General features: G+C 71.8%; 52 protein-coding genes and 1 pseudogene (2 of these 53 only partly in view). 15 read left to right on the forward strand and 38 right to left on the reverse strand.

The annotated features are described in order from the left end of the window. Positions 1-84: the 5' portion of a hypothetical protein gene (locus AB0878_RS05325; protein ID WP_285966560.1), read on the reverse strand. Its footprint begins 153 nt before the window's first position; only the first 84 of its 237 coding nucleotides appear in the window; it begins with the start codon at positions 82-84; its stop codon lies beyond the left edge, outside the window. Between the two features lie 188 nt (positions 85-272). On the opposite strand from AB0878_RS05325, the gene AB0878_RS05330 reads away from it, so the two are divergent. The 4 genes from AB0878_RS05330 (at position 273) to AB0878_RS05345 (ending at position 4,278) form a co-directional block, all read left to right on the forward strand. Further along, positions 273-1,139 carry a xanthine dehydrogenase family protein subunit M gene (locus AB0878_RS05330; protein WP_366576730.1) on the forward strand — a complete coding sequence of 289 codons (867 nt, stop codon included), beginning with the start codon at positions 273-275 and terminating at the stop codon, positions 1,137-1,139. A 5-nt stretch (positions 1,140-1,144) separates the two neighbouring features. After that, a complete protein-coding gene (locus AB0878_RS05335; protein ID WP_366576732.1) occupies positions 1,145-1,618 on the forward strand; it encodes a (2Fe-2S)-binding protein in 474 nt (157 codons plus the stop codon). Then, a complete protein-coding gene (locus AB0878_RS05340; protein WP_366576734.1) occupies positions 1,615-3,960 on the forward strand; it encodes an aerobic carbon-monoxide dehydrogenase large subunit in 2,346 nt (781 codons plus the stop codon). The genes AB0878_RS05335 and AB0878_RS05340 overlap by 4 nt, the downstream gene beginning before the upstream one ends. A 63-nt stretch (positions 3,961-4,023) precedes the next feature. Next, complete coding sequence (locus tag AB0878_RS05345; protein ID WP_366576735.1) at positions 4,024-4,278, forward strand: hypothetical protein; 255 nt, start codon at positions 4,024-4,026, stop codon at positions 4,276-4,278. A 12-nt stretch (positions 4,279-4,290) separates the two neighbouring features. Here the strand turns inward: AB0878_RS05345 and AB0878_RS05350 are convergent, their stop codons facing one another. The 6 genes from AB0878_RS05350 to AB0878_RS05375 all read right to left on the reverse strand — a co-directional run bounded on the left by AB0878_RS05350 (position 4,291) and on the right by AB0878_RS05375 (position 12,620). Further along, the gene (locus tag AB0878_RS05350; protein WP_366576737.1) at positions 4,291-5,601 is read right to left on the reverse strand and encodes an MFS transporter; all 1,311 of its coding nucleotides are present in this window, start codon (positions 5,599-5,601) and stop codon (positions 4,291-4,293) included. Between the two features lie 70 nt (positions 5,602-5,671). Next, positions 5,672-7,789, reverse strand: coding sequence for a DUF2156 domain-containing protein (locus tag AB0878_RS05355; RefSeq protein ID WP_366576739.1), 2,118 nt, complete (start codon positions 7,787-7,789; stop codon positions 5,672-5,674). Positions 7,790-7,812: 23 nt separating this feature from the next. Continuing rightward, complete coding sequence (locus AB0878_RS05360) at positions 7,813-8,511, reverse strand: hypothetical protein (RefSeq protein ID WP_366576741.1); 699 nt, start codon at positions 8,509-8,511, stop codon at positions 7,813-7,815. A gap of 714 nt (positions 8,512-9,225) precedes the next feature. Continuing rightward, the gene (locus tag AB0878_RS05365) at positions 9,226-9,834 is read right to left on the reverse strand and encodes a short chain dehydrogenase (RefSeq protein ID WP_366576743.1); all 609 of its coding nucleotides are present in this window, start codon (positions 9,832-9,834) and stop codon (positions 9,226-9,228) included. Between the two features lie 277 nt (positions 9,835-10,111). Further along, a complete protein-coding gene (gene ligD / locus AB0878_RS05370) occupies positions 10,112-11,113 on the reverse strand; it encodes a non-homologous end-joining DNA ligase (RefSeq protein WP_366576745.1) in 1,002 nt (333 codons plus the stop codon). Between the two features lie 70 nt (positions 11,114-11,183). Then, positions 11,184-12,620 (reverse strand): amidohydrolase family protein, encoded by a 1,437-nt coding sequence (locus AB0878_RS05375; protein WP_366576747.1) that lies wholly within the window; start codon positions 12,618-12,620, stop codon positions 11,184-11,186. 226 nt (positions 12,621-12,846) lie between these two features. Here AB0878_RS05375 and AB0878_RS05380 point away from each other — a divergent pair, with 226 nt between their 5' ends. From AB0878_RS05380 to AB0878_RS05395, 4 genes are all read left to right on the forward strand, one after another. Beyond that, on the forward strand, positions 12,847-13,665 hold the full coding sequence (locus tag AB0878_RS05380) for an IclR family transcriptional regulator C-terminal domain-containing protein (RefSeq protein ID WP_366576748.1): 819 nt from the start codon (positions 12,847-12,849) through the stop codon (positions 13,663-13,665). A gap of 96 nt (positions 13,666-13,761) precedes the next feature. Beyond that, on the forward strand, positions 13,762-14,970 hold the full coding sequence (locus AB0878_RS05385) for a CoA transferase (RefSeq protein ID WP_366576750.1): 1,209 nt from the start codon (positions 13,762-13,764) through the stop codon (positions 14,968-14,970). Continuing rightward, on the forward strand, positions 14,967-15,764 hold the full coding sequence (locus AB0878_RS05390) for a citryl-CoA lyase (RefSeq protein WP_366576752.1): 798 nt from the start codon (positions 14,967-14,969) through the stop codon (positions 15,762-15,764). The genes AB0878_RS05385 and AB0878_RS05390 overlap by 4 nt, the downstream gene beginning before the upstream one ends. Before the next feature lie 34 nt (positions 15,765-15,798). Then, complete coding sequence (locus AB0878_RS05395; protein WP_366576753.1) at positions 15,799-16,662, forward strand: dioxygenase; 864 nt, start codon at positions 15,799-15,801, stop codon at positions 16,660-16,662. A gap of 84 nt (positions 16,663-16,746) precedes the next feature. Here AB0878_RS05395 and AB0878_RS05400 read toward each other — a convergent pair whose 3' ends face one another. After that, positions 16,747-16,929, reverse strand: a complete 183-nt coding sequence (locus tag AB0878_RS05400; RefSeq protein WP_366576755.1) for a DUF397 domain-containing protein — start codon at positions 16,927-16,929, stop codon at positions 16,747-16,749. Then, on the reverse strand, positions 16,926-17,774 hold the full coding sequence (locus AB0878_RS05405) for a helix-turn-helix transcriptional regulator (RefSeq protein ID WP_366576757.1): 849 nt from the start codon (positions 17,772-17,774) through the stop codon (positions 16,926-16,928). The genes AB0878_RS05400 and AB0878_RS05405 overlap by 4 nt, the downstream gene beginning before the upstream one ends. Positions 17,775-17,958: 184 nt before the next feature. Between AB0878_RS05405 and AB0878_RS05410 the strand changes: the two genes are divergently transcribed. Together AB0878_RS05410 and AB0878_RS05415 are read left to right on the forward strand one after the other, a co-directional pair. After that, positions 17,959-18,585: a helix-turn-helix transcriptional regulator gene (locus AB0878_RS05410; RefSeq protein ID WP_366576759.1), complete on the forward strand. Its 627-nt coding sequence runs from the start codon at positions 17,959-17,961 to the stop codon at positions 18,583-18,585. Positions 18,586-18,873: 288 nt separating this feature from the next. Next, positions 18,874-20,250, forward strand: coding sequence for an NADP-dependent succinic semialdehyde dehydrogenase (locus AB0878_RS05415; protein WP_366576761.1), 1,377 nt, complete (start codon positions 18,874-18,876; stop codon positions 20,248-20,250). Between the two features lie 18 nt (positions 20,251-20,268). Here the strand turns inward: AB0878_RS05415 and AB0878_RS05420 are convergent, their stop codons facing one another. From AB0878_RS05420 to AB0878_RS05460, 9 genes are read right to left on the reverse strand one after another with little or no spacing between them, the layout of a single operon-like run. Next, a complete protein-coding gene (locus AB0878_RS05420; protein WP_366576763.1) occupies positions 20,269-21,048 on the reverse strand; it encodes an SDR family NAD(P)-dependent oxidoreductase in 780 nt (259 codons plus the stop codon). Positions 21,049-21,094: 46 nt separating this feature from the next. Continuing rightward, entirely contained in the window at positions 21,095-22,834 is a 1,740-nt protein-coding gene (locus AB0878_RS05425; protein ID WP_366576765.1) for a biotin carboxylase N-terminal domain-containing protein, read from the reverse strand. After that, the gene (locus AB0878_RS05430) at positions 22,827-23,750 is read right to left on the reverse strand and encodes an LLM class flavin-dependent oxidoreductase (protein ID WP_366576767.1); all 924 of its coding nucleotides are present in this window, start codon (positions 23,748-23,750) and stop codon (positions 22,827-22,829) included. The genes AB0878_RS05425 and AB0878_RS05430 overlap by 8 nt, the downstream gene beginning before the upstream one ends. Further along, a complete protein-coding gene (locus AB0878_RS05435; RefSeq protein WP_366576768.1) occupies positions 23,750-24,574 on the reverse strand; it encodes a CoA ester lyase in 825 nt (274 codons plus the stop codon). The genes AB0878_RS05430 and AB0878_RS05435 overlap by 1 nt, the downstream gene beginning before the upstream one ends. 10 nt (positions 24,575-24,584) lie before the next feature. Beyond that, entirely contained in the window at positions 24,585-26,102 is a 1,518-nt protein-coding gene (locus AB0878_RS05440; RefSeq protein WP_366576770.1) for an acyl-CoA carboxylase subunit beta, read from the reverse strand. Then, positions 26,099-26,545 carry a MaoC/PaaZ C-terminal domain-containing protein gene (locus AB0878_RS05445; RefSeq protein ID WP_366576772.1) on the reverse strand — a complete coding sequence of 149 codons (447 nt, stop codon included), beginning with the start codon at positions 26,543-26,545 and terminating at the stop codon, positions 26,099-26,101. Before AB0878_RS05445 ends, AB0878_RS05440 begins: the two co-directional genes overlap by 4 nt. Beyond that, positions 26,542-27,030 (reverse strand): MaoC family dehydratase, encoded by a 489-nt coding sequence (locus AB0878_RS05450; protein WP_366576774.1) that lies wholly within the window; start codon positions 27,028-27,030, stop codon positions 26,542-26,544. Before AB0878_RS05450 ends, AB0878_RS05445 begins: the two co-directional genes overlap by 4 nt. Positions 27,031-27,050: 20 nt before the next feature. Beyond that, a complete protein-coding gene (locus AB0878_RS05455) occupies positions 27,051-27,800 on the reverse strand; it encodes an enoyl-CoA hydratase-related protein (protein ID WP_366576776.1) in 750 nt (249 codons plus the stop codon). Between the two features lie 16 nt (positions 27,801-27,816). Next, positions 27,817-29,433, reverse strand: coding sequence for an ATP-dependent acyl-CoA ligase (locus tag AB0878_RS05460; protein ID WP_366576778.1), 1,617 nt, complete (start codon positions 29,431-29,433; stop codon positions 27,817-27,819). A gap of 122 nt (positions 29,434-29,555) precedes the next feature. Between AB0878_RS05460 and AB0878_RS05465 the strand changes: the two genes are divergently transcribed. Both AB0878_RS05465 and AB0878_RS05470 read left to right on the forward strand, forming a co-directional pair. After that, positions 29,556-30,137, forward strand: coding sequence for a TetR/AcrR family transcriptional regulator (locus tag AB0878_RS05465; protein WP_366576780.1), 582 nt, complete (start codon positions 29,556-29,558; stop codon positions 30,135-30,137). 65 nt (positions 30,138-30,202) lie between these two features. Continuing rightward, a complete protein-coding gene (locus tag AB0878_RS05470) occupies positions 30,203-30,835 on the forward strand; it encodes a nitroreductase family protein (RefSeq protein ID WP_366576782.1) in 633 nt (210 codons plus the stop codon). A 46-nt stretch (positions 30,836-30,881) separates the two neighbouring features. Here the strand turns inward: AB0878_RS05470 and AB0878_RS05475 are convergent, their stop codons facing one another. From AB0878_RS05475 to AB0878_RS05530, 12 genes and pseudogenes are all read right to left on the reverse strand, one after another. Beyond that, the gene (locus AB0878_RS05475; RefSeq protein ID WP_366576784.1) at positions 30,882-31,292 is read right to left on the reverse strand and encodes a hypothetical protein; all 411 of its coding nucleotides are present in this window, start codon (positions 31,290-31,292) and stop codon (positions 30,882-30,884) included. Positions 31,293-31,959: 667 nt separating this feature from the next. Next, positions 31,960-37,536, reverse strand: coding sequence for an RHS repeat-associated core domain-containing protein (locus AB0878_RS05480; RefSeq protein WP_366576786.1), 5,577 nt, complete (start codon positions 37,534-37,536; stop codon positions 31,960-31,962). 235 nt (positions 37,537-37,771) lie between these two features. After that, the gene (locus AB0878_RS05485) at positions 37,772-38,341 is read right to left on the reverse strand and encodes a YbaB/EbfC family nucleoid-associated protein (RefSeq protein ID WP_366576788.1); all 570 of its coding nucleotides are present in this window, start codon (positions 38,339-38,341) and stop codon (positions 37,772-37,774) included. Between the two features lie 429 nt (positions 38,342-38,770). After that, a pseudogene (locus AB0878_RS05490) lies at positions 38,771-39,061 on the reverse strand (type VII secretion target); the annotation flags it as partial. 7 nt (positions 39,062-39,068) lie between these two features. Next, the gene (locus AB0878_RS05495) at positions 39,069-41,030 is read right to left on the reverse strand and encodes a hypothetical protein (protein ID WP_366576790.1); all 1,962 of its coding nucleotides are present in this window, start codon (positions 41,028-41,030) and stop codon (positions 39,069-39,071) included. A gap of 10 nt (positions 41,031-41,040) precedes the next feature. Further along, complete coding sequence (locus AB0878_RS05500; RefSeq protein ID WP_366577000.1) at positions 41,041-41,430, reverse strand: hypothetical protein; 390 nt, start codon at positions 41,428-41,430, stop codon at positions 41,041-41,043. A 56-nt stretch (positions 41,431-41,486) separates the two neighbouring features. Further along, the gene (locus tag AB0878_RS05505; protein WP_366576792.1) at positions 41,487-42,335 is read right to left on the reverse strand and encodes an ESX secretion-associated protein EspG; all 849 of its coding nucleotides are present in this window, start codon (positions 42,333-42,335) and stop codon (positions 41,487-41,489) included. A 302-nt stretch (positions 42,336-42,637) separates the two neighbouring features. Further along, entirely contained in the window at positions 42,638-43,567 is a 930-nt protein-coding gene (locus AB0878_RS05510; RefSeq protein WP_366576794.1) for a 2-dehydropantoate 2-reductase, read from the reverse strand. Positions 43,568-43,650: 83 nt separating this feature from the next. Then, on the reverse strand, positions 43,651-44,157 hold the full coding sequence (locus tag AB0878_RS05515; protein WP_366576796.1) for a DinB family protein: 507 nt from the start codon (positions 44,155-44,157) through the stop codon (positions 43,651-43,653). Positions 44,158-44,189: 32 nt separating this feature from the next. Continuing rightward, positions 44,190-44,693, reverse strand: coding sequence for a DUF302 domain-containing protein (locus AB0878_RS05520; protein ID WP_366576797.1), 504 nt, complete (start codon positions 44,691-44,693; stop codon positions 44,190-44,192). Between the two features lie 68 nt (positions 44,694-44,761). Continuing rightward, complete coding sequence (locus AB0878_RS05525) at positions 44,762-45,979, reverse strand: MFS transporter (RefSeq protein WP_366576799.1); 1,218 nt, start codon at positions 45,977-45,979, stop codon at positions 44,762-44,764. Positions 45,980-46,082: 103 nt separating this feature from the next. Further along, the gene (locus AB0878_RS05530) at positions 46,083-46,574 is read right to left on the reverse strand and encodes a helix-turn-helix domain-containing protein (RefSeq protein ID WP_366576801.1); all 492 of its coding nucleotides are present in this window, start codon (positions 46,572-46,574) and stop codon (positions 46,083-46,085) included. Positions 46,575-46,757: 183 nt separating this feature from the next. Here AB0878_RS05530 and AB0878_RS05535 point away from each other — a divergent pair, with 183 nt between their 5' ends. Beyond that, positions 46,758-47,708: a hypothetical protein gene (locus tag AB0878_RS05535; protein ID WP_366576802.1), complete on the forward strand. Its 951-nt coding sequence runs from the start codon at positions 46,758-46,760 to the stop codon at positions 47,706-47,708. Between the two features lie 21 nt (positions 47,709-47,729). Here AB0878_RS05535 and AB0878_RS05540 read toward each other — a convergent pair whose 3' ends face one another. From AB0878_RS05540 to AB0878_RS05560, 5 genes are all read right to left on the reverse strand, one after another. After that, positions 47,730-48,428 (reverse strand): flavin reductase family protein, encoded by a 699-nt coding sequence (locus tag AB0878_RS05540; protein ID WP_366576803.1) that lies wholly within the window; start codon positions 48,426-48,428, stop codon positions 47,730-47,732. 85 nt (positions 48,429-48,513) lie between these two features. After that, positions 48,514-49,329 (reverse strand): xanthine dehydrogenase family protein subunit M, encoded by an 816-nt coding sequence (locus AB0878_RS05545; RefSeq protein ID WP_366576805.1) that lies wholly within the window; start codon positions 49,327-49,329, stop codon positions 48,514-48,516. Continuing rightward, a complete protein-coding gene (locus tag AB0878_RS05550; protein ID WP_366576807.1) occupies positions 49,326-49,796 on the reverse strand; it encodes a (2Fe-2S)-binding protein in 471 nt (156 codons plus the stop codon). The genes AB0878_RS05545 and AB0878_RS05550 overlap by 4 nt, the downstream gene beginning before the upstream one ends. Before the next feature lies 1 nt (position 49,797). Further along, positions 49,798-52,062: a xanthine dehydrogenase family protein molybdopterin-binding subunit gene (locus AB0878_RS05555; protein WP_366576809.1), complete on the reverse strand. Its 2,265-nt coding sequence runs from the start codon at positions 52,060-52,062 to the stop codon at positions 49,798-49,800. Between the two features lie 84 nt (positions 52,063-52,146). After that, positions 52,147-52,911: a sulfite exporter TauE/SafE family protein gene (locus AB0878_RS05560; RefSeq protein ID WP_366576810.1), complete on the reverse strand. Its 765-nt coding sequence runs from the start codon at positions 52,909-52,911 to the stop codon at positions 52,147-52,149. A 164-nt stretch (positions 52,912-53,075) separates the two neighbouring features. Between AB0878_RS05560 and AB0878_RS05565 the strand changes: the two genes are divergently transcribed. Continuing rightward, positions 53,076-54,059, forward strand: coding sequence for a LacI family DNA-binding transcriptional regulator (locus tag AB0878_RS05565; protein ID WP_366576812.1), 984 nt, complete (start codon positions 53,076-53,078; stop codon positions 54,057-54,059). Positions 54,060-54,086: 27 nt separating this feature from the next. On the opposite strand, the gene ribA is transcribed toward AB0878_RS05565, so the two are convergent. Continuing rightward, complete coding sequence (gene ribA / locus AB0878_RS05570; RefSeq protein ID WP_366576814.1) at positions 54,087-54,722, reverse strand: GTP cyclohydrolase II; 636 nt, start codon at positions 54,720-54,722, stop codon at positions 54,087-54,089. Positions 54,723-54,820: 98 nt separating this feature from the next. Between ribA and AB0878_RS05575 the strand changes: the two genes are divergently transcribed. Continuing rightward, on the forward strand, positions 54,821-55,300 hold the full coding sequence (locus AB0878_RS05575) for a MarR family winged helix-turn-helix transcriptional regulator (RefSeq protein ID WP_366576816.1): 480 nt from the start codon (positions 54,821-54,823) through the stop codon (positions 55,298-55,300). Between the two features lie 16 nt (positions 55,301-55,316). Here the strand turns inward: AB0878_RS05575 and AB0878_RS05580 are convergent, their stop codons facing one another. Continuing rightward, the gene (locus AB0878_RS05580) at positions 55,317-56,057 is read right to left on the reverse strand and encodes an FHA domain-containing protein (protein WP_366576817.1); all 741 of its coding nucleotides are present in this window, start codon (positions 56,055-56,057) and stop codon (positions 55,317-55,319) included. A 68-nt stretch (positions 56,058-56,125) separates the two neighbouring features. After that, a protein-coding gene (locus tag AB0878_RS05585; protein ID WP_366576819.1) for an FHA domain-containing protein crosses the window boundary here: on the reverse strand, positions 56,126-56,562 show its 3' portion. It continues 397 nt past the right edge of the window; 437 of the gene's 834 nt are visible here — the last part of the coding sequence; its start codon lies beyond the right edge, outside the window — the gene reads right to left on this strand; it ends in the stop codon at positions 56,126-56,128.

Genomic DNA, 56,562 nt, shown 5'->3' on the forward strand with positions numbered 1-56,562 from the left:
ACTCGGGCCCTGTTTCGGTGCGTCCTCGACGAGCTCGAACAGCCGGGGGTTGCCGCGGCTGTGCCCGTCGGACTCGATCCGCATGACGCGCACCTGCTTCCGCCGTTGGTCAGCTGCCGTCATGCTCCCCCCGGGCCACGGGCGCGACAATGCGCGATTAACCCTTTGCTTAACCCCACCGCCGAGCTGGACGGAACCGGTCTCCACACGGATTAGGCCAACGGTTAATCCGCTGTTGCGGCGGACGCGCGGGGCGGGGACCATCGACCGTCATGCAGGTGCCGGCGCAGTTCGAGTACGAGCGGGCCACGAGCGTCGAGCACGCGCTGGCGCTGCTGGCCAAGTACGGCCCGGAAAGCCGCGTGATCGCGGGCGGGCACAGCCTGATCCCGATGATGAAGCTGCGCCTGGCCCGGCCCGAAGCGCTGGTGGACGTCAACGAGCTCACCGAGCTGTCCGGGATCGAGGTTGCCGACGGCGAGCTGCGCATCGGCGCGCTGGTGCGCCACGCCCAGCTGCTCGCCTCGGCCGAGGCCGGCGCGCTGTTCCCGGTCCTGGCCGACGCCGAGCGCGTGATCGCCGACCCGATCGTGCGCAACCGCGGCACGATCGGGGGTTCGCTGTGCCAGGCCGACCCGTCGGAGGACCTGTCGGCCGCGTTCACCGCGGTGCGGGCCGAAGCCGTGATCCGCGGTGAGGAGGGCACGCGGACCGTGCCGGTGCGGGAGTTTTTCACCGGGCCCTACAGCACGGTCGTCGGCCCGGCCGAGCTGCTCGTGGAGCTGCGGCTGCCGATTCGCGAGGGCAGCGGAAGCGCGTACGCGAAGGTGGGCCGCCGCGCCGGTGACTGGGCGGTCGCGGCCGCCGGGGCGGAGCTCGTGCTCGAAGGCGACGACGTCGCCGAGGCCGGCATCGGGCTCACCGCGGTCGGCGCGCCGCGGTTCGTGGCGGCCGAGGCCGAAGACTTCCTGCGCGGTGGCGCCGCTTCGGCGGAACGCTTCGAGAAAGCCGGGCTCATCGCGGCCGAGCACTGCTCCCCCGCCGCCGACCAGCGCGGGCCGGTGGACTACAAGCGCCACCTCGTCGCCACGCTCACCACGCGGGCGCTGTACCGGGCGGCGCGACGGGCCGGAGGCTGACGGGCGTGGAGATCACGGTGACGGTCAACGGCGAACCCCACCGCCGCACGGTCGAGCCGCGCCTGCTGCTCGTGCACCTCCTGCGCGACGACCTCGGGCTCACCGGCACCCACTGGGGCTGCGACACCTCCAACTGCGGCACCTGCGTCGTGTGGCTCGACGAGCTGCCGGTGAAGTCGTGCACGGTGCTGGCCGCGATGGCCGACGGCAAGCAGGTGCGCACCGTCGAGGACCTCGGCCACGGGGCCGAGCTCGACCCCGTGCAGCAGGGTTTCGTGGCGTGCCACGGGATCCAGTGCGGGTTCTGCACACCCGGAATGCTGATGACGGCGCGCTGGCTGCTCGACCACGACCCGGACCCGAGCGAGGACGTGATCCGCGAAGCGATCTCCGGGCAGCTGTGCCGCTGCACCGGTTACGAGAACATCGTCCGCTCGATCCGCTGGGCGGCCGAGCACCCGGACGGGGAGCCCGCATGACCTACGGTTCGTTGCCCCGCAAGGAAGACGCGCGCTTCGTGCGCGGGCGCGGCACGTTCGTCGACGACCTCGTGCTGCCCGGGATGCTGCACGGCGCGATCCTGCGCAGCCCGCACGCCCACGCGCGCCTGGTGTCGGTGGACACCAGCGCGGCCGAGGCCCATCCCAAGGTCCGCGCCGTGCTCACCGGGAAAGACCTGGCCGAGCGCGGCATGGCGTGGATGCCGACGCTCTCGCACGACGTGCAGGCCGTGCTCGCCACCGACAAGGTCCGCTTCCAGGGCCAGGAGATCGCGTTCGTCGTCGCCGAAGACCGTTACGCGGCAAGGGATGCGCTGGAGCTGATCGACGTCGAGTACGAGCCGCTGCCGGTGGTCGTCGACGCGCCGGCCGCGCTCGCTCCCGGCGCCGCCGTGATCCGCGACGACCTCGGCAAGGCCGACAACCACGTGTTCGACTGGTCGTCCGGCGACGAGGCGGCCACGGAAGCCGCGTTCACGAAGGCGGACGTGGTGGCCCGACAGGACATGCTCTACCCGCGCGTGCACCCGGCGCCGCTGGAGACCTGCGGTGCGGTGGCTGACATCGACGCGATCACCGGTAAGCTCACCGTGTGGGCGACTGCGCAGGCGCCGCACGCGCACCGGGTCCTGTACTCGCGGATCACGGGCCTGCCCGAGCACCGGATCCGCATCGTCGCGCCCGACATCGGCGGCGGCTTCGGCAACAAGGTCGGGATGTACCCCGGATATCTGTGCGCGGTGGTGGGGTCGATGCTCACCGGGCGGCCGGTGAAGTGGACCGAGGACCGCTCGGAAAACCTGATGAGCACGTCGTTCGCCCGCGACTACCACATGAGCGGCGAGATCGCGGCCACGCGCGACGGCCGGCTGCTCGGGCTGCGGGTGCGCGTGCTCGCCGACCACGGCGCGTTCAACGGCACCGCGCAGCCGGCGAAGTTCCCCGCCGGGTTCTTCCACGTGTTCACCGGTTCCTACGACCTGCCGGCCGCGTTCTGCTCGGTCACCGGCGTGTACACGAACAAGGCGCCCGGCGGCGTCGCGTACGCGTGTTCGTTCCGCATCACCGAGGCCGTGTACGTGGTCGAGCGGATGATGGACGTGCTCGCCCGCGAGCTGGGCCTGGACCCGGCCGAGCTGCGCATGCGCAACCTCCTGCGGCCCGAGCAGTTCCCGTACACCTGCGCCACCGGCTGGCAGTACGACTCGGGTGACTACCCGCGCGCGCTGACGCTGCTGAAGGAGATTGCCGGCTACGACGAGCTGCGCCGCGAACAAGCCGAGAGACGCGCGCGCGGCGAGCTGATGGGCCTCGGCCTGAGCTTCTTCACCGAGGCCGTGGGCGCCGGGCCGCGCGAGCACATGGACATCCTCGGCTTCGGTATGGCCGACGGCGCCGAGCTGCGCGTGCACCCGTCCGGCTCGGCCGTGCTGCGGCTCTCGTGCATGTCGCAGGGCCAGGGCCACGAGACGACGTTCGCGCAGCTCGTGTCGGCCGAGCTCGGCATCCCGCCCGACGAGGTCGAGGTCGTGCAGGGCGACACCGACCACACGCCGTTCGGCCTCGGCACCTACGGCTCCCGTTCGACGCCGGTGTCGGGCGCGGCCGCCGTGACGGTGGCGCGGAAGGTGCGCGAGCGCGCGCGGCAGGTCGCGTCGGCGATGCTCGAGGTGAGCCCCGACGACCTCGAATGGGAACGCGGACGCTGGTTCGTGCGCGGTGTGCCCGGCCGCGGGCACACGATCCGCGAGATCGCGCTGGCCGCCCACTCCGACCTGGCGCTGCCCGAGGGCGTGGAAGGACAGCTCGACGCGAGCACCGTGTACAGCCCGCCGAACCTGACGTATCCCTTCGGCGCGTACCTGTGCGTGGTCGACGTCGACGCGGACACCGGCCAGGTGCGCGTGCGCCGCTTCATCGCCGTGGACGACTGCGGCGTGCGGATCAACCCGATGATCGTCGCGGGCCAGGTGCACCGCGGTCTCGCCGATGGCATCGGCATGGCGCTGATGGAGCTCATGGCCTTCGACACCGAGGGCAACCACCTCGGCGGTTCGTTCATGGACTACCTGCTGCCCACGGCGTTGGAGTGCCCGTCCTGGGAGCTCGGCGAAACCGTGACGCCCTCGCCGCACCACCCCATCGGAGCCAAGGGCATCGGCGAGTCCGCCACCGTCGGCTCCCCGGCGGCCGTGGTCAACGCGGTGGTCGACGCCCTGGCGCCGTTCGGCGTGCGCCACGCCGACATGCCGCTGACGCCGGCCGCGGTCTGGCGCGCGATGCGCGGCGCGCCGCTGCGGGCCGACCTGGCGATCTCCTGAGCGGGGTGAACCGGCGGGGCCGCGGATCCGTGTTCGCAGTGAGGGACGCGGAAAGGAACCGCCATGACGACGACCCCGCTCAACGGCCGGGCACTCGCGCTGTTGCGCGCCGTCGCGGCCGGCCGCGCCGAGCTCGGCGCCGGCAGCGAACCCGACCTGCGCATCGACGGCCTGCTCTGCTCCGACCAGCCCACCGCGCACGCGCTCACGCACGCCGGGCTCGTCCGGCCGGTGCGGGAGGTCGCGCCCGGGCAGTGGGTGCCGGCCGAACTCACGCCGGCCGGGAGGCAGGCGCTGGACCTGAACTCCGCGGCCTGAGGAACACCGGCCTCAGCCGGTGGCGACCGGCGAGCGCGGAAACGCGATCACCGCACCGAGACTGATCAGCGCGACCGCCACCATGTACAGCGACACCGACAGCGACGTGCCGGTCGACGTCTGCAGCGCCGTCGCGATCAGGGGTGCGAAACCACCGCCCAGCACCGCACCCACGGCGTAGGCGAAGGAAGCGCCGCTGTAGCGGTAGCGCGGTTCGAACAGCTCCGCGAACAAGGCCGACTGCGGGCCGTAGGTCGCGCCCAGGCCGAGGTTGAGCACGACCACCGCAACGCCCAGCAGCCACGGCTGGCGCGTGTCGACGAGCAGGAAGAACGGGATCGACCACACCACGAGCAGCACCGAACCCACGAGGTACACCCGTTTCCGCCCGACGCGGTCCGACCAGATCGCCCCCGCGATGATGCTCACGAGCCACACGACACTGCCGACGATGATCTCCACCAGCATCGTGGTGCTGCTCAGCTTGAGCACGGAAGTGCCGTAGGACAACAGGTACGCGAAGAAGACGTAGCCCAGCGCGGTGTTGGCGATGAAGCTCAGCGCCGCCACGGTGACCTCGCGCGGGCGCCGGCGCAGCACGTCGGCGATCGGCACGCGGCTGCGTTCGCCGCTGTCCCGCAGCTGCGCGAACACCGGGCTTTCGGCCACACGCAGGCGGATCACCAGTCCCACGACCACCAGCACGAGGCTGACCAGGAACGGCACGCGCCAGCCCCACGACCGGAAGTCCTCCGGCGACAGCGAGCTCGTCACCGCAAAGAACACCAGCTGCGCGATGATCAGCCCGGCGGGCACGCCGATCTGGGAGAACGAGCCGTAGCGCCCGCGCCGGCCCGCGGGCGCGTGCTCGACGGCCATCAGCGCCGCGCCACCCCATTCGCCGCCCGCCGAGATGCCCTGCAGCACGCGCAGCACCACCAGCAGCACGGGCGCGAGCACGCCGGCCTGCGCGAACGTCGGCAGCACCCCGACCGCGGCCGTCGCGAGCCCCATCAGGACGAGCGACGCGACCAGCATCGCCTTCCGCCCGACGCGGTCGCCGAAGTGGCCCCACACGATCCCGCCCAGCGGGCGCGCGACGAAGCCCACGCCGAGCGTCGCGAACGCCGCGAGCGTGCCCGACGCCGGGGAGAGCGACGGGAAGAACAGCTTGTTGAACACCAGCGCGGTGGCGGTGCTGTAGATGAAGTAGTCGTACCACTCGATCGTCGTGCCGATCGCGCTCGCCACCGCGACGCGGCGCACCTGCTCGCCGCGCACCAGGACCTGCTCAGCCATCCCGTCCTCTCCCCCGTCGATCATCGCGGCGAGCATAGTCCGCGCAGGTCGAGGGGGAAACGGCCAATCCTCGCCCGAGTGTCCGACCGTCCCGTCAGTTCTTCCCTATCCGCACCAGCGAACCCAGCGAGGCGTCGGGCAGGTAGGCGCGCGCGAGCGCGACGCCGATGCGCGGCAGGTCGCCTTCCTCGCGGTAGGACAGGTACATCGGCACGTAGCGGGGCTTGAACTTCGTCTTGAACGCGTGCAGCGAGCGGAACCCGTAGTACGGCTCCATCGCCCCGCCGAACGAATCGAGGAGGCGTTCGAGCGGCGCGGCCGGCGGGGCCTCCGACGCACGGGCCAGCGGGGCACCGGAGAGCGACACGAATTTCGCGCCCTCGGCGCGGAACGCCTGGCAGGACGAGGCGATGAGGAACTCCACCACGGGCCGGAACCCGTCGCCGCGGCGGCGCATCACGTCGAGCGTCCAGCCTTCGACCTGCCCGTCGCCGCCGTACACGGGCAGCCACGACGTGACGCCCTGCACCACGCCGGCGGCGTCCACGGCCAGGCCGACGCGCACGCGCGGGTCCAGCGCCTCGTCCACGCCGCCGAGGGTGAAGCCCATCTCGGGCATCCCCTTGTCCCCCACCCATTCCTCGGAGATCGCGCGGACCTGCGCGACGAGCGACCACGGTTCGTCGGCCAGCGTCACCAGGCGGAAGGCCACGCCTTCCTTCACCGCGCGGTTGAGCGCCGAGCGCACGTTCTGCCACGCCTTCCCGCGGAACTCCAGGTCCGCCAGGTCGACGAGGGTGTCCTCGGCGACCTGCACTCGGGCCCAGCCGAGCGAGTCCGTGACGGCGGTGGTCTCCTCGGTGACGGAGAACAGGCACGGCACCAGCCCGGAGTTGTCGCACAGCTCCGCGAACGCCCGGATCGTGCCGGCGGTGTCGGGGCCGATCGGGTCGCCGAGGGCGATGGCCACGCCCGCGTGGCGGCGGTAGGCGAGGTAGGACTCGCCGTCGGGGCCGAAGAAGTGGGAGTTCTCCGGCCAGAGGGTCATCCAGGACAGCGTGCCGCCCCCGTGGCGCTGCAGCAGTTCGGTGGCGCCGTCGACGTCGCGGGAGCCGAGCGCCCGGCGCCGTTTCCGCCGCGAGGGCACGCGGAACGCCCCGCGCGCGGCAATGAGCAGCGTCAGCATGGCGCCCCAGAGCACGGCGTCGGCGATGAGGAACGACGCGTTCTCGATCGTGTAGGCCAGGCCGAAGATCTCCGCGACGACCACGACCACGGCGATCACGACGCCCAGCGCCACGATCAGCGAGGCGAGCCCGACCGCCCACCGCCACGCCGCGCGTTTGCCGCGCCGCAGGCCGTTGATCATCAACGCGATCACCACGAGCACGATGGCCAGCTCCGGCACCGAATCGGCCTGGCCCGCCGTGGAGCCGAGCGGGCTGACGCCGGGCGCGATGCGCACCACGATCTGCACCGCGCCCGCGATGACGAGGCCGGTGACCGCGAGCAGGCGCCACTCCCGCCGCGTGGGGCGGCCTGTGGACCGCAGGCGTTTCGGGCCGGCGAGGCGGCGCGCGAGCGGCAGTGTGAGGCCGACGGCGAGCAGGTGTTCCAGGTCGGCGAGCGTGCCGATGTAGAGGATGGACACCCCGACGTATACGCACAGGAGCGCGCGCAACCGCAGCCGCCACGGCGAGCGGATGGTCGCGCTCACCACGGCGACCACGGCGAGCGCACCCGCGGAGAACCCGACGTCGGTGCGCGCCGCGAGCTGCGTCGCCCACTCCCAGCCGGTGCCCCGCAGCGCGAGCAGGATCAGCGCGGCGCCGAGGGTCGCGGCCAGCTGCGCGCCGACGGCGATCGCGGCGGTCCGGCGCGTGCCCAGCCGCGCCTCGGACGGGCCGACGAGCAGGGCGAACCCGCCGGCCACCGGGAGGTAGAACAGCGGGTTCAGCGCGAAGAACGGTCCGATGAGGAACGTCCACCAGCGGCCGTCGAGGAGCGAGGGCAGGCCGTAGGACACCTGCGGGAACCACGCGCGCGTCTCGACGGCGCTCCACAGCGTGCCCGTCGCCAGGCCGAGCGCGACCATCGCCACGACGACGGCCGTGGTGAACGGGGCGCGCCGCCACAGCACCAGCGCGATCGACCGTGCGCGCGTGAGGAACTCGGGGGTCGCGTGCTCGACGGCCGCGGTGTGTTCTGCCATGGTGGCCGGCCCCGTCCGCGGTCTCAGTACAGCGGCGGGGTCGGTGTGGTCGGCTCCGGGGCCCGGCTGCGCGGCCGGCCCAGCGCGAGCGCGACGATCGCGGCCGCGACCAGGACGAGCCCGCCGATGAGGAACCCGAGCGCGTAGCCGAACAGGCCCGGCAGGTTCAGGTCGACGGCGAGGCGGGAGTCGACGCCGGGGGTGCCGTCGGCGTTCATCACGACCGCGCGGTAGTCACCGTCGGTGATCTGCCACGTCACGTCGGTCGCGCCGGAGGCGACCCAGAACGGCTGGGTGGCCGGCGGGGCCGCCAGCGCCGTGCCGTCGCGGCGGACGGCGTCGAGCGCGAACGGATCGAGGTCGAAGTTGCGCGCCTGCTCGATCGCGACACCGGTCAGGTACCGGTCGACGTCCGCCGCGGGCCCGATGGCGATGAACAGCCCGGAGGCGTTGCCGCCCGTCGCGTGGACGGTGATCGACGGCGAGCCGAGCGCACGCGTGAGCCGGCCGGTGTCGGTGATCTGCGCCGTGTCGGTGACGATGGCTGCGGTCGGGGTCGTCACGTCGTGCTGCCCCGACTTCAGCGACCCGCCGGAGCCGAACACCAGCAGCAGCACGCCGCCCCCGATGGCCAGGCACACGCCGATCACGAGCACGACCACCGAGATCACGATCACGGCGATCCGCGCGGGACTGCGGCGCGGCGGATAGGTGGCGGTCATCGGCGCCTCCCCGGCTCGAAGACGGGTCCCCCGGCCCTCGGGTGTCCATTGTGGTCGGTGGGCGACCAAACCCGGCCGCCCGGCGGAAACTCACCCTTCGGCCCCGCTGCGCGCCACTTCCCCGCACGACCCGGCCCCGGGCTTCGCGAGACACGCCACGGCCCGGCGACCGAGGAACGTCGTCGCAGCATGAACCGGATGGTAACCCCGCTTTCGGGCACCTCCGGCCGGCTCGGGACGGGGTGGCGGCCGGCTGCCCTGCCCTGCTCGGCGCGGCGGGCCTCCTCGGCGCCGGCGGTGCACGGCGTTGCGCACCGCGCCGTTCTGACCGTCTTCGCGGGGATCGGTGCTGCCGCGGGCGGGCGCCGATGCGTCGGCTTTTCGGCCCGATTCGCGTAGGTGCGGTTAGGGAATTCTCGTGCGGTCCAACGGTTCGGCGGTACGCATGACCTCCGGTCGTCCGGCTCCGCCTGGCGGCGCTATGCCGACCCCTGCCGTGCGCCGACCGGGCTCACTGACGCCGTGGTGCCTGTACGAGATTTCGAACCGGGTCTCGATCACGTCCGGCCGCGGTGTTGCTCGTGACCTCTTCCGGTGATCGGCTACCGACGGTGAAAAGTGCATCCGCAACCGGCGGCGTCACCGTCAGTCGCTGCTCGTGCGACAGCCCTGCACCACGGCCCGCTTCCGCGGCCGGATCGCCGCGGCTCGGCGTCAGCTGTCCGTCTTGTGCAGCTTCAACACCCGCCCGGTGCCGGGATTCGCCATCGCCCGCAGATACGCCTGCGCCACCTCGGCCGCCGGCACCGGCGTGAACCCGGGAAAATACGGGTGGTAGGCCGTGGACTCCGCGAGAACCGTCGGGCTGACGCAGTTGATCCGGATCCCCCGCGGCAGCTCCGTCGCCGCCGCCTTGACGAACCCCTCGACCAGGTGGTTCACCGTGGCGCCGATCGTCGCCGCCGGCGTCACCTCATCGGTCAGCACCCCGGACACCAACGTGAACGACCCCCCGTCCGCGAGGTACGGCAGCGCCGCCCGCACCACATTGACCTGCCCCATCCCCTTCGAGGCGAGCGAACCCGCCCACTGCTCGTCCGTCGCCTCCTCGAACGGCGCCGGAAACACGTCACCGGCCGCACTCGCCACCGCGTCGAACCCACCCAGCCCCGCGAACAACGCCCGCAGGCTCCCGACGTCGGTGATGTCCGCCCGGTACTCCCCGGACTTCCTGCCAACCGTCACGACCTCGTGGCCCTGCTCCCCCAACACCTCGCTCACGGCCGCGCCGATGGTCCCGGTGCCGATCACCACTGCTTTCACTGTGCTCCACCTGTCATGAGATGACTCTTATGTCAGTCACTGACAGTTTCAGCATGACACGCCACCCAGGCAGTCGTCCACCCGAGGGCCGCGCCTGTCACTCCACAGCGAGCACACCACTGGACGAAGACTCCCGCAGCGGCCCCGAAGCAGCGCATCTCGTCGGAGTCGACGAAACGGTCAGCCCGACCCACGACGGTTGTCGGCCTGGTAGCGAGGTCCGCGACGATCCGGCCACCGCCGACCGTGTCGATGCCGGCAGAACCGCGCTTCCGCCCTACACCGTCGGAACTTCCACCTCACCCGGTACCCGATCCGGCCTCAACCCCCGCCAGGCCGTGTGCCGGAGGCGTTGGTCGCCTGGTGTCAGGCGGCGGTACACGACCTCGCCGACGAGCGAAGGTGCCAACCAATGCGCCCCCCGCGCGCGGTCGCGGGGCACCACATTCGCGAACGGGCTCACCGACCGCTCCAACGGCGCCAAAGTCTCCCGCAGGTCCACCAGCATCTGCTCCGTGAACCCAGTCCCCACATCACCCAGGTACAGCAGATCACCCGAAACCGGGTCGTGCGCACCAAGAAGCAGCGCGCCAAGGGTGGAAGCGCGACGCCCCTGACCCGGCCGCCAGCCCCCGAGCACGACCTCGGTGGTCCGGATCAGTGGGTGCTTCAACCACTCCGGGCTCCGCCGCCCGGGGTGGTACTTAGAACCGCGCGCCTTGACCACCAGGCCTTCGAGCATGGTCTTCTGCGCCACGTCCAGCAGGTCCTGCGGCGACATCCCCTGGGCCGACAGGTCGGTGTGGGAGTACGACGGGGTGATGGCCATGAGGCGACGGTCCGGCGGCTCGAGAGTCTCGAGCACGCCACGCCGTTCGTCGTACGTGGCGTCCAGCAGTGACTCGCCGCCGAGCGAAAGGACGTCGAACGCGAAAAAGGACACCGCGCGCGCCGAGGTGTCGTGGTTCTGCAGCAGGCCGAAGTCGGGATGTCCCTGCTCGTCGAGGGCCACGATCTCGCCGTCGAGCACCGCGGGCCGGCCGCCCAGCGCGTCGCCGAAGGCGCCCAGCAGTTCGGGGAACCGGCCGGTGAAGTCGTTGTTGTTGCGGCTCGTCAGCACGGTGGTGCCGTCGGGGGCGACGCGCATGATCGCCCGGTAGCCGTCCCACTTGAACTCGTAGGCGTAGTCCGGGCCGTCGCGCAGGAGACCGCCGTCGGGGGTCGCGAGCATGGGCTCGATCGGGGCCGGCACGCGCGACCGCTCAGCACCGCCTGCCATGCCGGCCTCCCGCCTCGGACGTCCCGCTCGCCCCACCGTAGGGCGAAGCGAGCGGAAACGTCCACAGTGGTCACCCGCCGTGGGTGCTGCCGCTCTGGTAGTCGGTGTAGGTGTAGGGGTTGTCGAGGATCTTCGCCTCGGGCACGTCAGGGTTCATCCCCTGCTCCCACGCCTCGTCGCCCAGCTGCGCGCGCAGGTGCTCCACCGTCGCGTCCACCGTGCGGCGCACCGCCGCCAGGTCGACGTCCACGAGGCGGCCGTCGCGCTTCACGACGCGGCCGTTCACCAGCACGGTGTGCACGTCGCCGCGCTGGGCCTGGAACGCGATGTGACCGTGCGGGTTGAGCAGGGGGAACGACACGGGCGAGTGATCGTTTTTCACCAGCACCAGGTCGGCCTTCTTGCCGACCTCGACGCTGCCGAGCTCCGCCTCGCGACCGAGCGCCCGGGCGCCGCCGCGCGTGGCCCACTCCACCACCTGGTCGGCGCGCAGCGCGGCGTGCGTGACGGTGTCGCCCTTCACGTGCGCCTCCAGGTGCTCGCGCGACCGGTCGGCGCCCAGCGTGGTGCGCATGGCCGAAAAGAGGTCCCCGCTCCACCACACGGACGTGTCCATCGACAGCGACACCGGGATGCCGTACGAACGCAGCGCCCAGCTGGGCGGGTAGCCCTGGCCCGCGCTCTGCTCGCTCTCCGTCGACACCGACACCGAACCGCCCGTCGCGGCGATCCGGTGGTAGGAGTCGGCCGAGAGCGACGCGCCGTGCACGTAGATCGTCTCGGGCGTCATGAAACCGTGGTCGTGCATCAGGCGGATGCCGTCGTCGCCGGTCGCGCCCCACACGCCCGCGTGCGTGGTCACGGGCACGCCGAGCTCGCGCGCGACCTCGAACGCCGGCTTCTCCGGGAACTCCGGGTCGCCGGTCACGTCGAACGCGAGCTGGAAGCCGAGCATCGGGTCGCCCGTCATGCGGCGCGCGACGAAATCGCGGAACTCCGGCGTGGCGGTCCAGTGCGCCGGCGCGTCCTGGATGTTGCCGTACGCCAGCACGAACCGGCCCGGCACGGCCTGCAGCGCGTCGGCGGCCGCGTCGGCGTGCTCGGTCGTCTGCAGCCCGTGCGACCAGTCCACTGTGGTCGTCACGCCGGCGTCGAGCGCCTCCCAGGCGGACAGCAGGTTGCCCGCGTAGACGTCGGCCGGGCGGAACGTCTTGCCGTGTTCGAGGTAGTACCAGACGAAGTACTGCGTCAGCGTCCAGTCGGCGCCGTACCCGCGCATCGCCGTCTGCCACATGTGCCGGTGCGTGTCGATCATGCCCGGCATCACGATGCCGCCGGTCGCGTCGATCTCCACGGTGCCTTCGGGCACGGCCAGCTCCGGGCCGACGGCGGTGATCGTGTCGCCGGTGACCAGCACGTCGTGCCCGGGCAGCACGCGGCGGTTGGCGTCGACGGTCAGCACGGTCCCGCCGCGCAGGACGACCGGCCGGCCGGTGGGCTCGCTCATGGCTGCCTCTCTTCCACGCTGGAGCCCACGGGCCCTGACGCGTACAATCGTCCGCTTGACGGACAACCAGTGGGGTGCAGACACTTTTGCGCACCGCCGAGCCCCTGTCAATGCCCGGCCGGGCCCGGGCGCGGCGCGAGGCCGGGCCGCGCTGTCCGGCTCGCGGACAGCGGGCGGATACGCTTCGCGGGACGCAGTGCCCGCCAGGCCGTGAGGAGGTCGTGCGATGCCACGAGAGGGAACCGGTCCGGACTTCATCGAGGCGCTCGCCCGCGGGCTCGAAGTGATCGCCGCCTTCCGGCCCCACCAGCCGGTGATGACGCTCGCCGAGGTCGCGACCGCCACGAAGCTGGCCCGCCCCACCGCGCGGCGGATCCTTCTGACGCTGGAAGAGCTCGGCTACGTGCGCACGGCCGAGCGTGGTTACGCCCTCACGCCCCGCGTGCTCGAACTCGGCGTCGCCTACGTGCGGTCGATGGGCCTGTGGGACATCGCCCGCCCGCACCTGGAGAAGCTCAGCGCGCAGACGAACGAGTCGTGCTCGATCGCGCAGCTCGACGGCTCCGACATCGTCTACGTGGCCCGGGTTTCGGTGCCGAAGATCGTGTCGCTGGCCGTGCAGATCGGCACGCGGTTCCCGGCGTTGCCGACGTCGCTGGGCAAAGTCCTGCTGGCCGCCCTGTCCCCCGAGGAGCTCGAGACCACACTCGCCGAGCCGACCCGCTCGGGCCTCGTGCCGCGCTGGCAGCCGGACCACGCCGAACGCGACGCCGAGCTGCGCGAGGTGCGCGCCCGCGGCTGGGCGCTGACCGACGAGCAGCTCACCCTCGGGATCCGCTCGGTCGCCGCGCCGCTGCGCGACGGGGCCGGCCGCGTGATCGCGAGCGTGAACGTCAACTGCCACGCCGCCGAGACCCCGGTCGACCGGCTGGTGGGCCACCACCTGCCCCTGCTGCTGCAGGCCGCGGGCGACATCAGCGCGGACTTCGCGCGCCTGCAGGACGTGCCGCACAGCGCCGCCGCGGCCGCGCCCGCCGTGTCCTGACCCACGCTTGACCGGCGCGCCGCACAAGCGCAGACTCTCGGTTGGACGACTCACGCGGACAGTGGTCCGCCTGACGGACACGAAGAGAGGCGAAGCATGGAAGACTCCCCGGCGGGAGCGGGCACCGGACCGCTGTCGGGGCTGCTGGTGGCGGACTTCTCCCGGGTGCTGGCCGGCCCGTACGCCACGATGCTGCTCGCCGACCTCGGCGCCGAAGTCGTGAAGGTCGAGGGCCCCCAGGGCGACGAGACCCGCACCTGGATGCCGCCGGTGCGCGGCGAGACGTCCACCTACTACCTCGGCGTGAACCGCGGCAAGCGCTCCATCGCGCTCGACCTGCGCGACGAGGCCGACGCGGCGCTCGGGCGCGAGCTCGCCGCCCGCGCCGACGTGCTCATCGAGAACTTCAAGCCCGGCGGCCTGGCCAAGTACGGCCTCGACTACGAGACCGTCCGCGCCCTCAACCCCGGCCTCGTCTACGCGTCGATCACCGGCTTCGGCTCCGGCGCGGGCAGCCACGTGCCCGGCTACGACCTCATGGTGCAGGCGATCTCCGGCCTGATGAGCCTCACCGGCGACCCCGCCGGGCCGCCGTACCGCGCCGGCATCTCCGTGTTCGACGTGATGGCCGGCAACCACGCCGTGATCGGCATCCTCGCCGCGCTGCGCCACCGCGACGCGACCGGCGCCGGCCAGCTCGTGGAGGTCAACCTGCTGTCCTCGGCGCTCACCGGGCTGGTGAACCACAGCTCCGCCTACGTCGCCGGCGGCGTGGTCCCCTACCGGATGGGCAACGCGCACCCCAGCGTCTTCCCGTACGAGCCGCTGCCGACCGCCGACGACGACCTCATCGTCGCCGCCGCCAACGACGGCCAGTTCCGCAAACTGTGCGACGTGCTCGCCATCCCCGAGATCGCCGAAGACCCGCGCTTCGCGCACAACGCCGACCGCACGAAGAATCGCGAGGAACTGCGCCCGATCCTCGTCGAGCGCCTGGCCGCCCGCGGCGCCGTCGACTGGTTCGAGGCGCTCACGGCGGTGGGCGTGCCGTGCGGTCCGATCTCCACGATCGACGGCGGCTTCGCGATGGCCGAACGGTTCGGGCTCGACCCCGTGGTCGAGGTCGGCGAAGGCGACCGCGCGGTGCCGACCACGCGCCACCCGTTGCGGCTCTCGGCGACCCCGGCGTCCTACCGGCTGCCGCCGCCCGAGCTCGACGAGCACGGCGCCGAGCTGCGTGCCTGGCTGGGCACCCCGCGCAGTGATCTCCCCAGCAGCGATCTCCCGGGAAAGGCCGACGCGTGAACGAGCCGGTGTACGAGACGGCGCTCGGTGCGTCGTCGCTCGACAAGATCACCCTGCTCGGCCAGGACCTGGCACAGGACGTGATGGGCAAGGTCGGGTTCGGCGAGCTGTCCTTCTGGCTCGCGACGCAGCGCCGGCCGACGCCGGGCGAGACCCGCGTGTTCGAGGCCGTGCTCGCGGCCTTGGCCGACCACGGGTTCACCCCGACCGCGATCGTCACCCGGCTGACCTACCTGTCCGCGCCCGACTCGATCCAGGGCGCGCTCGCCGCCGGCCTGCTCGGCGGCGGCTCGCGTTTCCTTGGCGTCACCGAGGACTGCGGCCGCTTCCTCCACGAGGTCCTGGCCTCCGCCGGCGACCGCCCGGCCGACGACGCCGGCTGGGACGCGCTCGCCCTCGAAACCGTTCGCGCCAAACGAGAAGCGCGCGAGTTCATCCCCGGGCTCGGCCACCACGTGCACAAGCAGGGCGACCCGCGCACGCCGCGGCTGCTGGAGATCGCCGCCGAGGAAGGGCTCGTCGGCCCGCACCTGGCGCTGTTCACCGCCATCGGCCGCGTGCACCCGCAGGTGCTCGGCAAGACCCTGCCGCTCAACGGCGCGGGCGTCTGCGGCGCCGCGCTGGCCGACCTCGGGCTGCCGCTGGAGCTGCTGCGCGGATTTGCCCTGCTGGCCCGCACGGCCGGGCTGATCGGGCAGCTCGCCGAGGAACTGCGTCACCCTGTGGGCAACGACATCTTCCTCGCGGTAGACCTGAACAACCGGCCCGTCGAGCCGGACCCGTACACGCCCTGACCCCCTCGAAATCCGGCCGAGAAGAAGGACGCTCATGGAGCTCGTCACCGAGGACAACATCACCGAGCTGGCCGCGCGGCGGTGGGGCACCGCGCACGACCCGCGCACGAAGGAGCTGATGACCGCGCTCGTGCGGCACCTGCACGACTTCGCGCGCGAAGTGCGCCTCACCGAGCCCGAGTGGATGGCCGCGATCCAGTGGCTCACCCGGACGGGCCAGATCAGCGACGAGAAGCGCGAGGAGTTCATCCTCGCCTCCGACGTGCTGGGCCTGAGCATGCTCGTCGTGCAGATGAACCACGCCTTCGACAAGGAAGCGACGCCGGCCACGGTGCTCGGCCCGTTCCACATCGACGGCTCCCCCGAACTGGACTTCGGCGGCGACATGTCCGACGGCGTCGAAGGCACCCCGCTCTACGTCAGCGGCGCCGTCCGCTCCCTCGACGGCTCCCCGGTCGCCGGCGCCCTGCTCGACGTGTGGCAGGCGGACGCCGACGGCTCGTACGAGTCCCAGCTGCCGGAGATCGACGAGGCCCGGCTGCGCGCGAAGTACACCACCCGCGCCGACGGCACCTACTGCGTGCGCACGATCGCCCCGAAGGGGTACTCCATCCCGATGGACGGCCCCGTCGGCGACCTGATCTCGCGCACCGACATCAGCCACTTCCGCCCGGCCCACGTGCACTTCCTCGTCAACGCCGCCGGCCACGAGCCACTGATCACGCACCTGTTCCAAGAGGGCGCGGAGTACCTCGACAGCGACGTCGTGTTCGGCACCAAGCAGGAACTCGTGGTCACCTTCGAACCCCGCGAGCCCGGCCCGACCCCCGACGGCGGCGAGTCGGCCGTGCCCTGGGTCGAGGCACGCTACGACTTCGTCCTGCAGCCCGCCGGCTGAGTCCGGGAATCCGGAGAATCCCGGCGGCAGAGACAGCAGAAGGCCCCCAGCGCTCACGAATCGCTGGGGGCCTTCTCGCGCGTGCTACTTGGCGATCGCCTCAGTGAAGGCGACCCACGCGGCAGGCGTGACCGTCAGGTGACCGGTTTCCCGGGCCTTCGTGTCGCGAATGCCCACCGCCACCGGCAGGACAGCTGCTTCAACACAGTTGCCCGAGCCGTTCGAGTAGCTGGCCTTGATCCAGTGACCAGCGAACTTCTCGTTCATGGTGTGCTCCGGTGGTCGTCCCTTGCTCGCTTGACCAGGGTATCGCTGGCGTCGAAGTCGGCTGCTGCCGCCTGCAAGCCCGACCGGGCCTTGCGATAGATCTCCACCTGAGCGGAGTCCTCGATCAGCAAGCCGCCGGTCAGCGTGTCGATGTGCGCGAAGGTCGCGCCATCGGTCAGTTCGAACAGGGTGAACGACGTGCCGATCGCGGCGTGGCCGCGCGAACGCTTCGGCAGGACCTGCACCTGAATTCCCGGCCGCTTCGCCGCTTCCGAGAGGCGATCCAGCTGCTCGGCCATCACATCCGGCCCACCGACCGGCATTTCCAAGGCGGCCTCGAAGATCACCGCCCAAAGGGGCGCGGAACTTTGATTTTGCCGATCGAGGCGCAGTTTCACCCGCCGGTCGACCTCGTCTTCAGTCGCGTTCGGCAGGTCGGCGCGGATCACCGCCGCGGCGTACCCCGCCGTCTGTAGCCGCCCCGGAATGAGTGTCTCCTGGAATTCGAAGATCTCGCGAGCTTCGCTTTCCAATTCGAGGAAGTCGGCGAAGGTCCCCAGCCCGCTGTCTTCACTCGCGGCGTCGTGCCACCATCCGCGTTGCTTGGCCGATCGCGCGAGTTTCACCAAAACATTCGCGGTGTCCTCACTCGCGCCCAATGCCTTGGCCAGTGCATAAGTGTCATCGCCACTGACCTGAAATCGGAACGTCTCGATTCGGGAGACCTTGGCTTCGCTGAATCCAGCCGCTTCGCCGGCCTCGGCAAGCGTCAATCCGGCATCCAGCCGCAGCCGCTTCAGCGCGCCCACCAACCGGCGCCGGCGAAGAGACGGTGCGTTGGCCATGGACTACTCCTATCGAGTGGACTGAAGGCTAAGCATGAATGCAAGACTTGCACTCGGACCGAGTTGTACACCAGTGTAGCGATCAACACACGGGCACCGGGAAGGGGCTGGTCATGGAGGCGAAGAGCATCGGCGGGGTCGCCGAGGCCCTGTTCGCAGTGCATTTCCGGGCGGGGGTCACCCGATGACCGCGGTGGTCCAGCGGTCGGCGCTCGAGCAGCTCGACGTCGTCGCCGCGCGGCTGGAGGAGGTCCGCGTCGCCGAGGGTCTCTCGCTGCGGGAGGCGGGGCGGATCCTCGGGGTGCTCGCGGGGAACATCCACTCGTTCCGGACGCGGGCCCGCACCAGCCAGACCCTGCCGGTCCTCGACGCCTACGCCCGCCACCTCGGGTACCGCCTGCACGTGGTCCTCGTCGAAGACGACCCCGGGCAGCGCCGCCCGCCCTGGCGCGAGCGCATGCCCCACGGCGACAACCCCGGAGACGCCCAGGCGATGTCCGAGCTGTGGCAGCTCCTCCAGCACCTGCACACGCTGCGTCGGAAGGCCGGGCTGACCCGCGACGAGGTCGCCGAAACCCTCGGCATCACCCCACTCACCTTGTGGCGCCTGGAAAACCACCCCGGAGCAGCCGACGCGGCCTTCACCAACGTCCTGTTGTACGCCCGCTTCTACGGCTACACCGTGCAATTCCACCTCGCCGAGCCGCTGGAGGTGACGGCGATGGGCAACTGGATGCGGGACGACGGCTCGGTGATCTACGACGGCAACCCCGAAACCGGCGACGACGAAGACCACCTTCCCGGCGAATGATCTCCCGGCCGCCGCGTTGCGACCCCGACCGGGCGCGGCGGCCGGGTTCCCACTCCCGCCTCGGGCGGGCTGGGCCGAAGCCCCCAGGGACTCACGAACCTGGGGGCTTCGCGCTGCTGCCTTGTCTGCCGCGGATCTGTCTGCCGCGGATCTGTCTGCCGCGGGGTTTGCCTGGTGCGGGTTCGGCCGCCACCGGTTTGCCTGCCGCGCGGTCCGGGAAGACCTAGGCTCGTGCTGGGGGCGGCCCGCGCGGCCGCACCGCGACGAGGAGAAGGGACGGCTCCGCCCATGGCGATCGCCACCACCAACCCCGCGACCGGGGAGACGGTCAAGACGTTCACCGAGCTGACCGAGGCCGAGGTCCGGGACAGGATCGGGATCGCGCACGATCGGTGGCAGACCTACCGGCGCACGACGTTCGCCGAGCGCGCCGCGCTGCTGCACGCCACCGCCGACCTCCTGGAGAAGGAGGCGGACGACGTCGCGCGGATGATGACGACCGAGATGGGCAAGACGCTCGCCTCGGCCCGCGCGGAGGCGCTGAAGTCGGCCAAGGGCATGCGCTACTACGCCGACCACGCCGAAGAGTTCCTCGCCGACGAGCCGCTGCCCGACCCGTCGGTGGTCGGCGCGTCGCGGGCGCTGGGCCGCTACCGGCCGCTCGGGGTGGTGCTGGCCGTGATGCCGTGGAACTTCCCGCTGTGGCAGGTGATGCGCTTCGCCGCGCCCGCGCTGATGGCGGGCAATGTCGGGCTCCTCAAGCACGCGTCGAACGTGCCGCAGTGCGCGTTGTACCTGGAGGACGTGTTCCGCCGCGGTGGCTTCCCGGAGGGCTGCTTCCAGACGCTGCTGGTCTCCTCGCGCCAGGTGGAGCCGATCCTGCGGGACGCCCGCGTCGCCGCCGCCACGCTCACCGGCAGCGAGCCGGCCGGGCGCTCGGTGGCCGCGATCTGCGGCGACGAGGTGAAGCACACCGTGCTGGAGCTGGGCGGCAGCGACCCGTTCGTGGTCATGCCCTCGGCCGACCTCGACCGCGCGGCCGAGACCGCGGTGACGGCGCGGACGCAGAACAACGGCCAATCGTGCATCGCGGCCAAGCGGTTCATCGTGCACACCGACGTCTACGACGAGTTCGCCCGGAAGTTCGTGGAGCGGATGCGCGCGCTGCGGGTCGGCGACCCGTTCGACGACAACACCGACGTCGGGCCGCTGGCCACTGAGCAGGGCCGTACCGACGTCGAGGAACTGGTGGACGAGGCCGTCGCCGCGGGCGCCACCGTGCTGTGCGGCGGGCAGCGACCCGACGGCCCGGGCTGGTTCTACCCGCCGACGGTGATCACCGACCTCACGCGCGAGATGCGCATCTTCACCGAAGAGGTGTTCGGCCCGGTCGCCTCGCTCTACCGCGTGGCCGACCTCGACGAGGCGCTGGAGATCGCCAACGCGACGTCGTTCGGCCTCGGCTCCAACGCCTGGACCGAGGACACCGAAGAGATCGAGCGGTTCATCGACGACCTCGACGCCGGGCAGGTGTTCATCAACGGCATGACGGTGTCGTACCCGGAGCTGCCGTTCGGCGGCGTCAAGCGCTCGGGCTACGGCCGCGAGCTGTCGTCGCACGGGATCCGGGAGTTCTGCAACCTCAAGACGGTCTGGGTCGGCTGACGCGCGGGGCCCCGGGCGTCAGAGCACGCCCGGGTACGCCCCGCCGTCGATGAGCAGGCTCTGGCCGGTGACGAACCCGGCCTGCGCCGAGCACAGGTAGGCGCACGCCGCGCCGAACTCCGCGGGCTCCCCGAAGCGGCGGGCGGGGATCGACGCGCGCTGCCCGTCCGCGACGACTTCCGGCGACACACCCGCGTTCGCCGCCGCGGCTTCCTGGCCGGAACGCAGGCGGCGCGTGTCGAACGAGCCGGGCAGCAGGAAGTTGATCGTCACGTTGGCGTGCGCGACGGAGCGGGCGACGCCGGCGAGGAACCCGGTGAGGCCCGCCCGCGCGCCGCTGGAGAGGTCGAGGCCGGCGAGCGGCATCTTGACCGAGCCGGACGTGATGTTCACGATCCGGCCGAACCGGCGCTCCACCATGCCGTCGACGACCAGCTGCACCAGCCGGATCGGCGTCGCCATGTTGGCGCGCACGCCGGCGAACAGCGCGTCTTGGTCGACCTCGCGGAAGTCGCGGAACGGCGGCCCGCCGTTGTTGTTGACCAGGATGTCGACTTCTCCCGCGGCCGAGAGCAGCGCGTCCTGCACGGCGTGGTCGCCGAGGTCGCCCGCCACCGGCACCACGGTGGCTCCGGTGTCCGCCGCGATGTCCGCGGCCGCGGCGCGCGTCGAGTCCTCCGAGCGCCCGTTGACCCCCACGGTGCAGCCCGCCCGGGCGAGCTCCACCGCGCAGGCCCGTCCGAGCCCCTGGGTCGACGCGCACACCACGGCTGTGCGGCCGGCGATTCCGAGATCCACGAGCCTGCTCCCCTGTCCTGCCCCACGGAAGTGTCCCCGGTGGACCTTACCCGGCGATCTCGCAGAGCACCTCGCCCTGGGCGCGGCTGTCGCCGACCGCCACCGCGAGCCCCGTGACGACACCGGATTTGTGCGCCTTCACCGGGTTCTCCATCTTCATCGCCTCCACCACGGCGATGAGGTCCCCGGTCTCGACGGTGTCGCCCTCGGCCACGGCGAGCTTGACGATCGTGCCCTGCATCGGCGTCGTCACCGCATCTCCCGACACGGCCGTCGCGCGCGGGCCGAGTGCCACGGCCGCGGACGCCGCGCGGATCTCGTCGGCCCGGCTGCCCACTTCGGACAGACCGGGCAGCGACACCCGCAGGGCCCGGCCGCCGACGGAGATCGACACCTTGCCGTCGTCGGCGGGTTCGGCGGAGTACTCGGGCAGGACGGTGGCGAAGTCCTCCTCGATCCAGCGCGTGTGGACGGTGAACCCGTCCTCGGCCGTGAACGCCGGGTCGCGCACCACCGCGCGGTGGAACGGAACGACGGTCGCCAGGCCCTCCACTGCCAGTTCGGCCAGTGCCCGGCGGCTGCGCGCCAGGGCCGTCGCCCGGTCGGGCCCGGACACGATCAGCTTGGCCAGCATGGAGTCGAACTGTCCGCCGACGACACTGCCCGCCTCGACGCCGGAGTCCAGGCGGATGCCGGGCCCCTCGGGCACGTCGAAGCGGCGGACGGTGCCGGGCGTCGGGAGGAAGCCGCGGCCCGGGTCCTCGCCGTTGATGCGGAACTCGAACGCGTGCCCGCGCGGCTCGGGATCCGACATGGCCAGGCGCTCGCCGCGGGCGATGCGGAACTGCTCCAGCACGAGGTCGAGCCCGGTCGTCTCCTCGGTCACGGGGTGCTCGACCTGCAGGCGGGTGTTGACCTCCAGGAACGAGATCGTGCCGTCGGTGCCCACGAGGTATTCGACGGTGCCCGCGCCGAGGTATCCCGCCGCCGCGCAGATCTGCTTGGCGGAGGAGTGGATCAGCTCGCGCTGCTCGTCGCTCAGGAACGGAGCCGGGGCTTCCTCCACGAGCTTCTGGTGGCGGCGCTGCAGCGAGCAGTCGCGGGTGCCGGCCACGACGACCGTGCCGTGCGCGTCGGCGAGCACCTGAGCTTCCACGTGCCGAGGGTGGTCGAGATAGCGCTCGACGAAACACTCACCCCGCCCGAACGCCGCGACAGCTTCGCGCGTGGCGGACTCGAACAGCTCGGGGATCTCCTCCCGCGTACGGGCGACCTTGAGCCCACGCCCGCCACCGCCGAAGGCCGCCTTGATCGCCACCGGCAAGCCGTGCTCGTCGGCGAACGCCACGACCTCGTCGGCGTTCTTCGCCGGCTCCTCGGTGCCCGGGACCAGCGGCGCACCGACGGACCGGGCGATCTTGCGCGCGGTCACCTTGTCGCCGAGGTCACGGATCGCCTGCGGGCCCGGCCCGATCCACACCAGGCCGGCGTCGAGCACAGCCTGGGCGAAGCCGGCGTTCTCCGAGAGGAACCCGTAGCCGGGGTGCACGGCGTCGGCGCCGCTGACCTTGGCGACGTCGAGGATCTTGTCGATGTCCAAATAGGACTCGGCGGCCGTGCTGCCGTGCAGCGCGTAGGCCTCGTCGGCGAGCCGGGTGTGCGGCGCCCGGGCGTCCGGATCGGCGTAGACGGCGACCGAGGCCAGCCCGGCGTCGCGGGCGGCGCGGATCACGCGGACCGCGATCTCACCCCGGTTCGCGACCAGCACCTTCTGGAACTCAGACACGGGAAACTCCCCTCTCCCGGATCCCCGGGAGGACCTCGGTGGCGAACAAGTCGATCGCGCGCTCGTGGTCGGCGCACGCCGGGGCGAAGATCACGCTCTCCGCGCCCGCCACGGCGTACTCCGCGAGCCGCTCCCGCACGCGCGCCGGCGTGCCGAACAGCAGGTAGCGGTCGGCGTAGCCCTCGAAATCCTGGTTGTACAGCTCGCTCACGGACGACACCACCTCACGGCGGGCCCGATCCCCATCGGTGTCCACAGTGGACCACAGGTACACGCCGCCGCGCACGTCTTCCGGCCGGCGGCCGTGCTCGCCGGCCAGCTCCCGCACCTGCTCCAGGCTGCCGGCGAACTGCCGCGGCGTGACCAGGTAGGGCAGCCACCCGTCACCGTGGCGCGCGGCCCGGCGCATCGCCGCCCCGCGCCGGCCGCCCACCCACACCGGCGGCCGCCGGTCGGGCACGGGCTGCAGCTCCTGGTCCTCGATCGTGGTGAACTCGCCGCGGAACGTCACCCGTCCCCCGGCGAGCAGCCGCGCCAGCACCTCCAGGGCCTCGTCGGTGCGGCGCCCGCGCTCGGCGAGCGGCACCCCGACCGCCTCGAACTCCGGCGGGTGCTCCCCGCCCACGCCGACACCCAGCTCGAACCGGCCGCGCGACACCGTCGCCAGCGTCGCGACGAGCTTGGCCGCCAGCGCAGCCGGGTAGACCGGCAGGATCGTCAGCGCGCTCAGCAGGCCGATCCGCTCGGTCGCGCCGGCCGCCGCGGCCAGCCCGACGAACGCGTTGGTGATCGGCCCGTGGAAGAACACGTGCTCGCCACAGCAGAAGAAGTCGAACCCGGCCTCCTCGGCCCTCCGCGCGACCGCCGGGATCTCCCCCGGATCCGCCCCGGGCGGAAACATCAGCCCGACGCGCATCAGCCCTCCCCCGGCACGCGGGCCAGCACCGTGCGGGCCATGCGGACGTGGACGTCGTCGACCATCTGGCCGTCGACGACGGCGACGCCGGAGTCGGCGGCGGCCAGGACGGCGCGCGCGTGGGCGACCTCGTCCGGGGCGGGCGTGAAGACCTCGTGCGCGAGCTCGACCTGGCGCGGGTGCACGCAGATCTTGCCGGTATAGCCGATCGCGCGGCCCTGTTCGGCGTCGGCGCGGAAGCGGTCGTCGTCGCGGATGGAGACGACGGCCTGGTCCACGGTGGACACTCCGCACAGGTGGGCGGCGAGCCGCACCTCGCTGCGGGCGTACAGGACCTCGTCCCCCCGGGTGGTGCGGACGCCGCCGATGTCGGCGATGTAGTCCTCCGCTCCGAAGTAGACAGCGTCGACGCCCGCGCGCAGCAGTTCACGGCAGAAAGCCACGCCCCGCACGGTTTCCAGCCCGGCGATCACCGGCACATCGGCACCGACCCGTGCGCGCACCGCGTCGATCTCCTCGCGGCGCTCGTACTTGGGCAGCACCACGCCGATCCCGCCCAACGACGCCACCGCCGCCAGGTCGTCGGCGAACCACGGCGACGTGATCGGGTTGACCCGCACCAGCACCGTGGTCGCGGGCCCGGCGTCGAAGTCCGCCAGCGCGGCCACGGTCGTCGCCCGAGCTTCGGCCTTCTGCGCGGCGGGCACGGCGTCCTCGAGGTCGACCACGGCCGCGTCGGGCGCGATCGCCGGGATCTTCGCGATCATCGAGGCTTTCGAGCCCGGCATGAACAGCAGGCTGCGGGGCACCAGTCCGTCCGACATCAAAGCTCCCTCACACCGGGCTGATCAGGTGGTGACGACGGTGGCCGGAACGTTCCCAGCTCCCGGCCGCGCGCAGCCGGCCCAGCAGCTCGGCCCGCAGCGCCTCCGGCTTCACCACCGTGTCGACGTGCAGCTCACCGGCCAGCCGCAGCAGCGTGAAGTCCGCCGCCTGCTCGGCCACGCGCGCCTGCACGAACGCCTCGCGCTCCGCCGGATCCTCGATCGCCGCGATCTTGTTGGCGTACACCGCGTTCGCGGACGCCTCGGGCGACATCGTGCCGATCGTCGCGGTCGGCAGGGCGATCGTGGCCCGCGGCTCGAAGCCCGGCGCGCACATCGCGTAGAAGCCGGCCGCATACGCCTTGCGCAGCACCACGCTGAACTTCGGCACCTCGGCGCTCGCCATGGCCGCGACCATCTTGGCGCCGTGCCGGATGATCCCCTGCCGCTCCACCGCGACGCCGACCATGAAGCCCGGCACGTCCTGCAGGAAGACCAGGGGCACGTTGTACGCGTCGCACATCGAGATGAACCGCGCCGCCTTGTCGGCCGAGTCCACGAAGATCGCGCCGCTGCGCACCGACGGCTGGTTCGCGACGAGCCCGACGGTCTGCCCGCCCAGGCGCGCGAACCCGGTCACCATCTCCTCGGCCCACGCGGACTTGATCTCGAAGAAGCTCCCGGCGTCCACGAGCCGTAGGATCACGTCGCGCACGTCGTAGGCCGCGTTGGGGTCCTCCGGGATCAGGCCCTCGGGCCAGTCCGGGATCTCGGGCGCCACGGCCTCGGCGCGGGCGGGAGCCGAACGCCAGTCGTCGGGCAGGTACGACAGCAGCAGCCGCGCCGCCGCGATCACCTGCCAGTCCTCGTCGAACACCTCGTCGCCGCAGCCGGAGACGGTGGCGTGCATGGTCGCGCCGCCCATCTCCTCCAGCGTCGTGCGCTCGCCGGTCACCTTCTCCGCGACCCGCGGCGAGGCCAGGTACATCGACGCGTTGCCCGCGACCATGCCCACCCAGTCGGTGAACGCCGGCATGTACGCGCCGCCGGCGGCCGAAGGTCCGTGCAGGCAGCAGATCTGCGGCACCCGCCCGGAAAGCTTCACCTGCAGCTGGAAGATCCGCGAAGCCCCGCGCCGCCCGGAGAAGAACCCCAGCTGGTCGGTCAGGCGGCCGCCCGCGGAGTCGACGAGGTAGAACACCGGCAGCAGATCGCGGTCGGCGCGCTCCAGGATGCGCACCTGCTTCTCGCACGTCAGCTCGCCCCACGACCCGGCCTTCACCGAGAAGTCGTGGGCGATCACGGCGACCGGCCGGCCCTCGACCGTGCCGACGCCGGTGAGCACGCCGTCGGCGGGCAACCCGTCGCCCGACGCGTCGGCGAGCAGGCCGTCCTCGACCCAGCTGCCGGGGTCGAGCAGCAGCGCGATGCGTTCCCGCACCGGGAGCTTGTTCGGCCAGCGGCTCGAATCGCCGCCCGCCAGCGCGACCTCTTCGGCCTTCTCGAGCTCGGCCGTCACCTCGCTCATCGCGCCGCCTCCTCCGTGACCACCAGGGTCTTCAGCGACGCCGCGAGCACGGTCTCGCCGCGCTGGTTGAGGATCCGGAACGCCGACGTCACCACGCCGCGGCCGTCGCCGCGCGGCGTCAGCTCGGTTACCTCGGTCTCGACGTGGATCGTGTCGCCCACGCGCACCGGCGTGATGAACCGCAGCTTGTCGATGCCGTAGAACGCCTTCATCGCCTCGGGCCAGAAGGTGACCAGGCCCAGCGCGACCGAAAGCGACAGCGCGCCGTGCGCCACCCGCCCGCCGAACACCGGGTCGGCGCCGAAGTACTCGGCGTCGGTGTGCGCCGGGTGCCAGTCGCCGGTGAACATGGCGAACTGCACGATGTCGGTCTCGGTGATCGTGCGCGCCCGGCTGACGTGGGTGTCCCCCACCTTGATCCGGTCGAAGTACTCGGTGATCACGCGGCATCCCCTTCCGGCCGGCGGTGCATCAGGCCCGTGCGCTTGGCCCGGCAGACCAGCTCGTCGCGCTGGTTGTAGGCGCGGTGCTCGAACACGACGATCCCGGCGTTCGGCCGCGACTTCGACGCCCGGGCCTCCACGACCTCGCTCTCCACGCGGATCGTGTCGCCGGCGAACACCGGCTTCGGGAACTCCACGTCGGACATCCCGAGCTGCGCCACGATCGTGCCCAGCGTCAGCTCGTACACCGAGAGCCCCACCACGAGCGCGATCGTGAACATGCTGTTCACCAGCGGCTTGCCGAACTCGGTGCGCGAGGCGTAGTCGGCGTCGAGGTGCATCGGCGCCGGGTTCATCGTCATGGTCGTGAACAGCACGTTGTCGGTCTCGGTCACGGTGCGCCGCGTCGCGTGCTGCACCACGGTGCCGACTTCCAGCTGTTCGAACCACCGGCCCGAAACCGGGCGATCGGTGTCTGTGCTCATCGTTTTCCTTCCGTACCCAGTCAGAGCCTGCCGAACCGCGGCGCTCTCCGCTCGGCGAACGCGGCCAGCCCCTCCCGCGCGGTGGGGCCGGCCAGGTGCGCGAGCAACGTCTCCCGCTCCGCGGTGATCGCGGCGGCGGGTTCCTCGGCGAGTGCCGTGCGGTGCAGGCGTTTCATGCCGCGCAACGCGTCGGGCGCGTGCCGGGCGAGGCGCGCGACGAGCGCTTCGACGGCATCGTCGAGCTCGGCCGCGGGCACCGCGCTGCTCACGAGCCCAAAGCCCGCGGCGGTGGCGCCGTCGACGATTTCCCCGGTGTAGAGCAGCCGGCGGGCGATCGCCGGCGCGACGGCGTGGGTCAGGCGCACCGAACCGCCGGCACCGGGCAGCAGCCCGTACTCGAGGTGCCGGTCGCCGATCTGCGCGGTCTCGCTGACCACGGCGAGGTCGCAGGCCAGCATGATCTCGCAGCCGCCCGCCACCGCGTAGCCGTCGATCACGCACACGGACACGAACGGCGCGGCTTCCAGCCGGTCGAGCGTCACCCCGATGGAGGTGATGTACTCGCGCACCGCGGCCGGGTCGTCGAGCACCGAACGCAGGAACTTCAGCTCGGCACCGGCCGACAACGTCCCGCCCCGCCCGCGCACCACGACCACCGAGCAGTCTCCGGCGGCCGTGATCGCCTGGTCCAGACCGCCCATCACCTCGGGGCTGAGCGCGTTGCGCGTGGCCTCCTGGTCGATCGTGATCCGGCCGACGGGACCGTCCACACTGAACTCGACGGCCTCACTTCCTGATGACAATGCCCGCCGCCTCCCGGTCCCACAGCTCGCCGACGCGGTCCGCGGCGGCGGTCTTCAGCTTGTACTTCTCGATCTTCTCGCTCGGCGTCTTCGGCAGGCCGTCGATGAACTCCAGGTACCGCGGCACCATGAAGTACGGCATCCGCTCGTCGCAGAACGCGATGATCTCCTCGTAGGTGGCGCTCGCACCCTCTTCGAGCACGACGTACACCATCAGGTCGTCCTCGCCCAGCTCGGAAGCCACGGGCACCGCCGCGGCCTCGAGGATCGCCGGGTGCTTGCAGACGATGGTCTCCACCTCGTAGGCGGAGATGTTCTCGCCGCGGCGGCGGATGGCTTCCTTCTTGCGGTCGGAGAAGAACAGGTACCCGTCTTCGTCGAGCCAGCCGCGGTCGCCGGTGTGGAACCACAGGTCGCGCGTGGCGCCGACGGTGGCGTCAGGCATCTTGTAGTACTCCAGCATGGTCATGCCGGGTTCGTTGGGGCGCAGGCGGATCTCGCCCACCTCACCCGTGGGCACGGCGCGACCCTCGTCGTCGACGATCTGCACGCTCATGTCCGGGCGCACGCGTCCGGCCGACGGCACCTTCTCCGGCGAGTCGTCCGGGCTGAACACGGTGACCGCGCAGTTCTCGGTCATCGCGTACACCGACGTCACGCGCGTGCCGTAGCGCTCCAGGAAACCCTGCGCCAGCTCGCGGGAGTTGGGCACCATCATGCAGATCCGCACGGAGTGGTCGCGGTCTCGCTCCGACGGCGGCTGCTGCCAGATGATGTTCGCCATCGCGCCGAGGCAGTTGAACACCGTCGCCTTCGACTCGCGGATCTGCGACCAGAACCGGCTGGCCGAGAAGTGCGGGTAGAGCGCCACGGACGCCTCGGCCCACAGCGCGGCGTAGACCGTGTACCAGAGCGCGTTGCCGTGGAACACCGGCAGGCAGGTGTAGAGCACGTCGTCCTGGCGGTAGGAGTTGAGCGACGCCATCTGGTGCCCCACGGCGTGGCCCTGCGCCTGCGGGCAGATCGCGCCTTTCGACGGCCCGGTGGTGCCGGAGGTGTAGAGGATCAGGTGCGGGTCGTTCCAGCGCACGGGTTCGGCCGGCTGCGGTGGTTCGGGTGAGGCCTGGCCGAGGTCGGCGAGGTCGTGCGTGGTGATCCCGTCGAGCGCGGCCAGCTGCGCCGGGTCGGAGCCGAGCCCCAGCACCGTGCGCACGGCCGGCACCTCGGGCAGCACGGCGGCGACGCGCGCGAGCAGGTCACCGGCCACGCACACGGCCGTGGAGTCGGACTGGTCGAGGAAGTAGCGCAGCAGCTCGCCCTTGGCGGCGGTGTTGAGCGGCACCGCCACGGCGCCGAGCTTGCCCAGGCCCCAGAGCGTCCACAGGAACTCCGGGCCGTTGGGCATCATCATCGCCACGTGGTCGCCCCGCGAGATGCCGAGCGCGGCGAACCCGTTGGCGTAGCGGTTGGTCATCTCGTCGAGGTCGCGGTAGGTGAAGGTGCGCCCCGCCCAGTGCAGGAACGGGCGGTCGCCGACGCGGGCGGCTTTGTCGGCGAGGATGTGCGCGGTGGTCCTCTGGTCGATCTCGTAGTAGCGCATCTTCGGGCTGCCTCCAAGTCTCGCCTCCGGACGCTAACCGCACGGGCGCGATCGGTCAACAAACAGTTGTTGCACTCGTTCTGCCCATCGACTCGTCACTCGCCGTAGTGTCTAATGGGCGGGTGTCCGAACGAGCCACCGACTACGTCACGCCCATCGTCGAGATCGCCGCGAGCCTGTTCGCCCGAAAGGGCTACCACGGGACCTCCATGCGCGACATCGGCCGGGAGGTCGGCGTGCACGCCGGAAGTCTCTACGTGCACATCCAGAGCAAGGAGGACCTGCTCGAGGCGATCGTGCACAGCATCATGGAACGCTCCGAGCGGGACATGGAGGAGATCCTCGCCGCCGGCGGCACCGCCACCGAGCAGCTGCGCCAGGTCGCCGCGCGCGACCTCAAGCTGATCGGCGAGAACAAGGAGTTCGCCACCGTCTTCTTCCACGAGTGGCGCAACCTCAGCGAACCGCGCCAGCACGCCGTGATCGCCAGCCGCGACCGCTGGGAAACGGGACTGCGCAGCATCATCACCCAGGGCATCGAAGCGGGCGAATTCCGCGAAGCGGACCCGCGCATCGCCGGCATCGCGCTCACGAGCATCCTGAATTGGGCGTATGTCTGGTATTCCCCCGACGGATCGCTCACCACCGAGGAACTCGCGGACCGCTTCGCCGACCTGCTGATCGAAGGCCTGCGCGCGCACTGAACCGCGGCCTGTGGTCACGGTCTCGCGAGGCGCGCGCCCCCGGCTCGCGCACCTATGATCACGGCATGCTCGAACTCTCCCCCGACCAGCTGCTGTCCACCACGCGCGCGGTGCGCAAGCGCCTCGACTTCACCCGCGACGTGCCCGACGACCTCATCCGCGAATGCGTCGCCCTCGCCCTGCAGGCCCCGGCCGGCTCGAACATCGTCACGGCCCGCTTCGTGGTCGTGCGCGATGAAGCCAAGCGCCGCGCCATCGGCGAGATCTACGGCTCCGTCTACGCCCAGTACAAGGCCTCGCCACACTACCCGGGCAACAACCCGGGCGCCACCGAGCGCGACCGCGCGCAGTCCCGCCTCGCCAACTCCGCCGACTACCTCGGCGAGCGCATGGGCGAGGCCCCCGTGCTCGTGTTGGCCTGCAACGAGGGCCCAGATCGCGCCTCCGCGACGGCCGGCATGTCCAACATCCTGCCCGCCACATGGAGCTTCATGCTCGCTGCGCGCGCCCGCGGCCTCGGCACCGCGTGGACCTCCATGCACGTCGCCCGCGAAAAGGATGTCGCCAACCTCCTCGGCATCCCGTACGAGACCGTTGCGCAGGCTGTGCTGACGCCGCTGGCGTTCACGAAGGGCACGGACTTCCGCCCGGCGCCCCGCCCGGCTCCGGACGAGGTGACCCACTGGGACCAGTGGTAGCCGAGTGGTCCGGGCGGGCTCGCGCTCACCCGGACCGGCCCCGGCTTCACGGCTGGTAGGTGCAGATCGCCCCGATCGAGTTGGAGTTCTCCGCCACGATCTTGCCGTCGACGGTGATCTTGCAGGTGTTGTCCTTGTCACCGAGGTCGAAATCGACCGGGCGGACGGTGACGGCGGTCCAGGCGAGGCTCTCCAGGGACACCGTCTGGGTCCACTTCTTCTCCGCCGGAAGCACTTCTTGGGAGTGCTCGGTGAAACCGGCGTTCCAGTCCAAGTTGGACTTCGCCCCGGTCGTCACGTCGATGACGATCGTGTGCCCGCTCGCCGCGGCCTCCGCGGCCGTGCTGCCAGGCGCGGACTTCGCGGTCGTGCTGCCAGGCGTGGCCTCCAGATCGTGAACCGCCGCGGGCCCGACCCCCGTGCGGCGCGTCGTCCGCCGCGTCCTTGACCGCCGCACCGAACGCAACCGTCCACACGACACAGATCACGAGACCGATCGCCGACAGGACGACGGCGGTGATCGCCATGCCCTTGTTGTCGGCCTCGCCCTTGTTCGCCCGCGTGATGCCGACGACGCCGAAGATCACGCCGAGGATCGTGAGCGGCCAGGCGATCACGCCGACCACCGGGATGAACGCGAACAGCAGCCCGACCAGGCCGAGCACGGTTTTCCTCTTCCGACGGACACTCCGCGCGACCGGTCCGGTCACACATCGTTCCCTCGATCGCCACTCGGCGGCTCTTCGCAACAAGGCCCTCATCGTGTGGCAGGTCACGAACCGAGCATCGGTGATCCCGCGCCCTTTTGGTCGTGCAGCTCGGAGGCGTCCGGGTGAGCGGAGCGCTGTCCACGTGGAGTGAGAAGACGCGGTGTAAGCCATCCGAATGGAGCAGTCGCCGTGATCATGCCGTGTCCACGGCGTTCACCGCGGTCGCGGACTTCTGCCGTGCCGTTTCGCCGGATTGGCGCTGCAGGCCTTCCGGGGTGGTGTTCCGGTTTGCGAACCAGGACACCACCCCGGCGTTCGCGGCCAGCCGAGGTGGACTCGGCCTTGCCGGAGGCGACACGAGGATCGCCTCCGGCAAGGCCCGAGCGGGAACGACTGCCGGTTCCCGGAGAAGTGTCAGTCGACGTCCATCGCATCGTCCTGCTCTGCTCGCCTGACGTCCTCCTGCTGTTTTTGCGAATTGGCGAGCCGGGCGCGCAGCTCCTGCGGCGAGATACCGAGGCGCTGGGCCATGGATTCCTCTTGGCGCTGGCGTGCGTAGTCCTCCGGCTTCTGGCCGGGCGCCGGTTTATCGGTGCGGTTGGCCTCGGCGGCCGCGTGGTTGTTGTCGTACTCCTGCGCCCTGCGCTCATCCGCCGGGGTCCGGTGGTCGTACGTCCGTTCGATGGCCGCGTCCTCCTCGGCCTGGGTCGGGTAGTGGCCGGAACGCGCGGTGTCGCGCGCCAGGTGCATTTCCGCGGTGGCCCGCACGTCCGGGCCGGGGGTGTGCGTCGTGCCGCCCTGCCGGTCGCTGTACTCGATCGGCCGGTCCCGCATGTGGTCGACCATGCGGTGGTAGGAATCGTCGGCGATCCGGCCCTGGGTGGTGCTCGCGGTCGGCCGGAAGCTGTCCCTTTCGGGTGCGGGCTCCATCGACGCCACTCGCTCCGGTTCGTTCGGCGTTTTGTCCTTGCTCACAAAAGCCGGGTTGGGCTCGGTCTTTTGCACGAAGCGCGGTTCGTCCGGGGTCTCGTCGTAGCTCTTCCAGTTCGGGTTCTTGTCGAGAACCGGCTTCATGTGCTGGTTGGCGTAGGTCAGCTGGTTCATCTGGATCGCGTTGCCCGGCCGCCCCTCCTGCACCGAGTTCTCGAGCGATTCGCGGTAGCCCCTGGCATCGACTCCCGAGCCGTCCGGCTCGACCCGGTTGCCGGTCCCGATGTTGTCCCGGTGCGCCTGGAAGGACTCCTGGTAGGCGGGCGCGTCGTCCTCGATCCGTTTGGCGGTGGCGGACTCGCCGCGCTTGAAATCGGGCGCGAGCGCGTGGTAGCCGATCGGGTGCTCGGACTGATGGGTGTGGTCGCCGTTCAGCTCGGGCTTGCTGTGCGGCCAGGTCGGGTCGTTCTTCATGTCGTCGTAGTACTCGTTGTTCAGCCGTTTCTGCTCGGCCTTCGTCTTGCCGTAGGTGCCGTCCGGCGGGACCCTCGGCGGGTTCGGCTTCTTCGGGGGCTTCGTGTACGGCGTCTGGCCTTGTTTGGCAGCCTTCTTCTTCGCCGCGGCGCACGGGGTCGCCTTCGGCATCAGGCCCAGCGGGTCGGCCAGCGCAGTCGGGTTGAGCACGTACGCCTGCGAGTCCGGGCCCGGGTCGAGGCCGAGCGGGTCGTGCGAGAGGTACCGGCCGGTTTCCGGGTCGTAGTATCGGTTGACGTTGTAGTGCAGCCCGGTTTCGGCGTCGTGGTACTGGCCGGGGAAACGCAGCGGGGTCGTCGCGCCACCGGCGGCGGAGAGGACTTTGCCCCAGAGTGTGGCCTGCCGGTGCCAGGCCACCTCGCCGCGCTCGTCGACGAGTTCGCTGGGCGCGCCGACGAGGTCGGTGACGATCGCGTGGAACCGTTCGTCCGCGGTGCCGAGAACGCGCTGGGTCTGGGCGAGCGCACGGCCGGTGTCGGGCGAGAACTCCCACACGGTCGCGACCTGCGGCCGTCCGGGTCCACTGTGGACCTGTTCGGCGATGGTGCCCCCGTCCCAGGCGAACTGGACCTGTTCGGTGATCCGGCCGTCGGCGGCGAGCCGTTGCTTGGCGACGCGGCGCCCGAGAGCGTCGTAGCGGTAGTGCCAGTGCTCGCCGTTCGGGGTGACAACCGCGGTCAGGCGGCTCTCGGCGTTCCACCGGAACTGCCACTGCGGGCCTCCGGCCCCCGTGCCCCGAAGCGTGGTGCGGCCTTCGGGGTCGTGGGCGAAGCGCAGCGCTCCCGCCGACGCGAGGAGCGTGCCGCGGTACTCCCGGGGTCCGGCGGACGGCGTGCCGGGAGTCTGCGCCTGGGCGATGGCGCCGGACGAGTGGTAGGCGTAGCTCTCCTGCCAGCCGTGGCCGGCGACGGAGCGGACCCGGCCACTGCGGTCGACCTCGAACGTCCGTGGGCCGGACAGCGCATCGGCGACCGAGGTGAGGTAGCCGTCGGCGAGGTAGCTGTATTCGCGGTGCTGCGTCGTGCGCGCGCCCGCGACGACGCTCTGCGCGGTGAGGTGGTCGCCGGAGTCCCAGCTCTGGCGCAGCTCCACGGCACCGAAGCGGCGGACGCGTTCACGGCCGGCCAGGTCGTGGTCGAATCCGATGGTGCGGCCCGCGGCCCGCAGCGCCACGAGGGTGCCGGCCGGACCGTAGTCGAAGCTCGATTCGGCACCGGACGGCGTGCGCCGCAGCCCGCGCCGGCCCAGCGCGTCGTACTCGGAACGCACCGGACGGCCGTCGATGGTTTCCGCCACCACCCGCCCGAGTGCGTCGTAGGCGAAGGTAACTTCGGCGTCCGCGTTACGGGCGGCGACGAGCCGACCGGCCGAGTCGTACGCGAAGGTCGCGACGTCGCTGCCGGTCGTGCGGCGGACGACACGGCCCATCGCGTCCCGTTCCAGCTGCGTGGTCTCTCCTGCGCCGTTGGTACGGGCGATGACATCGCCGACCGCGTCGTAGCGGTAGGTGAGTGTGCGGCCGTTGAAGTCGGTCTCGCGGACCAGGTTGCCGGCGGCGTCGTATTCGTAGCGCCACACGAAGCCTTGTTCGTTGGTCATGGAGACCAGCCGCAGCTCGGTGTCGTAGGCGAACTCGATGCGTTGCCCGTCCGGGCCTGTCTCCGCTACGGGCAGGTCGAACTGCGCGTACTCGGTGCGGGTCCGGTTGCCGCGCGGATCACTGCGGTCCTGGGTGTTGCCCGCCGCGGCGTCGCGCGACTGCCAGGTCGCGCCGTCAGGGCCGATCACCTCGGCCGGCTCGTCGCCGCCGGCCCAGCGGTACCGGGTGACCGCGCCCAGCTGGTCGGTGACGGAGGTGGTGCGACCCAGGTCGTCGTAGGTGTAGCGGACGACGGCGCCTTCCTCGTCGACGACGGTCAGGGGCCGGCCTGCGGGGTCGGACTCGATTCGGGTGGTGCCGCCGAGCGCGTCGGTGATCAGCGTGAGGTTGCCGCGTTCGTCGTAGTCGAAGGTGGTCCGGGCGCCGAGCGGGTCGACGACGGCGGCGGCCTTGCCGCGTTCGTTGTACTCGTACCGCCAGGTGGCGCCGTCCGGGCCGATCGCGGCGGACGGGCGGCCGAGCTCGTTGTACTCGGTCAGCGAGCGTGTGCCGTCCGGCGCGGTGACGGCCGTGACGCGACCGGCCTCGTCCCGTTCCCAGCGGGTCTGGCGGCCCAGCGGGTCGGTGCGGGTGAGCAGCCGGCCGTGCTCGTCGTACAGGAACGTCGTGGTGTGGCCGAGCGGGTCGGTCTCGGCGATCACGTCGAGCCGGTCGTCGAGGTGGAACCGCCGCACGGCGCCGAGCGAGTCGGTGACGGTGGTGACGAGGCGCTCGCGGTCGTACTCGATGGTGCAGTCGAGGTAGCCGCCGGTGCCGCTCGCGCGCACGACGCGGCCGGCGCTGTCGAACCCGTAGCCGTACCAGCGGCCGTTGACGTCTTCCCACCGGATGATGCGGCCGTCGGCGTCGTAGGTGAACCGCGTGGGCGTGCCGGCCTGGTCGACGATCTCGGTGAGCCGGCCGCGTGCGTCGTAGGAGTAGGCCGCCAGCACGGTGCCGTCCTGGGCGCGGAGCGCGGTGATCCGGCCGTCCGCGCTGTCGAACAGCACGCTGGTGCCGGAGGAGTGGACCATTGCGACGGGCACGCCGTTTTCGTCGCGGACCACCTCGATCCGGTTGCCGTCGCCGTCGCCGATCGTCGTGAGCGGACAGACGCCGGACCCGTTGTCGGTGAAGAACAGGGAATGCGACTGGTCGTCGTCGGTGACGAGATAGCCACCCTCGAACCGGGAGAGTGACCGGGCGGGGCCGGCGACTGGCAGCACAGGGTCGTCGGCCGGGACGGGATACGTCTGGATACTGCCGTCGGCCAGCGCGATGTGCAGGCCGTCGTCCCCCACCTCGATCCGCTGGTCCACTGTGGACGCCCAGGTTGGGCCGAAGAACCGGCCGGCACGGTAACACGACAGGTGCGTGCGCGAGACCTCCAGCGGTAGCGCGCCGGGCACGACCAGGTCGGTCTGGGTGAGCATCATCCAGCCGGTGGCGACGTCGATCGGGTCACCGCAGTCAGTGCGGTCCTTGACCGGGGTGCTGTTCTCGTGCGGATCGGCGTTGCTTGCCTTGAGGCTCTTCGTGTCGGGGGTGCCAGTGCTGTCGTCCTTGGGCAGGCCGCGACTCCCGCCGCCGAACGAGGGCACATCCCCGGCGGCTCCGGTACCGTCGGGCGACTTGGACGCGTGGGTCGCGTCGTCACCCGCCTTCGAGCCTGCCGGCGGGGCGCTGTCCTTTGACCCGTCACCGGTGTAGCCGGAGGCCTTCGTTCCTTCGTCGGCGCCGCCGGCTTTGCCGGCAGGTGGCGGCGTGTAGTCCCTCGAGCCGCCGCCGCTATAACCCGACGCCTTCGTTGCCTCGTCCGCACCACCAGCCTTGCCGGGCGGCGGCGTATAGTCCTTCGAGCCGCCGCCGCTGAAACCCGACCCCTTCGTTGCCTCGTCCGCACCACCAGTCTTGCCGGCCGGCGGCGTGTAGTCCTTCGGGCTGCCGTCGTAACCCGAAGCGTGGGTTCCGTCGTCAGCGCCCGACTTGCCCGGTGGCGGTGTGTAATCCTTCGGATTGCCCTGATAACCCGAGGCCTTCGTCCCACCCCCGGTGTCGCCACCACCCGACTTCGCGGGCGGCGCCTTCGGCGTTCCGCTCAGCTCCCCCGTCTTGCCCGGGCCCGCGATCTTCCCGCCCTTGATGTCCTTGAGGCCCTTGCCCACGTCTTCGAACAGCTGCCCCGTCTTCTTCAGCATCGGGGCCAGCGCCTTCAGCGCCTTGACGAGGCTCGTCACCAGCTTCGAGATCTGCGTCGCCGTCTTCGCGACGTTCTCGGCCACTTCGGGAATGACCCATGAGAGCCCGATGCCCAGCGTCGCCGCCACCTGCAGCGCCCAGCTGATCATGTGCCCGATCAGCTGCGAGATGATGTCGCGCACGAGCGTCCGCACGGCGGCCACGATCTCGCCGCCCTTCTTCACCCCGCTGGCCGCGCCCTCGCACCCCTTCGCCGCCGCCTGCAGCGACGCACTCAGATCCTGCGCCCGCTGCCGGTAGGCATCCGCAGCGGCGCCCGACCACGACTGCAGATCCGCGTTCACCTCGTCGGTCAGATCCGTCGCGACCGCGCCCAATTCCTTCGCGACGTTCGCCAGCGTCTCCGACTGCGCCTGGATCTGGTCCGCGTTGCCAGTCAGGCCGTTGAGCGCCTCTTTCAACGGCCCCACGTGTTCCAGCAGCCAGCCCACGCCGGCCGCCAGGGCCGCGCCGAACGGGTCCATCGCCGCCGACAACATGTCGAGCCCTGTCCCGACGGCACCCATCGCGACCGACGCCCAGTCACCCGACTCGATTCCCTGGGCCAGACTGTTCGCGTCCTCCAGCAGGGAGATTCCCGAATACGCCTTGGTCGAATCCTTCGTGGGCACGATCAACGGATTGCTCACTTCGACACCCCTCCTATGCCGGCGAGCGAAACTGCCGGGACAATCAGAAATTGAGAAGAAAGACAGGCACAATTCCGGGCGACAACGCAGCCGGGAACTCAGCCATTGTTTTCGGTCGGCATCAGCGACCGTCATGGCAATTCGCTCGTGGTTGCGGCCGGCCTGAAAAGCCGGCCGCAGCCACGGAATACCTCGACCCAGCACGACGTCCACTGTCCTCAGTGGACGTCGGGGATCACCAGGGGTTGTTGTCCTGCTCGTCGGGATCGATGCCACCCGGGCGGCGCGGGGCCGTCGGACCGGGCGGGGCGGCGGGCGGCGGGGTCGCGGCACCACCGGCCGGCGGCGCGGGCGGCGGCGGGGTCGGAGCCGGGGGCTCCGGCTCGCCCGGGCCGTCCTCGGCCTCTTCGAGGTTCGGGAAGCGGCTGCGGAGGTTACCCAGCATCAGGCTGCGGGTGTCCTGGTCCTCGTCGCCGAGGTTCTCGGTCATGACCTCGGCCACGCGCTGGGTGATGCCCGACTGGGCGCGCCGCATGGTGTCGAGCACCATGCGGGCCAGTTCCTCCGGCGGCATGGTCCGCGTCTTGGACCCGAAGACCAGGTCGGACACGACCCCGTCGGCGCCGACGGTGACCCTGACGGTGCCGTCGGGGCTCGACGCCGTGAGACGCAGCCGTTCGGTCTCCTGCTGGGCCGCCGCGTAGCGCTCGGCCTTGCGGGCGAAGCCCGCCGCCCACTCGTCCATCCGCCGGATCGCCTCGTCGGGGTCCCTGATCAGGTCACCCAACCCTCCCGCACTGGTCATGGTGTTCGTACTCCTCGATCTGCCTGCTGCTGAACTGTTCGGGTGGCGCCGGGCGGACCTCGCCCGGCGCCACGGTGTCACCCGCTACTCGGTGACCGTGCCGATCCGGAACGACGACGGGTTCACCACGGGCTCGTCGGGCACCGTGGTGCCGACCCGGAACCTCGGCTGCTCGGGCGCGAGCGGCTCCGCGGCCTCCCTCGGCACCGTCGTACCGATGCGGGGCGACAGCGGCTCCTGCAACGGCTCACTCGGAATCGTCGTCCCGATGCGCGGCGACAGCGGCTCCTGCAACGGCTCACTCGGAATCGTCGTCCCGATGCGCGGCGACAGCGGTTCGCTGCCGGACGGGTAGCTGCTCGACGAGTAGCCGTCCGAGCCCCCGTTGGTCAGGCCCGCGGCGTCGTCGCTGCCGGCCAGCTGCTTGAGGAACGGCTGCGCCTCCTGGGAGTCGCCGTCCTGGTACGCCTGCGCCGTGGTGCGGACGTTGTCCGCCGTGGTCTGCATGCCCTCGGCCGCGGCGCTCACCGCGTCCTTGGCCTGCTGCCCCGTCGGGTTCACGATCGGCGGGAGAAACGCGCACAGCAGGCCGTAGGCGTCGTCGCTCAACGCGTAGTCCGCCGCCTGCACGGCGTTGTTCAGCCGGTCCACGAGCCCGTCGAGGTGGCTGGCGTGCGCCGTCAGCTCGTCGGGTTCGACGTCGAAGCCTCCGCTGGTCATCCCCGCCTCACTTCCAGTCCTTGTTCTTCCAGTCACCGATCACCGGCGGCGCGACGACCTCGTCCGGAGCGAAGAAGCTCGGGTCGTCCGACTCCACGTAGTCGGCGATCTTGTGCTCCTTGTCCTCCGGGCCCTTGCCGCCCTTCTGGCCCGCACCCATGCCGCCCATGCCCGGCGACCCGGCCGCGCCCTTGGCGCCCGCCTGCGCGGCACCGCCACGCGCGGCCAGCTCCTCCTCGGTCGCCGCGGCGCCGGAACCGGCACCCGCGCCCGCCGCGGAGCCCGCGCCACCGAGGCCCGCGCCCTTGATGCCGGCGCCACCACCGATGCCGCCGATCCCGGCACCACCGGCACCGCCGCCACCGCCGAGGCGGCTGCTGATGCTCTCGCCGTTGATGCCGCCACCACGGCCGATGGTCGGGATCTTGCCCGAGCCGCCGCCGATGCCGCCACCGGAGCCGCCGAGCGAACCGCCGCCGACGCCCGTGCCAGGGTTGAACGGCGGCGGGGTGAAGCCCGTGCCCGAACCCGAACCGCCGCCCAGGCCACCGCCGCCGACACCGCTGCCCGGGTTGAACGGCGGCGGGTTGAAGCCGCCTCCGCCGCCGACCCCGCCACCGGCGGGACCGTCGGGCACGTTCAGCGGCGGGGGCGTGAAGCCCGAGGTCTTCGTGGTCTCGTCGGCCGGCAGGCCGGAGCCGCCGCCGAAGCCGCCGCCACCCAGGCCACCGCCACCGACGCCACCGGGGCCGTCGGGCACGTTGAGCGGAGGCGGGTTGAAGCCACCGCCACCACCCGCACCGCCGCCGGCGCCGCTTCCGGAACCGCCGCCGAGGCCGCCGCCACCGACACCACCCGGGCCGTCGGGCACGTTGAGCGGAGGCGGGTTGAAGCCGCCGCCGGCGCCACCGCCGGCACCGCCACCCGCGCCGCCGCCGGCAGCACCCCCGGCACCGCCGCCCGCGCCACCTCCGGCGCCGCCGATCGGCAGGCCGTCGGGGCCGATCGGGCGCCCGTCGGGGCCGACCGGGAGACCTTGGCTCCCGGCACCGCCACCGCCGGCGCCGCCCGCGCCGCCGCCGCCGTTCGCGCCGGTCGAGCCAGGAAGCTTCGGCGGAGCCGCGAACGCCGGCGTGACGACGGCCGCGCCGATCGTGTGGTCGTACTGCGTCATCAGCTGCGCCGCCTGCTGGCGCGCGGCCTGCTGCTCGGTGAAGGTCGCCATCGCCTGGGACGCCTGCGCGGCGTACTCGGTGGGGTCCTTGATCTGCTGCAACTGCGCGTTGGCCTGCTGCACGTCGAACTGCACCGGTGGGTTCGCGGCCATCGCGATCTGCGTCTCGTTCAGCGCCTGGGAGTGGATCTCCTGCTGGCGCCCGGCCAGGGTCGCGCCCTGGGCGGTGGTGCCGAGCCACTTGCCGACGTTCGCGAGGTGCTCGCGCGCCGCGTCGCCGCCGGCGCCCTGCCAGTTGCTCGTGCTCGCGTTGATCGCGTTCGCGAGGTTCTGCTGGTGCGTGGCCAGGTCGTTGCCGACGCGCACCCACTCCTCCGACGACTCGGCGACGGTGGCCGAGTTCGCCTGCTGGGTGATGGCCTGCTGCATCTGCTCGTGCGTCGCCTGCGACCAGTCGGTGTAGGGCGCGCCGTCGTTCTGGCGCAGCTGGAGACCGTCGTGGAGCTCGGACTTCGCCTCCACGAGCCGCTGCTCGTAGAGCTCCTGGATCTTCTGGTTGCGCACGTTCGGGTCGACGACGGGGCCGAGCCAGCCCTGGGCGATCTCGTCGTCGATCTCCTTGGTCGCCTCGGCGCGGATCTGGTCACCGGAGGCGACGTCGTCCGGCTTGACCGGGCCGACGTAGTACTTCGACGACGAGTCGGCCGTCACGTCGTAGTAGGGGCTGTGCGGGTCGTAGTCCGGTGACGACGGGTCTGAGACCGCCGAGGTGGACGGGTCGGTTGTCGTGGCCACGAGATCCTCCTCAGGTCAGCTCGTCGACGGGGAGACGGTTGATCGTGTCGCGCGTCCCGGCTTCGGTGTTGCTGTAGTTCTGCTTCGCCAGCTTGATCGCCTCGACATACGTCGGGAACTCGTCGCGCGCGGCCTGCAGCTGCGTGAGCAGGCCCTGGGCGTCGCTGGCGGTGTTCAGCATGTGGGTCGACACCCATTTGCCGGTCGCGGTGGAGGACATGGCCGGGGCCGTGCCCAGCTTCTGCAAAGCGTCCCACCGCGCCTGAAGGGTGTCGATCACACCTTCGAGCGCTTGGATCATCTGGTTGCCGGTGGTGTCGTCCACCGCGAAACTTCCGGTCTGCGCCAATCGCTTCAGCTCGGTCCCGGACAACTGCGGCATCACTTCACGCGCAGTCATCTTCGCCGGGGTCGCGTCGTCGGCCACCGGGTCTCCCTCCTCTTGGTGCGCGCGCGTCAGTAGACGGCGGCGATGGCGTTCTGCACGGCGCGGGCCACTTCGGACCGCCCTGCGGGGACGTACTTCGCGCTCAGTTCACCGGCCTCGCCGGCGGTGGTGTGGACCAGGTAGCGGCCGTCCTGCGTGTCGAGCCAGCTCAGCGGGTCGGCCGCACGCAGCTCGCCGTGCCGGCCCCAGCCGGTGACGGTGAGGTGGCCGCCGCCGAGGCGCGGCGCGGCCATGACGCGCTCGAGCACCTCGGTGCTGCCGGGCGTCGGCGTCACGCGGGGGTCGGTGCGGCTGGGCCGCACGGTCCCGCGGACCTCGATCATCCCGAACGCGTCGGTCTCTTCCTCGTCCTCGGCCGCCTCGGCGATGCGCCGCGCGGTCATCGCGGACACGGCGCGCGTCGCCTGCCGGCTGACCGTGTGGGCGCCGGTCGTCGCGGCGCGCGCCGGGGGCAGCACGCCGGTGACGACGTCGACGAGGTCCTCGTCGGCGAAGAGCGAGAACAGCAGTTCGTCGGTGCGCGGGTTCTGCGTGATCCCGAGCGCCTGCCGGCCGTCGCTCAGCGCGAGCACCGCGATGTCGGCGCCGACACCGTCGACCCCCGCCACCGCGACGGAGACGCGCGGCCGGGCGAGCAGCCCGAACGCCGTCTGCACATGGGGGCTGAGCTCGCCGTGGGTGGAGAGCCGCTTGTCCTCCATCGCCCGGTAGACCTGAGTCGCCACGCGGACGAACCGGATGGGATCCGAAGGCACCGTGCCGATTCGCAACGGGTACTGGCGGATGTCACCGCCGGTTGCCTGGCTGACCACAAGAGCTTCGAAGACGTCGAGAACGAACTCGAACCTGTCCGCCATACCCGAGAGCTTCCTTCCCCACGGCGGGTCGTGCACGGCGCTGCGCCGCGGTCCGGACACCTGCGCCAAAAGGGGCGCAGATGTCACTGATCGGAGCGTAGCAGTCCTGGTGTGGCGGGAAATCACCACTCGAACCGGTGCCCGAAAGACCATCCGTCCGTGTCAACCCGGGCACGGCCTTCGTGCCCTTCCGCACCCATCACGTGGGCCGGAGCCGATTCGGTTCACCGCTGCCGGGAAAAAGTTCGCGGACTTCCCAGGAGGCGCCGAAACGGGGTTCGTTCAGGTTCGTTCCGGCGGCCTCAGCCCAGCCGTGCCTGGTACACGCGGAGGTTGAGCCGAACCAGTTCCAGCAGTGGTACGGACACCCCGAGCGCGTGCGCCCGCTCCACGAGGTCGCCGAAGATCTGCTCGCCCTCCACGGGCAGCCCGGCCGTGAGGTCGCGGTACAGCGAGGGCGCGCGCGGGGAGCCGACCTCGGTCACGGAGCCGCGGGCGTTTTCCAGGGCGGCCGCGTCCAGCGGGTGCCCGGAGGCCGCCGCGACGGCCGCGCACTCGGCGACCACGGCCTCGGCGAACGCGATCCCGCCCGGCTGCCCGGCGACGTCGCCGACGGTGCCGCGCATGAGCGAGGTCACGGCGCCGATCGAGGCGATGAACACCCACTTCGCCCACATCGCCGCCGTGATGTCCGGGGACAGCGCCGTGTCGAAGCCCGAACCCGACAGCAGTTCGTGTACCTCGGCGAGCCCGGCCGGCGCCGGCTCGGTGCGGGCGCCGTAGGTCAGCGACTGGAGGTCGAACAGGCGGCGGATGTCGCCGGCACCGTCCACAGTGGTCATCACGATCGCGACGCCGCCGAGCACCCGCTCCTCGCCGAAGCGGGCCACGAGCGCGTCGAGGTGGCGCAGGCCGTTGAGCACCGGCAGCACGAGGGTGTCCGGCCCGACCGCCGGCGCCACGTCCTCGATCGCCTGCTCGAGCCCGGCGGCCTTGACCGTGAACAGCACGAGGTCGTACGGCTCGGTGAGCTCGCCGGCGCGCACGAGCTTCGGGGTGAGCACGGTCTCCTCGCCGAGCCCGGTGATCCGCAGGCCGCGTTCCATCAACGCCGCCGCGCGCCCGGGGCGCACCAGGAAGGTCACGTCCCGGCCGGCCTGCACCAGCCGGCCGCCGAAGAACCCGCCGGTCGCACCGGCACCCACCACCAGGATTCGCTTCGCGCTCGTCACCCGTCCGACACTAGGCCCCTGGCTTGCCTAGGACAAGTCAGGGTCGGCGCAGTCACACCTCGAGCTTCGCCGGGGTCTTCGGATCAGGCGCCGACGACGCCGTCGACGCCCTCGCGCAGGAAGTCGGCGTGGCCGTTGTGCCGGGCGTACTCGTGGATCAGGTGCAGCATCACCAGCCGCAGGGAGACGTCCTCGCCCCACCGCGCGTTGTACGCGACGACGTCGAGCGACTCGGCGGCCGCCTCGATCCGCCGCGAGTGCTCGACCTCGGCCTGCCACGCGGCGAAGGCCTCGGCCCGCGTGCCGTCGGTGGCGTCGTAGGCGGCCTGGTAGTCGCCGTCGGCCGACCAGACGAGCGGCACGTCCTCGCCGCCGATCACGCGACGGAACCAGGCTCGCTCGACCTCGGCGAGGTGGCGCACGAGCCCCAGCAGTGACAGCGTCGAAGGCGGCATCGACTGCCGGCGCAGCTGCTCGTCGGAGAGCCCGTCGCACTTCATCGCGAGTGTCGCGCGGTGGAAGTCGAGGAACGCGCGCAGCATCTCCCGCTCCCCCGCGATCGCCGGCGGCCCGATCCGTTCCGTCGCCACGGCTCCCCCTTAACCCGATGGCCCGTCCGGCCTCAGGCTACCGGCGCGTCGAGGTGCTCCAGCAGGGCCGCGACCTTGTCGTCGAGCTCCCGGCCGACGGCCGTCACCGCCGGGTTGCCGAAGCTGCCGAAGCGGCTGCTCGGGAGGTCGACGGTGAACCACGTGGCACCGTCGGCATCCTCGTGGATCGTGGTGCGCAGGGGCGCGTAGAGCATCACGCCGGGCTCGTGGACGAACATCCGCTGCGCGATCGTGTGGTTGCCCATCAGGTACTCCGTGCACGGGCGCGCGGGTGCGGCGAGGCTCATCAGCGCGCCGACGTCGGTCTCCCAGTACCGCAGGAATCCGAAGGGCGCACTCGCGTCGGCGGCCGCCCGGACGTCGGTCCAGCTCGGGCCCTCGGCCACCAGCCGCGCCAGCTCGTCTCCGGGCAACTTCGGCACAGCCTCTTCGTACCGCGCGCGGAACTGCGCGAACGGCGCCGCTACCGGCACCTCCAGCCGCACCGCCTCGTGCGCGACCCGGCGTACGGACATGAGCCCTCCCGTTCCCTGTGGACTGCCTGCTGTGGACTGTCTGTTACGGACTGTCTGTTACGGACTGTCTATTGTGGATTGGCGCGGCGGCAGATCTCCAGGAACACCAGCGGGGCCAGCACGAGACAGCACCCGCCGACCACGGCCGCGACGAGCACGGTCGCCGCGGCCAGCCCTTGCGCGAGCGAGAGCAGGCCGACGACGATCACCGGGCCGCCGAGGCCGAGGTAGCTGACCACGAAGTAGCTGCCGATCACCGCGCCGCGTTCGGCCGGCGGCGTCACGACGGTGAGCTCGGCCAGCGCGCCGGTGAACACGAGCCCGTGGCCGGTTCCCGTGCCGAGCATCGCCGGCACCACGAGCCAACCGACGCCGGCCTCGTTCGCCACGACCAGCAGCGCCAGGCCCGCGGCGAGCACGACGAGCCCGATCGCCTGCGCGGACGTGGGCGCGAGCCTGCCCGCGCCGAGCTGGACGAACCCGGACGTGGCGATCATCAGCGTCAGCGCGCCCGCCGCGATCGCGAGGTTCGCCGAGCCGAGCAGGCCCGACACGAGCGAGGGCACGACGGCGGAGAACATCCCGAGCACCGCCCACGCCAGGAACGAGCACGCGCCGGCGATGACGAACGTCCGCCGGACCACGGGCGGCACGCCGAGCCGCGGCCGCCACCGGCGTTCCGCTCCCGAGCCCGCGGCGCGCGGGGTCCGGACCACGAGCAGCACCACCAGGCCGACGGCCACCGCGTGGACCAGGAACGACAGCTGCCGCGGCAGCGGGCCGTACTGCGCGAGCAGCCCGCCCGCCAGCGGGCCGAGCGCGAGCCCGAACGTGACGCACGCCGTCGCCGTCCGCGCGGCCCGGCGCTGGCCGCGCGCGTCCTGCCCGGCGCTGTCGTTGAGCATCGCCTGCGCCGCCGCCGCGCCGGCACCCATGCCGAGCCCCTGCAGGACGCGGGCCAGGAACAGCCAGCCCGTGCCCGTGGCGAGCACGAAGACGAGGTCGCCGGCGAGGAACGCGACGAGACCGCACAGCATGAGCGGCCGGCGCCCGACGGCGTCGGACAGCGGCCCGGCCACCAGCAGCGCCGGCACAATCACCGCCACCGCGACCGCGTAGAGCAAGGTCTGGATCATCGCGGAGAAGCCGAACGTGGTGCGCAGCAAGGCATACAGCGCACTCGGCAGGTTGTTGCCCACGTACAGCGCGGCCAGCGTCGCCGCACCGGCGGCGAACGCCCCGCGCGCGGCGGAAACGGGCACCTCCGCCAGACGTGGCTGCGACATGCCCGCACGGTAGAACGTTGACTTGTTCCGCGCAAGCCAGCTTCGGGCCGCGAGAACGACCGAGGGGCGCCCGGCGGGTGCGCGGACGCCCCGGGAAACGGGTTCAGCTCACGGGTTCGGCGAGCGGCACGGGTTCGGGCGAGCGCCACGGCCGGTACCAGCGCATGTCCTCGCGCCGCATCGGTTCGCCGCACCCGTCGCACGTCGTGCCCGGGCGGGTGCGCGCCCCGCAGGCGTCGTGGACGATCAGCATGGGTTCCGCGGGCGGGTCGGACCGGGTGTGCTCGTCGCCCCACTCGGCGAGGGACAGCAGTACCGGCAGCGCGTCGGCGCCGGCCTTCGTCAGGCGGTACTCGTGACGCGTGCGGCCGCCTTCGCGGTACGGCACGCGCGTGAGCAGTCCCGCTTCGGTGAGTTTGGCGAGCCGGGTCGTCAGCACGTTGTCGGCGATGCCGAGCTCGTCGCGGAACTCGTCGAAGCGCGTGGTGCCGGTGGTGGCGTTGCGCAGGATCAGCAACGTCCACGGTTCGCCGAGCACGTCGACCGCCCGGGCGATCGGGCACGCGTGTCCGGACCACTGGATGCGTCGGGCCATCACCGCTCCCTTCCTTCCGCCGCACCGCGTTCGCTGGCTTTCGCGGCGCAAGCCGTCACCGACCGTAGCACGGGACGAGCCGGACTGGACCATTCGGCCGAGCACAGCGGCTTCACAGCAACACACAGGAAACAGACAGGTGGAATCCGGTGCAACGCAGGGGTTCCGCGGCGTTGTCCCGGTATGGCAAGACGGCTGAGATGGACGCTCGCCGCCGCGGGGCTCACCGCGACGGTCCTCACGACAGCGGTCGTCGTCACCGCGAGCACGCGGCACATGACGACGATGCCCGCGGCGCAGACGCTGCCGCCGCCCTCGTCCTCGCCGCCGACCACGAGCGAACCGCCGACGTCCTCGACGACCCCGTCGGCTCCGGCCACCTCGGAGACTCCCCTGCCCGACCCCTCGGTCGTGGCCGACGACGTGACCGACGCGGTGAGCGCCGCGTCGAAGGGCACGAAGGTCGGGCTCGCGGTGTACGACACGAAGACGGGCAAGACCCTCGCGCTCGCCGACCCGGAAACCCCGTATTACACGGCTTCCGTGGTGAAGCTGCTCATCGCGCTCGACTCGCTGTACGACGACGGCACCTGGCAGGTCCCCACCGACGACACCGCCGACGAGCTCACCGACATGATCTCCGGCAGCAACGACGCCGTCGCCGACAAGCTGTGGGAAGCCGACGGCGGGACCGCGATCGTCGGGCGGATGGCCGACCTCATCGGGCTTTCGCACACGCTCGAACCGACGGACCCGGGCCAGTGGGGCATGACGAAGATGAGCCCCGACGACGTGGTCACCACCTACCGCTACCTCACCGACACCGTGCCCGACGCCACGGCACAGCCCCTGCTCACCGCGATGGCCGACGCTCGCCAGCCCGCCGACGACGGCTACCCCCAGTACTTCGGCATCCCCGACGGCCTGCCCGGCGCGACGTGGGAAATCAAGCAGGGCTGGATGATCCTGCGCTCGGCCCTCGTGCTCAACACCACCGGGATCGTCGACTCGCGCTACGTCGTGGTGCTGCTGACGCAGCAGCCGGCCGCCACGTCGTCGGCGAAAGGCCGCGCCGCGGTGACCGCGGGCATCAAGGCCCTGGCGCCGGCACTGGCCGCCTGGACCGCGGGCTGACCGGTCGGCGGCCGGAAGCTCTCAGTCGGTCCGGACCACGGCCCGCCGGGCCCGGTCGATGTCCGGACCCCGGTACAGCCGCTCCGGAATGGACGCCAGCGTCGACTCGCGCACCTGCGGGCCCAGGCCGTAGAGCTTCTGGAAGCTCATGATCAGCGGGCGCCACGCGTCGGGGTCCACGTGGTCCTCGGTGCCGGGCAGGCGGATGTCGTCGTGGACGAAGACGCGCTGGACGCGGACCTCCAGGCCCAGGACGGAGCCGTGCTGGGCCTCGTCGTCAGCGGCGAAGGGGTGGGTGGCCTCGAGGACGGCCTCCATGGCCACCGGGCACTCGGCCACGCGCGGCGGCGCGACCGTCTCGGACGGCACCGGGGTGAGGCCCGCGCGGCCGAACTTGTCGGCGACGTGGAAGTAGCCGCGCTGCTGCTTGCCCGGTGGCACCGGGTCCGAACCCGTCGTGAGCGCGAGCTTGTCGACGGCCGCGGCGAGAGCGGAAGAAGGCAGGTTCAGCACGCATTCACGCGTGCGGAGCAGGTTCTGGGTGGTCTTCGAGCGCGCGCCCAGGCCGAGCATGGCTCGCCAGCCGAGCCAGAACGCCGAGGACATCGGGGCCAGGTTTGCCGAACCGTCCTCATTGGTCGTGGAGATCAGCACCACGGGGGTGCCGAAGTACAGGATTCCGGGCTCGATGGCCGTGTGCAAGGGAAACGTCGTGGTCACGTCCCCCAGTCTGCGCACGCGAGGGCCCCACGGCTGGCGGGAAACGGACGTCGCGATCACGCCCGTTCCCCGCCGGCCGCACGGTTCAGGCGATGCCCGCCGCCAGCAGTGCGCGCCGCGTCAGCACGCGTGCGAGGTGCCGGCGGTACTCCGCCGACGCGTGAGGCTCGTCGGGCGGCGAGGTGTCCTCGGCGGCGAGCGCCGCGGCCTCGTCGGCCGAAGCGCCGTCGGCCAAGGCTTTCTCCGTCGCCGCGGCCCGCAGCGGGGTGCCGCCGAGGTTGATCAGCCCGACGGACTTGCCCACCACCGCGACGCCCACGATCGCCCAGTCGATGTTGCGGCGCGTGAACTTCTCGAAGCCCCAGCCGAGCCCGGCCTGGCTGGGCAGGCGGATCTCGGTCAGCAGCTCGTCCGGTTCCAGCGGCGTGGTGAACGGGCCCAGGAAGAACTCCGCGGCCGGGATCCGCCGCTCCCCCTCCGGGCCGCGCGCGACGAGCACGCCGTCGGACGCGAGAATCACCGCGGGCAGGTCGGCGGCCGAGTCGGCATGCACCAGCGAACCGCCGAGCGTGCCGCGGTGGCGCACCTGCGGATCGCCGACGGCGCCCGAAGCGTGCGCGACGAGCGGCGCGTGCTCGGCGAGCACGGGGTCGCCTTCGAGGTCGTGGTAGCGCGTCAGCGCGCCGATCACCACCTCGTTCCCGTCGAGCCGCACGAACTTCAGCTCGTCGAGCGGCGCGATGTCCACGACGATCTCGGGTGCCGCGAACCGCAGTTTCATCAGCGGCAGCAGCGAATGCCCGCCGGCGAGCAGCTTCGCGTCCTCGCCGTGCTCGGCCAGCAGCGCCAGTGCCTCGTCCACAGTGGACGCCCGGCGGTAGGAGAACTCGGCGGGGATCACCGGTCCACCTCCTGGCCCGACGCTTCGACGACGGCGCTCACGATGTTGTGGTAACCCGTGCAGCGGCACAGGTTCCCCTCGAGCGCCTCCCGGACCTCGCGTCGCGACGGCCGCGGGTTCTCCTTCAGCAGCGACACCGACGCCATCATCATCCCCGGCGTGCAGAAGCCGCACTGGAGCCCGTGCTGCTCGCGGAACGCTCGCTGCACGGGGTGCAGCTCGCCGTCGTCACCGGCCAGACCCTCCACTGTGGTCACTTCGTGGCCTTCGGCCTGCGCGGCCAGCACCGTGCACGACTTCACCGACTCGCCGTCGAGCAGGACCGTGCAGGCGCCGCACGAAGTGGTGTCGCAGCCGATGTTCGTGCCGGTGAGCCCGACGGTGTCGCGCAGGTAGTGCACCAGCAGCGTCCGGTCCGGCACCTCCCCGGCCGTGGTCCGGCCGTTCACCTCGATGGAGACCCGCACGTCAGTCCGCCTTCCTCACGTCGTTCAGGGCCGCCCAGACCCGCATCGGGGTGGCCGGCATGTCCAGGTGCCGCACGCCGAGGTGGGCGAGCGCGTCGACCACCGCGTTGTGCACCGCCGGCGTCGACCCGATCGTCGCGGCCTCGCCGATCCCCTTGACGCCCAGCAGGTTCCGGGTCGTGGGCGTCGCCATGTCCACGAGCTCGAAGTCGGGCAGCTCGGTCGCGGTCACGAACGAGTAGTCCGCGAGCGTGGCCGTGGTCGGGTTGCCGTCGTCGTCGTAGTTCACGACCTCCAGCAGCGCCTGCGCGATGCCCTGGCCGAGCCCGCCGTGGCGCTGGCCGCGGAAGGTCAGCGGGTTCACCACCGGCCCGGCGTCGTCGACCGCGACCAGCCGCCGCACCTCGACCTTGCCCGTCTCCGTGTCGACCTCGACCACGGCGAGGTGCGCGCCGAACGGGAACGTCGGCTTGCCGTCGCCGAACCACACGTTCGCCGACAGCGCCGTGCTCTCGGCCGAGGACACGACCCGCGCCCAGTCGAGCGTGGTGCTCGACGGCGCGCCGCGCACCTGCCAGACCCCGCGCTCGGTGTCGAGCTCCAGGTCCTCGGGCGCCGCCTCGAGCAGGTCGGCCGCGAGCTCGCGGGCCTGGGCGATCACCTCGTCGGCCGCCTGCCGGATCGCCGAGCCGCCGAGCTGCAGCGACCGCGAGCCGAACGTGCCGACCGCGCGCGGGACCTCGTCGGTGTCGCCGTGCTTCACGGTGATCTTTTCCAGCGGCACGCCGAGCTGGTCGGACAGCAGCATCGCCAGCGACGTCGCCAGCCCCTGGCCGTGGGGCGAGCTGCCCGTGTAGGCGGTGACCGAGCCGTCTTCGTGGATGTCGACGCGGCCGCTCTCGCCGCTCGCGTCGCCGCCGGTGATCTCGACGTAGGCCGCGATCCCCAGCCCCAGCGCCACCGGGTCGCCCGCGGCGCGGCGCAGCTCCTGCTCCGCCCGCAGCTCGGCGTAGCCCGCGGCTTCGAGCGCCTTGTCCAGCGCCGCCGCGTACTCGCCCGTGTCGTAGTCCCCGCCGGTCGGCGTGGTGTACGGGAACTCCTCCGGGCGGATGAAGTTGACCCGCCGCACCTCGGCGGGATCCATCCCGATCTCGGCGGCGAACAGGTCGATCGCGCGCTCGACCGCGGCCGTCGCCTCGGGGCGGCCCGCGCCGCGGTAGGCGGCGATCGGCGTGGTGTTCGTGACCACGCAGCGGCTGCGCGTCTGCACCACCGGGAAGCGGTACACGCCGGGCGCCATCATCTCGGTCAGCGTGGGCAGGAACATGGCGCGCGGGTAGGCGCCGCTGTCCTGCACGACGTCGATCCGGTACGCGAGCACCGTCCCGTCGCGCTTCCCGCCGATGGTCACGGTGTTCTGCTGCGCGCGGCCGTGGGTCATCGCCGTGAGGTTCTCGCTGCGCGACTCGGTCCACCGCACCGGCCGCCCGACGGCCCGCGCGGCCCAGCCGAGCAGGCTCGCCTCGGGGTCGGCGCCGATCTTGGCGCCGAAGCCGCCGCCGACGTCCGGCGCGATCACGCGCACCCGTTCCTCGTCCAGCTCAAGGGCGCTCGCCACCGAAGTCCGGGCGATCTGGGCGTTCTGCGTGGACAGCCACAGCGTCAGCCGCCCGTCCTCGCCCCACGCCGCCGATCCGCCGCGCACTTCGAGCGACGCCGGGGCCACGCGAGGGTTGAGGATCGTCTGCGTGACGACGGCGTCGCAGTCCGCGAACACCGCGTCGTCGAACTCCGCGGCGCCGTTCACCTGCATGACGTTGCCGGTGTCACCGGCACCGGGGAACAGCTCGGTCTCCCCCGCCAGCGCGGCGTCGATGCTCGCCACCGCGTCGAGCGGGTCGTAGTCCACGTCGACCAGCTCCGCCGCGTCGGCCAGCTGGTAGCGCTCTTCGGTGAGCACCAGCGCGACGGGTTCGCCGACGTAACGCACGACGTCCGTGGCGAGGAACGGTTCGGTGACGGGACCGGTCTGGCGAGGCGCGAGGTCGAGGTCCGCCGCCGTGAAAACCCCGACGACTCCCGGTGCCTGCTTCGCCTCTTCGGTGTCGATGCCGGAGATGCGCGCGTGGGCGATCGGGCTGCGCACGAAGACCGCGTGGACCGCGCCGGTGAGCGCCGCCTCCCGCAAGTCGTCGACGTACGTTCCGCCCGAGGTGATCAGCTTCTCGTCCTCGACGCGCACCACGCGGGTGCCGACAATGCTCATCTGGCCTCCTGCTCGGGTACCCCGCCGATCATGCCCCCTGAGGTACCCGCGCGTCAGCCTGGTCCGGCAACGAATCCGCTGCGATCAGCCGGCGTACGCCTCCCGCGCGAGCACCACCGCGAGCACGAGCCCGCCGGCCGCGATCGCGATCCGCAACGGGGTCGCGGGAAGATACCGCACGAGAATCGAACCGAGCCACGAACCCGCCACCGAACCCAGGCACACCGCGAGCGCCGCGGGCCAGAGCACGCGGCCGGTGAACGCGAAGACGGCCGCGGCGATCAGGTTCGCCGTGCCCGTGGCGATGTTCTTCGCCGCGTTCGTGCGGGCCAGCGGCTGTGTCCACACGGTGGTGAGCAGCGCGAGCATCAGAACGCCCGCAGCGGCACCGAAATAACCGCCGTACACGCCGACGAGAAACGCCGCGGCGCCGGTGACCGGGCCGATGCCGTGGCGCTCCGAGCCTTCCGCCAACCGGCGCAACCGCGGACCCGCCAACAGGACCACCGACGCGCCGCCGATCAGCCACGGGACCACCACGGTGAACGCGCCGGGCGGCGTCAGCAGCAGCACGAGCCCGCCGCACCCGCCGCCGGCCGTGGTGATGAGGCACAGCGGCAGCAGGCGGCGCCACTGCCCTTTCAGCTCGGGCCGCGCGCCGGCGGCCGCGCCCGCGGTGGTGCCGAGCATCGCGACGGTGTTGGTCATGTTCGCGACCACCGGCGGCATCCCGGCGGCCAGCAGCGCGGGGTACGACACGAGCGAGGCCAGTCCGGCGGTGGCGCCGACGAGGCCGGCGCCTGCTCCGGCGAGCAGCAGGAGGACGAACTCGCCCGCGTCGATGATCACGCCCGCCATCAGAACACGCGTTCTCGCGCCGCCGTATAGGTTGTTATACAAGTCACTTCCGGTTGAACGGACACCGCCGAACGGACGCCCGGCGACCGGCGGACAGGCGAGTACGTTGAGGGGAAGGCAACCCGCCCGGTGCTCGGATTCCCCTTGGAGGACCGATGCGCGTCACGATCGCGGAGGTCGCCCGCCGAGCGCGGGTGAGCAAGACGACCGTGTCCCGGGTGCTCAACAACAAGTCCGACGTGGACGCCGCCACCGCCGTGCGCGTGCGCGAGGTGATCGCCGCGACGGGCTACATCCCGAGCGCCGGGGCCGTCGGCCTTGCGAGAGGCCGGACCCGGCTCGTCGGGGTCCTCGTGCCGGGCCTCTCGCCGCCGGGTGTCGGCGAGGTGTTGCAGGGAGTGGCCGACGTCGTCGAGGCGAGTGACCACGGCCTGCTCCTGAGCACCGCCGCCCGGGGCGCGGACTCGCTCGAGCGCTTCACCCACCAGGTGCGGGCGCACGCGTTCGACGGGCTGCTGCTGCTCGACCCGCCGGCCGCCGTCACGGACAACGACGCGCTGCGCGACTCCGACTTGCCCGTGGTGGTGGTCGACGGGTCGCGTTCCGCATTCCCTTCGGTGACCGGCGACGACGCCGCGGGAGCGGCCGCGGTCGCCCGGCACTTCCTGGCGCGCGGCCGGCGCCGCGTCGCCGTGGTGACGGGTCCCGACGAGCACGCGGCCGTCCGGCTCGCCGGATTCCGGTCCGTTCTCGAAGAAGCCGGTTCACCGCTCACCGGGAACGCCGTCACCGAGGCGGTTTCCACCGCGGCCGGCGGCCGCGCGGCGGTGCGGCGGCTCGTCGCCTCGGGCGTCGGGTTCGACGCCGTGTTCGCCTGTGACGATGTGGTGGCCGCCGGTGTCCTCACCGGACTGCGCGAAGCCGGCCGCACTGTGCCCGGGGACGTCGCCGTGGCCGGGTTCGGCGACCAGCCGCTCGCGGCGTTCACGCAGCCGCCACTCACGACCGTGCGCCGGCCGCTGCGCGCCCTCGGGGAAACGGCGGCCCGCCGCCTGCTCGGCAAGCTGACCGGCGACTCACCGCTCGACGGGATGACCGTGCTGCCGACCGAGCTGGTGGTGCGGGAGTCGGCGCCCTGACGCGAACGACGTCCGATGTGGACGGTTTCAGCTGGCGAGGCCGGCGTGGCCGAACCCGGCGGGCAGCACCAGGCTGTGCCCGGTGTGCTCGACCTTCGCGCGCAGGTACCTGACGTTGGTCTCCGTCGCGAACACCCCCGTGCGCACGCGGTCGCGCACGTCGAGACCGTGGGCGGTCAGCTGCGCGGCCTTGTCGGGGTTGTTCGACAGCAGGTCGAGCCGGCTCACGCCGAGCGCGGTGAGCATCTGCGCGGCGGCGGTGTAGTCGCGGGCGTCCTCGGGCAGGCCGAGCGCCGCGTTGGCCTCGTAGGTGTCGAGGCCGCCGTCCTGCAGCGCGTACGCGTCGAGCTTGTTGTACAGGCCGATGCCGCGGCCTTCCTGGCGCAGGTAGAGCAGGTAGCCGCCGGTCTCGGAGATCCGCGCGACCGCTTCACGCAGCTGCGGGCCGCAGTCGCAGCGGGCCGAGCCGAAGACGTCGCCGGTCAGGCACTCGGAGTGCATCCGCACGAGCGGCACCGGGCCCGGCTCGCCGAGCACGAACGCGAGGTGCTCCAGCCCGTCGGCGAGGCCGCGGAACGTCACGGCCTCCGCGTCGACGGAGACGTCGTCGCCCAGCCGCAGCGGGATCCGCACCCGCGTACGCACCTCCGCCACCGTCGCCATCGGCTACTCCGTTCTCCCAGGTGGTTCAAATTCGAACCACGACTTGATCGACCCTACAACATGGTTCAAATTCGAACAACCTGCGTTACCATGGGCGCATGGCCGACCCCCGATGGCTCACGGATCGCCAGCTGAAGACCTGGCAGGCCTTCCTGGCGGTGAGCTCGCAGCTCACCCGTCGCGTCGAACAGCAGCTTCGCGACGACGCGGGGCTTTCGCACCCACAGTACGAAGTTCTGGCGCGCCTCGCCGCCGCCGGCGGCGCCCTGCGCATGACGGAGCTGGCGGGCGCGGCTCTCACGTCCAAGAGCGGGCTGAGCTACCAGGTCGGCCAGCTGGAGAAGACCGGGCTCGTCGGGCGCCGCTCGTGCGAGTCCGACGACCGCGGCGTGATCGCGTTCCTGACCGATCTGGGCTGGTCACAGCTTCGCGAGGCCGCCGCCGGGCACGCCGCGCTCGTGGGCGAACTGCTCGTCGACACGCTGACGCCCGAGCAGTTCGGCGCGTTTAGCACCGTGCTCGACACCCTGGAGTCCCGGCTGCGCGGCGCCCAGGCGCCGCAGCGAACCGCCGTGTGACGCTCGGCACCCCGCATTACGAGCCGACTGTCCTCTGTGTCCAGTCGGGCACGCGCGGTTGCGGAACCGGCTCGGCGGCCAGCAACGCCAGGTCCGGCGGCACGAGCACGGCCGCGGCGAGCAGGGCACCGAGCAACCGGTCGTCTCCGCTCGCCGGGTGGAACCGGGCCCGCACGCCGTCGAGGGCGGCCCGCACGCCCGGCGGCGTCCAGTCGCCGCCGGGGTCCAGCAGCGCGAGCTGAGCCGCCGCCCGCTCCGCCGGCACCGCCCGCGGCTGCGCCTCCCAGCGCAGGAAGCTCTGGCCGACCACGGTGAGCGCCAGCCGTTCGCGCGCGTCGAGGGTTCCGTCCGGCACGGGTGGCACGGTGGGCCTGCCGTCGGCCACGTGCACCTCCAGCACGTGCTCCCGCCCGCGCGAGCCGTGCACGAACAGCGGCAGGTACCCCGCGGGCAGCGCGACCGGCGCCGCGCCGGTGAACAGGAGCCGCGATTCCGGCAGCCGCAACGGGACCTTGCCCGTCGCCCGGACCCACCAGCGGTCGCGGTGGTGCTCCAGCACGCCGTGGCGGCGGCTCACCCGCCGGTCGTCCTCCCCGACCGGCACCGAGACCTCCGCGGTGTTGCGCCCGAACGTCACCGGGCCCGGCGCCGAGGGCGGCACCAGCACTCCCCCGGCGAGCCCGAGCACGACCAGCGTGCCGGGCGGTGACGCGAAGCCCCGCGCCAGGCTCGGATGCCCGGCGGGCAGAGCCCGCATCCCCTCACCCGTCACCTCGTCCCCCGCCCGTTCCCGGCGCGGGGCCTGCCCCACAGCGCGCCGGGAGGCTAACCGGGCGGAGCCGGGACCCCTCCCGGAGCGGCTTCGTCGGGTGGCTCGAGCAACGCGAGGTCCGGCGGCACCAGCGAAGTGGACAGCAGGAGCTCCTTCACGAGGTTGTCGTTGAGGGAGTTGCCCACCGGCTCGCCGACCTCTTCGCGCGTGAGGCCCGCGACGCCGGCGCGCGCGAGCCGCGTCCGCACGGCGACCACGAGGTGCTCCACCCGTTTGGGCGTCCAGCGGCTGCCGGGCGCCAGCTCCGAGAGCTGCTCGGCAACCTGCCGCCACGCCATCGGCTGCGGGTACGGCTGCTGCAGCAGGTAACGCTGGGCCAGCGAGACGAGCACGAGCCGCTCTTCGGGGCTCAGCCGCCACATGCGCGGGGGCTCGGTCACGTCCTGCGGGCGCGACTCCGGCCGGCGGCCGTCCGCCCCGGACACGTACA

This window comes from Amycolatopsis sp. NPDC047767 (assembly GCF_040704195.1).
Taxonomy (GTDB): Bacteria; Actinomycetota; Actinomycetes; order Mycobacteriales; family Pseudonocardiaceae; genus Amycolatopsis.

What these genes read in the sequence shown, in the direction of transcription:
- AB0878_RS05330 (WP_366576730.1), top strand. Translation starts at nt 273, where the DNA reads ATGCAGGTGCCGGCGCAGTTCGAGTACGAGCGGGCCACGAGCGTCGAG.
- AB0878_RS05340 (WP_366576734.1), top strand. Translation starts at nt 1,615, where the DNA reads ATGACCTACGGTTCGTTGCCCCGCAAGGAAGACGCGCGCTTCGTGCGC.
- AB0878_RS05345 (WP_366576735.1), top strand. Translation starts at nt 4,024, where the DNA reads ATGACGACGACCCCGCTCAACGGCCGGGCACTCGCGCTGTTGCGCGCC.
- AB0878_RS05350 (WP_366576737.1), bottom strand. Translation starts at nt 5,601, where the DNA reads ATGATCGACGGGGGAGAGGACGGGATGGCTGAGCAGGTCCTGGTGCGC.
- AB0878_RS05355 (WP_366576739.1), bottom strand. Translation starts at nt 7,789, where the DNA reads ATGGCAGAACACACCGCGGCCGTCGAGCACGCGACCCCCGAGTTCCTC.
- AB0878_RS05360 (WP_366576741.1), bottom strand. Translation starts at nt 8,511, where the DNA reads ATGACCGCCACCTATCCGCCGCGCCGCAGTCCCGCGCGGATCGCCGTG.
- ligD (WP_366576745.1), bottom strand. Translation starts at nt 11,113, where the DNA reads ATGGCAGGCGGTGCTGAGCGGTCGCGCGTGCCGGCCCCGATCGAGCCC.
- AB0878_RS05375 (WP_366576747.1), bottom strand. Translation starts at nt 12,620, where the DNA reads ATGAGCGAGCCCACCGGCCGGCCGGTCGTCCTGCGCGGCGGGACCGTG.
- AB0878_RS05380 (WP_366576748.1), top strand. Translation starts at nt 12,847, where the DNA reads ATGCCACGAGAGGGAACCGGTCCGGACTTCATCGAGGCGCTCGCCCGC.
- AB0878_RS05385 (WP_366576750.1), top strand. Translation starts at nt 13,762, where the DNA reads ATGGAAGACTCCCCGGCGGGAGCGGGCACCGGACCGCTGTCGGGGCTG.
- AB0878_RS05395 (WP_366576753.1), top strand. Translation starts at nt 15,799, where the DNA reads ATGGAGCTCGTCACCGAGGACAACATCACCGAGCTGGCCGCGCGGCGG.
- AB0878_RS05400 (WP_366576755.1), bottom strand. Translation starts at nt 16,929, where the DNA reads ATGAACGAGAAGTTCGCTGGTCACTGGATCAAGGCCAGCTACTCGAAC.
- AB0878_RS05405 (WP_366576757.1), bottom strand. Translation starts at nt 17,774, where the DNA reads ATGGCCAACGCACCGTCTCTTCGCCGGCGCCGGTTGGTGGGCGCGCTG.
- AB0878_RS05410 (WP_366576759.1), top strand. Translation starts at nt 17,959, where the DNA reads ATGACCGCGGTGGTCCAGCGGTCGGCGCTCGAGCAGCTCGACGTCGTC.
- AB0878_RS05415 (WP_366576761.1), top strand. Translation starts at nt 18,874, where the DNA reads ATGGCGATCGCCACCACCAACCCCGCGACCGGGGAGACGGTCAAGACG.
- AB0878_RS05430 (WP_366576767.1), bottom strand. Translation starts at nt 23,750, where the DNA reads ATGCGCGTCGGGCTGATGTTTCCGCCCGGGGCGGATCCGGGGGAGATC.
- AB0878_RS05435 (WP_366576768.1), bottom strand. Translation starts at nt 24,574, where the DNA reads ATGTCGGACGGACTGGTGCCCCGCAGCCTGCTGTTCATGCCGGGCTCG.
- AB0878_RS05440 (WP_366576770.1), bottom strand. Translation starts at nt 26,102, where the DNA reads ATGAGCGAGGTGACGGCCGAGCTCGAGAAGGCCGAAGAGGTCGCGCTG.
- AB0878_RS05450 (WP_366576774.1), bottom strand. Translation starts at nt 27,030, where the DNA reads ATGAGCACAGACACCGATCGCCCGGTTTCGGGCCGGTGGTTCGAACAG.
- AB0878_RS05460 (WP_366576778.1), bottom strand. Translation starts at nt 29,433, where the DNA reads ATGCGCTACTACGAGATCGACCAGAGGACCACCGCGCACATCCTCGCC.
- AB0878_RS05470 (WP_366576782.1), top strand. Translation starts at nt 30,203, where the DNA reads ATGCTCGAACTCTCCCCCGACCAGCTGCTGTCCACCACGCGCGCGGTG.
- AB0878_RS05485 (WP_366576788.1), bottom strand. Translation starts at nt 38,341, where the DNA reads ATGACCAGTGCGGGAGGGTTGGGTGACCTGATCAGGGACCCCGACGAG.
- AB0878_RS05500 (WP_366577000.1), bottom strand. Translation starts at nt 41,430, where the DNA reads ATGACTGCGCGTGAAGTGATGCCGCAGTTGTCCGGGACCGAGCTGAAG.
- AB0878_RS05505 (WP_366576792.1), bottom strand. Translation starts at nt 42,335, where the DNA reads ATGGCGGACAGGTTCGAGTTCGTTCTCGACGTCTTCGAAGCTCTTGTG.
- AB0878_RS05520 (WP_366576797.1), bottom strand. Translation starts at nt 44,693, where the DNA reads ATGTCCGTACGCCGGGTCGCGCACGAGGCGGTGCGGCTGGAGGTGCCG.
- AB0878_RS05525 (WP_366576799.1), bottom strand. Translation starts at nt 45,979, where the DNA reads ATGTCGCAGCCACGTCTGGCGGAGGTGCCCGTTTCCGCCGCGCGCGGG.
- AB0878_RS05530 (WP_366576801.1), bottom strand. Translation starts at nt 46,574, where the DNA reads ATGGCCCGACGCATCCAGTGGTCCGGACACGCGTGCCCGATCGCCCGG.
- AB0878_RS05535 (WP_366576802.1), top strand. Translation starts at nt 46,758, where the DNA reads ATGGCAAGACGGCTGAGATGGACGCTCGCCGCCGCGGGGCTCACCGCG.
- AB0878_RS05555 (WP_366576809.1), bottom strand. Translation starts at nt 52,062, where the DNA reads ATGAGCATTGTCGGCACCCGCGTGGTGCGCGTCGAGGACGAGAAGCTG.
- AB0878_RS05565 (WP_366576812.1), top strand. Translation starts at nt 53,076, where the DNA reads ATGCGCGTCACGATCGCGGAGGTCGCCCGCCGAGCGCGGGTGAGCAAG.
- ribA (WP_366576814.1), bottom strand. Translation starts at nt 54,722, where the DNA reads ATGGCGACGGTGGCGGAGGTGCGTACGCGGGTGCGGATCCCGCTGCGG.
- AB0878_RS05575 (WP_366576816.1), top strand. Translation starts at nt 54,821, where the DNA reads ATGGCCGACCCCCGATGGCTCACGGATCGCCAGCTGAAGACCTGGCAG.
- AB0878_RS05580 (WP_366576817.1), bottom strand. Translation starts at nt 56,057, where the DNA reads ATGCGGGCTCTGCCCGCCGGGCATCCGAGCCTGGCGCGGGGCTTCGCG.